This window comes from Xanthomonas arboricola (assembly GCF_003353015.1).
Taxonomy (GTDB): Bacteria; Pseudomonadota; Gammaproteobacteria; order Xanthomonadales; family Xanthomonadaceae; genus Xanthomonas; species Xanthomonas arboricola_E.
Genome location: NZ_QREM01000008.1, coordinates 358,129 through 415,183, shown reverse-complemented (window position 1 = coordinate 415,183; position 57,055 = coordinate 358,129). Strand labels below are relative to the sequence as shown.

General features: G+C 64.8%; 48 protein-coding genes and 2 pseudogenes (2 of these 50 running past the window's edge). 30 read left to right on the top strand and 20 right to left on the bottom strand.

Features of this window, described 5'->3' with window-relative positions; genetic code table 11:
- The 3 genes from C0541_RS09775 to C0541_RS09765 form a co-directional block, all read left to right on the top strand.
- Positions 1-985, top strand: partial view of a TonB-dependent receptor gene (locus tag C0541_RS09775; RefSeq protein ID WP_115047934.1) — the 3' portion only. 2,237 nt of this gene lie to the left of the window's left edge; the window shows 985 of its 3,222 coding nt (coding positions 2,238-3,222); its start codon lies off the left edge, out of view; its stop codon occupies positions 983-985.
- Between the two features lie 155 nt (positions 986-1,140).
- Entirely contained in the window at positions 1,141-2,088 is a 948-nt protein-coding gene (locus C0541_RS09770; protein WP_115047932.1) for a glycerophosphodiester phosphodiesterase family protein, read from the top strand.
- A 136-nt stretch (positions 2,089-2,224) separates the two neighbouring features.
- On the top strand, positions 2,225-2,995 hold the full coding sequence (locus C0541_RS09765; RefSeq protein WP_115047930.1) for a CPBP family glutamic-type intramembrane protease: 771 nt from the start codon (positions 2,225-2,227) through the stop codon (positions 2,993-2,995).
- 28 nt (positions 2,996-3,023) lie between these two features.
- On the opposite strand, the gene C0541_RS21325 is transcribed toward C0541_RS09765, so the two are convergent.
- A complete protein-coding gene (locus C0541_RS21325; RefSeq protein ID WP_238601305.1) occupies positions 3,024-3,167 on the bottom strand; it encodes a hypothetical protein in 144 nt (47 codons plus the stop codon).
- Here C0541_RS21325 and pbpC point away from each other — a divergent pair.
- Positions 3,117-5,507: a penicillin-binding protein 1C gene (gene pbpC, locus C0541_RS09760; protein WP_238601303.1), complete on the top strand. Its 2,391-nt coding sequence runs from the start codon at positions 3,117-3,119 to the stop codon at positions 5,505-5,507. The genes C0541_RS21325 and pbpC overlap by 51 nt on opposite strands.
- Before the next feature lie 287 nt (positions 5,508-5,794).
- Here pbpC and C0541_RS09755 read toward each other — a convergent pair whose 3' ends face one another.
- Together C0541_RS09755 and C0541_RS09750 are read right to left on the bottom strand one after the other, a co-directional pair.
- Entirely contained in the window at positions 5,795-6,355 is a 561-nt protein-coding gene (locus C0541_RS09755; protein ID WP_115047926.1) for a ferritin-like domain-containing protein, read from the bottom strand.
- Between the two features lie 43 nt (positions 6,356-6,398).
- Positions 6,399-6,881: a peroxiredoxin gene (locus tag C0541_RS09750; protein ID WP_016903926.1), complete on the bottom strand. Its 483-nt coding sequence runs from the start codon at positions 6,879-6,881 to the stop codon at positions 6,399-6,401.
- A gap of 161 nt (positions 6,882-7,042) precedes the next feature.
- Between C0541_RS09750 and C0541_RS09745 the strand changes: the two genes are divergently transcribed.
- The 8 genes from C0541_RS09745 to C0541_RS09695 all read left to right on the top strand — a co-directional run bounded on the left by C0541_RS09745 (position 7,043) and on the right by C0541_RS09695 (position 15,801).
- Positions 7,043-7,519: an Hsp20/alpha crystallin family protein gene (locus C0541_RS09745; RefSeq protein WP_115047924.1), complete on the top strand. Its 477-nt coding sequence runs from the start codon at positions 7,043-7,045 to the stop codon at positions 7,517-7,519.
- 141 nt (positions 7,520-7,660) lie between these two features.
- Entirely contained in the window at positions 7,661-8,557 is an 897-nt protein-coding gene (locus C0541_RS09740) for a DnaJ C-terminal domain-containing protein (protein ID WP_115047922.1), read from the top strand.
- Between the two features lie 521 nt (positions 8,558-9,078).
- Positions 9,079-9,465, top strand: a complete 387-nt coding sequence (pilH, locus tag C0541_RS09735; protein WP_115047920.1) for a twitching motility response regulator PilH — start codon at positions 9,079-9,081, stop codon at positions 9,463-9,465.
- A gap of 579 nt (positions 9,466-10,044) precedes the next feature.
- A complete protein-coding gene (gene hflK / locus C0541_RS09730; RefSeq protein ID WP_115047918.1) occupies positions 10,045-11,181 on the top strand; it encodes an FtsH protease activity modulator HflK in 1,137 nt (378 codons plus the stop codon).
- Positions 11,181-12,044 (top strand): protease modulator HflC, encoded by an 864-nt coding sequence (gene hflC / locus C0541_RS09725; RefSeq protein WP_039523939.1) that lies wholly within the window; start codon positions 11,181-11,183, stop codon positions 12,042-12,044. Before hflK ends, hflC begins: the two co-directional genes overlap by 1 nt.
- A 418-nt stretch (positions 12,045-12,462) precedes the next feature.
- Entirely contained in the window at positions 12,463-12,927 is a 465-nt protein-coding gene (locus C0541_RS09720) for an REP-associated tyrosine transposase (protein ID WP_115047916.1), read from the top strand.
- Between the two features lie 979 nt (positions 12,928-13,906).
- Entirely contained in the window at positions 13,907-14,092 is a 186-nt protein-coding gene (locus C0541_RS09700; protein ID WP_115048198.1) for a DUF2065 domain-containing protein, read from the top strand.
- Positions 14,093-14,508: 416 nt separating this feature from the next.
- On the top strand, positions 14,509-15,801 hold the full coding sequence (locus C0541_RS09695; protein ID WP_115047915.1) for an adenylosuccinate synthase: 1,293 nt from the start codon (positions 14,509-14,511) through the stop codon (positions 15,799-15,801).
- A gap of 262 nt (positions 15,802-16,063) precedes the next feature.
- On the opposite strand, the gene C0541_RS09690 is transcribed toward C0541_RS09695, so the two are convergent.
- The 3 genes from C0541_RS09690 to bdcA all read right to left on the bottom strand — a co-directional run bounded on the left by C0541_RS09690 (position 16,064) and on the right by bdcA (position 19,258).
- Positions 16,064-17,389 carry a Smlt3024 family type IV secretion system effector gene (locus tag C0541_RS09690; RefSeq protein ID WP_161959990.1) on the bottom strand — a complete coding sequence of 442 codons (1,326 nt, stop codon included), beginning with the start codon at positions 17,387-17,389 and terminating at the stop codon, positions 16,064-16,066.
- A 27-nt stretch (positions 17,390-17,416) separates the two neighbouring features.
- Positions 17,417-18,280, bottom strand: a complete 864-nt coding sequence (locus C0541_RS09685) for a Smlt3025 familytype IV secretion system inhibitor (protein WP_115047913.1) — start codon at positions 18,278-18,280, stop codon at positions 17,417-17,419.
- Between the two features lie 264 nt (positions 18,281-18,544).
- On the bottom strand, positions 18,545-19,258 hold the full coding sequence (gene bdcA, locus C0541_RS09680; RefSeq protein WP_115047912.1) for an SDR family oxidoreductase: 714 nt from the start codon (positions 19,256-19,258) through the stop codon (positions 18,545-18,547).
- Between the two features lie 71 nt (positions 19,259-19,329).
- On the opposite strand from bdcA, the gene C0541_RS09675 reads away from it, so the two are divergent.
- From C0541_RS09675 to C0541_RS09650, 6 genes and pseudogenes are all read left to right on the top strand, one after another.
- Positions 19,330-19,926, top strand: coding sequence for a TetR/AcrR family transcriptional regulator (locus C0541_RS09675; protein WP_115047909.1), 597 nt, complete (start codon positions 19,330-19,332; stop codon positions 19,924-19,926).
- 130 nt (positions 19,927-20,056) lie between these two features.
- Positions 20,057-20,587, top strand: a complete 531-nt coding sequence (locus C0541_RS09670; protein ID WP_115047907.1) for a MarR family transcriptional regulator — start codon at positions 20,057-20,059, stop codon at positions 20,585-20,587.
- Positions 20,577-21,273, top strand: a pseudogene (locus C0541_RS21550) (hypothetical protein). The gene C0541_RS09670 and the pseudogene C0541_RS21550 overlap by 11 nt, the downstream one beginning before the upstream one ends.
- A gap of 95 nt (positions 21,274-21,368) precedes the next feature.
- On the top strand, positions 21,369-21,632 hold the full coding sequence (locus C0541_RS09660; RefSeq protein ID WP_115047905.1) for a YlcI/YnfO family protein: 264 nt from the start codon (positions 21,369-21,371) through the stop codon (positions 21,630-21,632).
- Positions 21,633-21,638: 6 nt separating this feature from the next.
- On the top strand, positions 21,639-21,947 hold the full coding sequence (locus tag C0541_RS09655; protein WP_115047904.1) for a type II toxin-antitoxin system RelE/ParE family toxin: 309 nt from the start codon (positions 21,639-21,641) through the stop codon (positions 21,945-21,947).
- A 40-nt stretch (positions 21,948-21,987) separates the two neighbouring features.
- Entirely contained in the window at positions 21,988-22,878 is an 891-nt protein-coding gene (locus C0541_RS09650; RefSeq protein ID WP_115047902.1) for a restriction endonuclease, read from the top strand.
- A gap of 370 nt (positions 22,879-23,248) precedes the next feature.
- Here C0541_RS09650 and C0541_RS09645 read toward each other — a convergent pair whose 3' ends face one another.
- The 3 genes from C0541_RS09645 to C0541_RS09635 are packed head-to-tail and all read right to left on the bottom strand — an operon-like array spanning position 23,249 to position 30,280.
- Complete coding sequence (locus C0541_RS09645) at positions 23,249-26,428, bottom strand: type I restriction endonuclease subunit R (RefSeq protein ID WP_115047900.1); 3,180 nt, start codon at positions 26,426-26,428, stop codon at positions 23,249-23,251.
- Positions 26,425-27,681 (bottom strand): restriction endonuclease subunit S, encoded by a 1,257-nt coding sequence (locus C0541_RS09640; RefSeq protein WP_115047898.1) that lies wholly within the window; start codon positions 27,679-27,681, stop codon positions 26,425-26,427. Before C0541_RS09640 ends, C0541_RS09645 begins: the two co-directional genes overlap by 4 nt.
- A gap of 1 nt (position 27,682) precedes the next feature.
- Positions 27,683-30,280 carry a type I restriction-modification system subunit M gene (locus C0541_RS09635; protein WP_115047896.1) on the bottom strand — a complete coding sequence of 866 codons (2,598 nt, stop codon included), beginning with the start codon at positions 30,278-30,280 and terminating at the stop codon, positions 27,683-27,685.
- 948 nt (positions 30,281-31,228) lie between these two features.
- Between C0541_RS09635 and C0541_RS09620 the strand changes: the two genes are divergently transcribed.
- A complete protein-coding gene (locus C0541_RS09620) occupies positions 31,229-31,489 on the top strand; it encodes an XAC0095 family protein (RefSeq protein WP_115047892.1) in 261 nt (86 codons plus the stop codon).
- 249 nt (positions 31,490-31,738) lie between these two features.
- Here C0541_RS09620 and C0541_RS09615 read toward each other — a convergent pair whose 3' ends face one another.
- From C0541_RS09615 to C0541_RS20725, 5 genes and pseudogenes are all read right to left on the bottom strand, one after another.
- The gene (locus C0541_RS09615; RefSeq protein ID WP_153064977.1) at positions 31,739-32,137 is read right to left on the bottom strand and encodes a hypothetical protein; all 399 of its coding nucleotides are present in this window, start codon (positions 32,135-32,137) and stop codon (positions 31,739-31,741) included.
- Positions 32,134-32,586: a hypothetical protein gene (locus C0541_RS09610; protein ID WP_115047889.1), complete on the bottom strand. Its 453-nt coding sequence runs from the start codon at positions 32,584-32,586 to the stop codon at positions 32,134-32,136. Before C0541_RS09610 ends, C0541_RS09615 begins: the two co-directional genes overlap by 4 nt.
- 55 nt (positions 32,587-32,641) lie before the next feature.
- Positions 32,642-32,746, bottom strand: a pseudogene (locus C0541_RS21035) (IS5/IS1182 family transposase); the annotation flags it as partial.
- A gap of 62 nt (positions 32,747-32,808) precedes the next feature.
- A complete protein-coding gene (gene xopQ / locus C0541_RS09600) occupies positions 32,809-34,197 on the bottom strand; it encodes a type III secretion system effector XopQ (RefSeq protein WP_429001342.1) in 1,389 nt (462 codons plus the stop codon).
- Positions 34,194-34,658: a hypothetical protein gene (locus C0541_RS20725; RefSeq protein ID WP_153064976.1), complete on the bottom strand. Its 465-nt coding sequence runs from the start codon at positions 34,656-34,658 to the stop codon at positions 34,194-34,196. Before C0541_RS20725 ends, xopQ begins: the two co-directional genes overlap by 4 nt.
- Here C0541_RS20725 and xopAV point away from each other — a divergent pair.
- Positions 34,628-35,440, top strand: coding sequence for a type III secretion system effector XopAV (xopAV, locus tag C0541_RS21675; RefSeq protein WP_429001341.1), 813 nt, complete (start codon positions 34,628-34,630; stop codon positions 35,438-35,440). The two genes, C0541_RS20725 and xopAV, sit on opposite strands and share 31 nt — an antisense overlap.
- 77 nt (positions 35,441-35,517) lie before the next feature.
- Entirely contained in the window at positions 35,518-36,027 is a 510-nt protein-coding gene (locus tag C0541_RS09595) for a hypothetical protein (protein ID WP_238601299.1), read from the top strand.
- 122 nt (positions 36,028-36,149) lie between these two features.
- On the opposite strand, the gene C0541_RS09590 is transcribed toward C0541_RS09595, so the two are convergent.
- A complete protein-coding gene (locus C0541_RS09590) occupies positions 36,150-36,779 on the bottom strand; it encodes a TetR/AcrR family transcriptional regulator (RefSeq protein ID WP_115047885.1) in 630 nt (209 codons plus the stop codon).
- Between the two features lie 173 nt (positions 36,780-36,952).
- On the opposite strand from C0541_RS09590, the gene C0541_RS09585 reads away from it, so the two are divergent.
- From C0541_RS09585 to C0541_RS09570, 3 genes are all read left to right on the top strand, one after another.
- Complete coding sequence (locus tag C0541_RS09585) at positions 36,953-37,741, top strand: histidine phosphatase family protein (RefSeq protein WP_115047883.1); 789 nt, start codon at positions 36,953-36,955, stop codon at positions 37,739-37,741.
- On the top strand, positions 37,741-38,610 hold the full coding sequence (locus tag C0541_RS09580; protein ID WP_115047881.1) for an NAD(P)H-hydrate dehydratase: 870 nt from the start codon (positions 37,741-37,743) through the stop codon (positions 38,608-38,610). Before C0541_RS09585 ends, C0541_RS09580 begins: the two co-directional genes overlap by 1 nt.
- A gap of 579 nt (positions 38,611-39,189) precedes the next feature.
- The gene (locus C0541_RS09570) at positions 39,190-40,647 is read left to right on the top strand and encodes a glycoside hydrolase family 30 protein (RefSeq protein ID WP_161960007.1); all 1,458 of its coding nucleotides are present in this window, start codon (positions 39,190-39,192) and stop codon (positions 40,645-40,647) included.
- 372 nt (positions 40,648-41,019) lie between these two features.
- Here the strand turns inward: C0541_RS09570 and C0541_RS09565 are convergent, their stop codons facing one another.
- The gene (locus tag C0541_RS09565; protein ID WP_115047875.1) at positions 41,020-41,922 is read right to left on the bottom strand and encodes an SDR family oxidoreductase; all 903 of its coding nucleotides are present in this window, start codon (positions 41,920-41,922) and stop codon (positions 41,020-41,022) included.
- 183 nt (positions 41,923-42,105) lie between these two features.
- On the opposite strand from C0541_RS09565, the gene C0541_RS09560 reads away from it, so the two are divergent.
- The gene (locus tag C0541_RS09560) at positions 42,106-42,813 is read left to right on the top strand and encodes a DUF429 domain-containing protein (RefSeq protein WP_115047872.1); all 708 of its coding nucleotides are present in this window, start codon (positions 42,106-42,108) and stop codon (positions 42,811-42,813) included.
- Position 42,814: 1 nt separating this feature from the next.
- On the opposite strand, the gene C0541_RS09555 is transcribed toward C0541_RS09560, so the two are convergent.
- Positions 42,815-45,169 (bottom strand): GH92 family glycosyl hydrolase, encoded by a 2,355-nt coding sequence (locus tag C0541_RS09555; protein ID WP_115047870.1) that lies wholly within the window; start codon positions 45,167-45,169, stop codon positions 42,815-42,817.
- 310 nt (positions 45,170-45,479) lie between these two features.
- On the opposite strand from C0541_RS09555, the gene C0541_RS09550 reads away from it, so the two are divergent.
- Positions 45,480-46,118, top strand: a complete 639-nt coding sequence (locus tag C0541_RS09550) for an alpha-ketoglutarate-dependent dioxygenase AlkB family protein (RefSeq protein ID WP_115047868.1) — start codon at positions 45,480-45,482, stop codon at positions 46,116-46,118.
- 495 nt (positions 46,119-46,613) lie between these two features.
- Positions 46,614-48,308 carry an FAD-dependent oxidoreductase gene (locus tag C0541_RS09545; RefSeq protein ID WP_115047866.1) on the top strand — a complete coding sequence of 565 codons (1,695 nt, stop codon included), beginning with the start codon at positions 46,614-46,616 and terminating at the stop codon, positions 48,306-48,308.
- Between the two features lie 186 nt (positions 48,309-48,494).
- Here the strand turns inward: C0541_RS09545 and C0541_RS09540 are convergent, their stop codons facing one another.
- Positions 48,495-49,241, bottom strand: coding sequence for an EAL domain-containing protein (locus C0541_RS09540; RefSeq protein WP_104532771.1), 747 nt, complete (start codon positions 49,239-49,241; stop codon positions 48,495-48,497).
- Positions 49,242-49,389: 148 nt separating this feature from the next.
- On the opposite strand from C0541_RS09540, the gene C0541_RS09535 reads away from it, so the two are divergent.
- Together C0541_RS09535 and C0541_RS09525 are read left to right on the top strand one after the other, a co-directional pair.
- Positions 49,390-50,028, top strand: coding sequence for an HD domain-containing protein (locus C0541_RS09535; protein ID WP_115047864.1), 639 nt, complete (start codon positions 49,390-49,392; stop codon positions 50,026-50,028).
- Positions 50,029-50,683: 655 nt separating this feature from the next.
- The gene (locus C0541_RS09525) at positions 50,684-53,227 is read left to right on the top strand and encodes an excinuclease ABC subunit UvrA (RefSeq protein WP_115048193.1); all 2,544 of its coding nucleotides are present in this window, start codon (positions 50,684-50,686) and stop codon (positions 53,225-53,227) included.
- Positions 53,228-53,752: 525 nt separating this feature from the next.
- Here C0541_RS09525 and C0541_RS09520 read toward each other — a convergent pair.
- Complete coding sequence (locus C0541_RS09520; protein ID WP_115047862.1) at positions 53,753-56,035, bottom strand: glycoside hydrolase family 3 N-terminal domain-containing protein; 2,283 nt, start codon at positions 56,033-56,035, stop codon at positions 53,753-53,755.
- Between the two features lie 171 nt (positions 56,036-56,206).
- Here C0541_RS09520 and C0541_RS09515 point away from each other — a divergent pair, with 171 nt between their 5' ends.
- Complete coding sequence (locus C0541_RS09515) at positions 56,207-56,707, top strand: DUF421 domain-containing protein (RefSeq protein WP_115047860.1); 501 nt, start codon at positions 56,207-56,209, stop codon at positions 56,705-56,707.
- Between the two features lie 121 nt (positions 56,708-56,828).
- On the opposite strand, the gene C0541_RS09510 is transcribed toward C0541_RS09515, so the two are convergent.
- On the bottom strand, positions 56,829-57,055 hold the 3' portion of the coding sequence (locus tag C0541_RS09510) for a xanthine dehydrogenase family protein molybdopterin-binding subunit (protein WP_115047857.1). Its footprint extends 2,071 nt past the window's final position; the window shows 227 of its 2,298 coding nt (coding positions 2,072-2,298); the start codon falls outside the window, past its right edge — the gene reads right to left on this strand; the stop codon is at positions 56,829-56,831.

Sequence of the window (57,055 nt, the reverse complement as noted above, 5' to 3'; positions counted from 1 at the left end):
TACGGTCGGTCGCCAGCGCCAGCTGGATACCGCGACCAACCGCTATGTGTATGTCGATAACCCGACCAGCGCCGATTACCACTATCTGCTGCCCTCGGCCATCATGACTTACCACCTGACCGATGCACTGGACCTGCGCGCCGGCGCAAGCCGTACGCTCGGCCGCCCGCCATACGATGCGTACGCGGCGCGCACCTCGATCGGCTTTGTCAACACGGCCGATGCCGGCAACCCGAATGCGCAAGGCGTCACCGTCACCATCGGCAACCCGGACATCAAGCCGCGCGTGTCCAATAACCTGGATCTGTCGCTGGAATGGCGCCTGCCTGGCGATTTCGACGCGTTCGCGTCCACGGCCGTGTTCGACAAGCGCATCCAGGACGAGATCTTTACGCTTTCGCGCACCGACAGCTTCACGTTCGACGGCACCACCTACGCCAACGCACTGATCAGCACGCCGGCCAATGCCGCCAAGGCGCGTATCCGCGGAGTGGAGTTCAACGGCATCGTCAACACCCTGGCGCCGATCGCGCCGTGGCTAAGTGGGGTCGGTTTCAGTGCAAATTTTGCGGTGCTCGATGGCAGCCTGGATGTGCCCTACAGCGTTGGCAGCGGCAGCAACGTGCGCCAGCGCGAGCGCAAGCTCGACAACCTGGTCGGCCAGCCCGATTACACCGCCAATGCCACGCTGTTCTACAACACCGGCGGGCTGGAGCTGCGCGCGGCCTACAATCGCCAGGGCAAGGCCTTGCGCGCCATCGTCAGCAACATCGATTGGCAGGATCTTTACTGGTCGCCGCGCTCGCAGCTGGATTTCACCGCCACCTATGCGATCAGCAAGCAACTCAGCCTGATCGGCCAGGTCAGCAACCTCACCCACAGCCGCATCACCAGCGTCACCGGTCCCGGGCAGAACCTGCTCAAGGACAGTTACTCGGTGCCTACGACCTATTGGTTCGGCCTGCGTTTTACGCCGACGCTCTAGGCGCGGCGAAGCTGGCATGGCGAGCAGAGCCCGGCAAGTGCGCGCGGTACGTGGAAATCAAGAGGTGCACCTGGCAGATGCCATGTCGGGTGCCGGCCGCGCCCACCTGACCGACACGCAATACTTCTGTTAATCCCTTCAAGCGGAGTTGTTCGATGACCTTACGTACTGCCGCCACCGTCGCGGCCATGCTGTGCGCCGCACTGGCCACCCATGCGAGCGCGGCGCCCACCGGCGTGGCTGCAATCCAGGCCCGGCTGACCAATCCTGACGGCGGCATCGTCGTGGTGGCCCATCGCGGCTGCCACGCGCCAGCGCCTGATCATGGTTTCAAGGACAGCGTACCGGAGAACTCGCTGGCCGCCCTGGAGCGCTGCATCGCCATCGGTGCCGATGTGATGGAGACCGACGTGCGCCGCGCCGCCGATGGCACCCTGGTGATGCTGCACGACGCCACTGTGGACCGCACCACCGACGGCACCGGCAAACTGTCCGAGCTGACCCTGGCTGACCTGCAAGAATTGCACCTGCGCAGCGACGAAGGCGGCGCGCAGGCGCCGCTGACCGATGAGCGCGTGGTCACGCTCAAGCAGATGCTGGCTGCCTCCAAGGGCCACATCCTGCTCAACCTGGACGTCAAGGATGCGATCTACGTGCAGGTGGTCGACGCGGTTGCTCGTGCCGGCATGCAGCATCAGGTGATCGTCAAGGCCGAGGCCGGCATCGCCACGCCGCCACTGGCGGCGATGCTGCCGTTCGACAAGGTGTATTTCTTCCCGATCCTGATCAACGCCCATGGCAAGGCCGACCTGGCCGCGATCGCCACTGCGCAGACACGCAACGCGCATCCGGCTGCGTTCGAACTGCCCAGGATGACCGCGGCGCAGTTGCCGGCGCTGGCGACGGTCAGCAAGGCGCACAAGGTGCGGCTGATGGTCAACTCGCTGTGGGACGGCTTCATTGCCGGCTACGGTGGCGACGCCGATGCCGCGCGCGACCCCGACAAGGTCTGGGGCCGCCTGTACCGCGATGGCGTGTCGATCATCCAGACCGACGCGCCGGAAGCCTTGCTGCGTTATCGCGCCGCGCTGGAGCAGCAGTAAGCCTCGCGTTGCATTGCGGCGGGAAACTGAGGCGCGATGCGAACCGAACCTGGTCGCGCCACATCAACCCCGGACGCTGCGCCGATGTCGCCGCCAGCGGTATAGTCACCCGCTGTTTGCACGCAAGGACGTCTGCATGCCGCTCGATACATCACCGCGCCGCGTCGTTCGGCATGTGGCCTGGTTGTTGGTGCTGCTGGTCGCGCTGCAGGTGCGCGATGTGGCCAAGGCCCTTGGTTTTCCAATCCCGAAAATTCCGGTGCCCTACGGCGGCGGGATTGCCGACAATCTGCTCAGCGTGGTGGTCGTGCTGGTCGCAGCGGCCTTGCTGCGTCCTGGCATGCCCGGCGAGCTCGCGGCGCGTCTGGGGCTGCGCTGGAACGGCATACGTGGCCCGGCGCTGACGTTGCTGGCCACGCTGCCGTGCTGGCTTGGGCTGTGGACCCAGTCCAGCTCGGTCGGTACCGACGATCTGCCTGGCTTGCTGTGGCTGGCACTGTTGTTTCCGCTGGCCGAAGAAATCGTCTTTCGCGGTTTCGGCTTCGTCTTTGCCTGCCGTGCGCTGGCCTGGCGCCCGGTGATCGCTGCGCTGGTGCAGGCGCTTGTGTTTGGCGGCGTGCATTGGCTTGGCGCAGACGGCGCAGGCGGCGAGGCAGTGTTGATCTTCGCCATCACCGGTGTCGGTGCGCTGCTGTTTGCCATTGTGGACGCCCAGGATGGCTACACGATCTGGAGCGGCTGGGTGTTGCATGTCTCGCTCAACGCGGCCTGGACGGTCTTTGCGGTTTCCGATTCGGCCGCCAGTGGCTGGTTTGGCACAAGCCTGCGGCTGTCTGCTGTGTTCCTGGCGATGGGCTTGTTGCGGCTGTTTGTAAGGCCGCCTCGCCCCGCGCGTGTCCTCGTGTAAGGCCGCAGTGCGCGGCAACGTTGACCACTCACCGCCACAGCGTGCCGCGTGATAGTGGCCGAAATGCGTTTTGCCCTGCATCCTTGCCAGGATGGATGAGCAGCAGCACGCGCAGGCAAGGATCGACCGGACGCAGGAACGCGCCGCTGGCAACGATGGTGTGGCCCGGCATGGCCGCCGCTGGTTGACAGGGCTACGCTGGAGCGCTGTAGCACTGCTGTCTGCCGTGTTGCTGCTGGACCTGGCCTTCCCACTGCCACTACCCAAATCACGGGACACCTCCACGCTGGTGGTGGCACGCGATGGCACCCCGCTGCGCGCATTCGCCGACCGCAACGGGGTGTGGCGCTATCCGGCCAGCCCGCAGAGTGTGTCGCCGCTGTATCTGCAAGCGCTGCTCAACTACGAGGACCGCTGGTTCTGGCGCCATCCCGGGGTCAATCCGTGGGGCCTGCTGCGTGCCGGCGGGCAGTGGATCGGGCAGGGGCACATCGTCTCCGGCGGTTCGACGTTGACCATGCAGGTGGCACGCATCCTGGACCCGCATACGCGCACGCCGTGGGGCAAGGTCAAGCAGCTGCTGCGTGCGCTGCAGCTGGAAGCGCACCTGAGCAAGCGCGAGATTCTGACGCTGTATCTGGAGCGCGCGCCCTACGGCGGCACCATCGAAGGCGTGGAAGCAGCCAGCTGGGCGTACCTGGGCAAGCCGGCCAGGGCCTTGTCGCAGGCCGAAGCCGCATTGCTGGCGGTATTGCCGCAATCGCCCAGCCGCCTGCGCCCGGATCGCCATCCCGAGGCTGCGCAACGCGCGCGCGACAAGGTGCTCGACCGCATGGTGGAGCTGGGGGTGTGGTCGCGCGCGCAGGTGGACGATGCGCGGATCGAGCCGGTGGTGACGCGCTCGCTCACACCGCCGTTGCATGCGGCGCTGCTCGCGCAGCGGTTGCACAGCGCGCAACCGCGCGCGGCACGCATCGTGACCACGCTGGATGTGGAGCTGCAGCGCACCCTGGAAGAACGCGTCACGACCTACTTTTCGCAGCTACCCGAGCGCACCTCGGCCGCCTTGCTGGTGGTGGACAACGCCACCATGGAAGCGCGCGCATATGTGGGTTCGGCCAGCTTCGGCGATCGCAAGCGGCTGGGGCATGTGGACATGGTGCAGGCCTGGCGCTCGCCCGGCTCCACCCTCAAGCCGTTCCTGTACGGCTTGGCGTTGGACGATGGGTTGATCCACTCCGAAAGCCTGCTGGTGGATGCCCCGCAGGGCTTTGGCAGCTACCGGCCCGGCAATTTCGATGCGGCCTTCAATGGCCCGGTGAGCGCGGCGACGGCGTTGCGGTTGTCGTTGAACGTGCCGGCGGTGGACCTGCTCGACCGGATCGGCCCGGCGCGGTTTGCTGCGCGGCTGTCCAATGCCGGGATCGGCCTGCGTTTCGCACATGGCAGCACGCCGTCGCTTGCATTGATACTGGGCGGTACCGGTGCGCAATTGCAGGAACTGGTGGGCGCGTTTGCGGCGCTCAATCGCGGCGGCATCGCCGGGCGCGTGCGCTACACGCCGGACGATCCGCGCATCGAGCGCCGGCTGATGTCGCCGGGCGCGGCCTGGATCGTGCGCGAGATCCTGCAGAGCAATCCGCGTCCCGGGTATGGCAGCGGCACCTTCGACACCGCCGCGCGCCCGGGCGTGGCGTGGAAGACCGGCACCAGTTACGGCTACCGCGATGCGTGGGCGATCGGCGGCACGCGCCGCTACACGGTCGGGGTGTGGGTGGGGCGGCCGGACGGCACGCCGCTGCCCGGCCAGTACGGCGCCGTCACCGCGTTGCCGCTGATGTTCGAAGTCATCGACGCCTTGCCGCGCAGCGCCGGCGACAGCGCGCCGGTGCCGATGCCGCCCACCGTGCAGGCGCTGGCCATCTGCTGGCCGCTCGGCGGCGCGGCCGATCAGACACCACCGGCGCAATGCGCACGCCGCGCCGATGCCTACGTGCTCGATGGCGCCGTGCCGCCCACCTTTGCCGAGCGCGATGCGCGGCTATGGCACGGCGGGCAGCTGCATTTCGATGTGGATGCGCGCAGCGGGCAGCGGTTGTCGCAGGAGTGCAGCCAGCCGCATCAGCGCGTGTCGCAGGCCGTGGCACGCTGGCCGGCGTTGGTGTCGCCCTGGCTCAGTGCGGCCGAGCGCAAGGCCGCGCAATTGCCGCCACTGGCCGCGGACTGTCTGCCGGATGGGCGCATGACCGGTGGCGGTGTGCTGCGGATCGACGGGCTCAGCGATCGCGCCACGCTGGCGCGTGCCAACGCCGCATCGCGCCCGGTGCGCCTGCAGCTGCGCGCCCTGGGCAGCGACGCGCGCATCGACTGGTTGCTGGACGGCCGCTGGATCGCACAGACCAACGGACGCCAGGGATTTCAGCGCGATTTCGAGGAAGTCGGCACGCATACGCTCACCGCCATGGCCGGCGATGGCGCCTGGACACAGCTGCGCTTTCGCGTACTGCGCTGACCGGGTCGGTAATGGACATGTGCGGTGGCCGGCAACCTCCGTAGGAGCGCACCCGGGCGCGACGGGGCGTTACCGGGAATGCCACGTCGCGCCCGGGTGCGCTCCTACGTGGCGCTTGGGCGACACGAAAAAAACAGAAAGGGCGCTCTCGGCGCCCTGTCTGTTGCATCATCGAATCGACTTCAACTTCAACTTCAACTTCAACTTATCTTCGGTGTCGGTGTCGGTGTCGACGCCATCATCGATCGCAACACATCGCTAGATTGCAATCACGCGGCGCACGCCGCTTACTCGCCGATCCAGCCTTCCAGCAGGTCGGCAAACTCGTCGGCATGTTCTTCTTCCTGGGCCAGGATGCTTTCCAGGATGCGCTTGGTGGTGGTGTCCTTGTCGCCGATGAAATCGATCATCTCGCGGTAGCTGTCGATGGCGATGCGCTCGGCGATCAGGTTCTCCCTGACCATGTCGCGCAGGTCGCTGCCTTCCTTGTATTCGGCATGCGAGCGCTTGGTCAGCGTGTCCGGGTTGAGGTCCGGTTCGCCGCCCAGCTGCACGATGCGCTCGGCAAGCTTGTGCGCGTGTTCCTGTTCCTGCTGCGCATGCTCCAGGAACTCGCCCTTGACCGCGTCGGCAAGCATGCCCTTGGCCATGAAGTAGTGGCGGTAGTAGCGCAGGGTGCACACGTATTCGGTGGCCAGTGCGGTGTTGAGCAGGTCGATCACCGCCTCGCGGTCGGCGTGGTAGCTCTCGGTGATGGCACCGTCTTCGATGCTCTGGCGTGCGCGGCTGCGCAGGGTGGCCGTATCGGTGATGCCGTCAGGGAGTTGCTTGGCTGGCTGGGTAGACATGGCTGGCCGGTTTCCTTCTGAGTGGTTGGGGGGAATCAATGCATCAATCGGGCAGGTGCTGCAGCACGTAATCGGCGGCAGACACCTTGAATTCGCCGGGTTCTTCGACAAACAGGGCCTTGACCACGGCATCGTCGGCATACAGCGCGTAGCGGCGCGAGCGCAGGCCCATGCCCGAGCCGCTGGCGTCGATCTCCAGGCCCAGCGCGCGGGCCAGTTCGGCGTTGCCGTCGGGCAGCAGGTGCAGGCCGTCGGGGATCAGCTGGCTGCGGCCCCAGGCCTGCATCACGAACGGATCGTTGACGGCGGTGCACAGCACTTCGATGCCGCGTTTGCGGAATGCATCGAAGTGCTCCACATAACCCGGCAGGTGCTTGGCCGAGCAGGTCGGGGTGAAGGCGCCCGGTACCGCGAACAGCAGCACCTTGCGCCCCGCGAACAGGCTGTGGGTGTCGACCGCCTCGATGCCCTCGCGCAGGCGCTTGAGCACGACTTCGGGAATGCGGTCACCAACGTGGATGGTCATGGGGCGGGCTCCTGTGGCTGAACGAATTCTAGAAAGGCGCAGGGGAAAAGCGCGTCAACGCGCTTGAAATCCGCAGCCGCACGCCTATCTGACGCACATGGCCGGCGCAATCGCGCATGCCGCGGCAGCCGGCCCCTCACCCAATCTTTTGGAGGCTCGCAATGAACATCGTTCGTTATCCCCAGTGGCCCACCCACGCGCTGCAAAACGAGATCAAGCACGTGTTCGACCGTTTCTTCGAACACAACGGCGACACCGACGAATCGGCGGTGGTGACCGCGCAGTGGGTGCCACGCGTGGACATCAAGGAAGAGGCCAACCACTTCGTGCTGTATGCCGACCTGCCGGGCATCGACCCCAGCCAGATCGAGGTGCAGATGGACAAGGGCATCCTGTCGATCAAGGGCGAGCGCAACAGCGAGTCCAGCACCGAGACCGAGCGTTTCTCGCGCATCGAGCGCCGTTACGGCAGCTTCCACCGCCGCTTCGCGCTGCCCGACAGTGCCGACCCCGACGGCATCACCGCCGCCGGCCACAACGGCGTGCTGGAAATCCGCATCCCCAAGCGCCCGGCGGCCACTCCGCGGCGCATCCAGGTCGGTACCGGCCAGGACACCAGCGGCGGCACGGTGCAATAAGGCCGCAAAAACCTGGAGCGAAGCGGCCTGCTTCGCTTCCCGGCGGCAACCGCACCGTAGAATAGGTGCGGTTGCCCGCCCGGCTGCGATATGACTGGCTCGTGGCCTCGGCTGCGGGCCATTTTTTTCAGAGGTGATTAGATGGAATTCAAGGATTACTACGCAACGCTGGGCGTGGAGCCCAGCGCAGGCGATGCGGAGATCAAGACCGCCTACCGCCGGCTGGCGCGCAAGTACCACCCCGACGTCAGCAAGGAAGCCGGCGCCGAAGACAAGTTCAAGGCCATCAACGAAGCCTACGAGGCGCTGCGCGACCCGGCCAAGCGCAAGGCCTACGACCAGCTCAAGGCGCAGGGCTTCCGCCCGGGCGACGAGTTCCAGGCCCCGCCCAGCTACGGCGGTGGGCAGGGCTACGACTACGAGGAAGTGTTCGGCAACGGCGGCGCCGGCGGCGGCTTCAGCGATTTCTTCGAAAGCCTGTTCGCCGGCCAGCGCGGCGGCCGTCCGCGTGGCCCGGGCGCCGGTCCCGGGGCAGGCGCCGGTGCGCAGGCGCGTGGGGATACCCGCGCCAAGCTGGCGGTGCCGTTGGAAGCGGTGTATGCAGGCGACAGCGTGCGCATCACCATCAACGGCAAGCAGCTGGACGTGCGTGTGCCCAAGGGCGTGCAGCCTGGCCAGGTGATCCGCCTGAGCGGGCAGGGCAATGGCGGCGGCAACCTGCTGCTGGAGATCGAATACGCCGCGCACCCGCAGTTCGAGGTGGACGGGCGCAACATCCTGTACACCCTGCAGGTCATGCCCTGGCAGGCGGCACTGGGCACCACCATCAGCGTGCCGACCCTGGGCGGGTCGGTGGAATTGAAGGTGCCCGCCGACTCCGACGCCGGCCGCAAGCTGCGCCTGCGCGGCCGCGGCCTGCCGGGCGCCACCCCGGGCGACCAGATCGTGGAGCTGGAAATCCTGGCCCCGGCCCCCACCGACGATGCGCAGAAGAAGGCCTACCGCAACCTGGCCAAGGCGTTCGGCGAGGCGGTGTAGGCGGAGTGGGGCGACGCGCTGGATAGGGTGAGGGTTCGGCGGGTGGTGCGCTTGTCACCGTCGATCTGTGGGGTTGAAGCGCGGCCTTACCCTCATCCGGCGCTGCGCGCCACCTTCTCCCGATGGGAGAAGGGAGCAATCGTCCTTCTTCGTGTAGGGATTGGGGTAAGGGTTCGGTGGGCAGGGGTGTAATGAACGTCGATCTGCGAGGTTGAAGCAGTGCCTTACCCTCATCCGGCGCTATGCGCCACCTTCTCCCGATGGGAGAAGGGTCAGTCGCCTCCCCGCGTATCGATGAGGGATCGAGGGCAGGGCAGCATGCACGTGAGACGTGGGCGAGCGGCTTCCTGCGACGTTGTTGCATCCAGCTGCGTCCTGTCCAACGTAGTACGCATTGGCTGGGCAATCGCGGCGCGCCACCGGATCACGGCTCGCAACGGCATCGCCCGGCACACCGCCTGGCCCAGCTACCGCAAGCGCGGCCGGCGCACTACACTCGCCGCGCACACTAGGGGAAACACATGGCACGCATCCTGATCGTCGACGACTCGCCGTCGCAGCTGCTGGGGATTCAGCGCATCGTCGAGAAGCTGGGGCACCAGACCATCACTGCAACCGATGGTGCCGCCGGCGTGGAAGCGGCCAAGTCCTCGCTGCCGGATCTGGTGCTGATGGATGTGGTGATGCCCAACCTCAACGGCTTCCAGGCCACCCGCACGCTCAAGCGCGAGCCGACCACCCAGCATATCCCGGTGATCCTGGTGACCACCAAGGACCAGGACACCGATCGCATGTGGGGCATGCGCCAGGGTGCGCGCGCCTACATCACCAAGCCGTTCTCCGAGGACGAGTTGCTGGAAGTGATGGAGCGCGTGTTCAACCAGAAGAACGAACCGCCGGCTGAGTGAGTCCGCCGGCGAGGGGCGAGCAGGGTTGGCGGGCTCCTTCCGCAGGGGGTGCAACGCCGCATCACCCCAGCCACACCACCTCGGCGCTGACGCCAGCCTCCGCTGCGCCGCCAGTGCCGTCTGCCCATCGATGCCTGCCCGCCATCGGCGGCCTCCTGCGCCGCAACCCGGGGTCGGCACTGCGCAGCGGTTGTTTCGCCCGAGCGCGCCGCTGGCGCATCCCGCCAGGCCGAACACCGGAGTCGGTCGACCGACGCTGGCCACGTCAGCGAGCAGCACGCTGTGGTCATCGTGCAGCGCATCGCAAGCCGGGTCCGCGTCCAGCCCTGGCGCGAGCACCATCGGCCAACTCCAGCAAGCGCGTGCCCCGTGCTTGACCCTCCCCGATCGCGCTGACACCGTGTCCCGGCCCGCCTGCCAACCCGGCCCTCGGCTCGATCCACCCCGGCGGCTAAACCGGGATGCAGCAATCGGGGCCTTTCAAAACGGTCGGTCTGCCCCATCTAGTAGAATCGGCGAATCAACAACACGGCGGCACTGCGGGACTGGCCCGCACAGCCCCTCGATCATGGAGCGTGCATGGCCTGGAACACACCCGGCAACAAGGGCGGAGACGGCCCGGACCCCAACCGTCGCAGGTCCTGGGGCCCGCGTGGTGGTGGCAACGGTGGTGGCTGGGGCAACCTGCCCGCGCCGTTGAAAGAGCTGTTCGACGGCGGCGTGGGGCGCTGGATCCTGGTCGCGGTGGTGCTGATGGTGCTGTTCTCCAGCTTCCAGCTCATCGGCGAACAGCAGCGCGGCGTGGTGCTGCGCTTCGGCCAGTTCTCGCGCATCCTGCAGCCCGGCCCGAACTTCAAGCTGCCCTGGCCGGTCGAGTCGGTGCGCAAGGTCAACGCCACCGAGATCAAGACCTTCAGCAACCAGGTGCCGGTGCTGACCCGCGACGAAAACATCGTCAACGTCTCGCTCAACGTGCAGTACCAGATCAGCGACCCGCGCAAGTACCTGTTCGGTTCGCGCAATGCCGATCTGGTGCTGGAGCAGGCCGCGCAGAGTGCCGTGCGTGAGCAGGTCGGCCGTTCCGACCTCAATACCGTGCTCAACAACCGCGGCCCGCTGGCCATCGCCTCCAAGGATCGTTTGCAGGCGGCACTGGATGCCTACAACACCGGCCTGGCCGTCACCGGCGTGACCCTGCCCGACGCGCGCCCGCCGGAAGAAGTGAAGCCGGCCTTCGACGAGGTCAACGGTGCCCAGCAGGTGCGCGAGCGCCTGATCAACGAAGCCCAGGCCTACGCCGCCAAGGTGGTGCCCGAGGCACGCGGCCAGGGTGCGCGCACCCGCACCGGCGCCGAAGGCTACAAGCAGGCGGTGATCTCCAAGGCCGAGGGCGACGCCGATCGCTTCACGCTGTTGCAGGAGCAGTACGCCAACGCCCCCGAGGTCACGCGCAAGCGCCTGTGGCTGGAAACCGTGCAGAAGGTGCTGTCGGAGAACCGCAAGGTGATCGGCAGCGATGGCCGCCAGGTCATCTACGTGCCGCTGCCGGCCGACGCCGGCAAGGCGTCCGCAAGCAACGGCACTTCGGGCAACAGCGGCATGCCGTCGATGGTGCCGCAGGACGTGCTGTTGAATCCGCCGCAAAATTCCAGCAGCGAGGCCATCCGCAACCCGGAGCGCGGGCCGCGCCCGACCGGCCGTGAGGGAACCGAATAATGAAGAATTCGCTAGTCATCGGCCTGATCGTCGCCGTGTTGCTGACCCTGATGGGCTCGGTGTTCGTGGTGCGCGAGGACCAGACCGCCATGGTGCTCAACCTGGGCCGTGTGGTGCGTGCCGACCTCAAGCCCGGCCTGCACTTCAAGATCCCGGTGGTGGAATCGGTGCGCGTGTTCGACCGCCGCTTCCAGGTGCTGGACACCGCTCCGGCGCGCTATTTCACCGCCGAGCAGAAAGACGTCAGCGTGGACTTCTTCGCCATCGGCTACATCTCCGATGTGCGGGCGTTCTACCGCGCCACCGGTGGCGAGGAGTCGGTCGCCAATTCGCGCCTGGCCCCGATCATCACCGACTCGCTGCGCAACCAGATCAACTCGCGCACCTTGCAGCAGCTGGTCTCCGGCGACCGCAGCGAATTGATCGCCAACCAGCTCAAGGGCATCAACGGCGCGATCAAGGGTCTGGGGATGCAGATCACCGACCTGCGCATCAAGCAGATCGACCTGCCGACCGACAGCCAGGTGATCACCGACGTCTACGAGCGCATGCGCGCCCAGCGCAAGCAGGAAGCCAGCAAGCTGCGCGCCGAAGGCGAAGAGCAGGCCCTGACCATCCGCGCCCAGGCCGACCGCGAGTCCACCGTGATCGTGGCCGACGCCGAGCGTGATGCGCAGAAGCTGCGCGGCGAAGGCGATGCCGACGCTGCCCGCATCTACGGCCAGGCCGGTGCCAAGGATCCGTCGTTCTACGCGTTCTATCGCAGCCTGGAGGCGTACCGCGGCTCCATGACCGACGGCAACGGCGTGGTGGTGCTGGACAAGAACGACCCGTTCCTGCAGTACCTCAAGAGCGATCGTTGATCGCTGGCTGATCGCTATGCCTTGAAACGACAACGCCCGCGTAACGCGGGCGTTGTCGTATGTGCCTCTCACTGCCGGGCAGACAGACGCGCCCCCCACCGTAGGAGCGCACCCGGGCGCGACCGCATTACCGGTAATGCCCGTCGCGCCCAGGTGCGCTCCTGCGCGTGGGGCGTGTGGCTGGACGCGGGGGCACGGCCTTGCGTGGACTGCGATGGTGATGGCCATGCCTGGGATCCGCAGCTGCCTGGAGCGCCTCTCCCGTCATTAGACCCGGTAGGAGCGCACCCGGGCGCGACCGGTCTTACCGGCGGACCCCGCTGATTGTCTCTGACAGTCAGTCGCCACATGGATCCCCTAGCGCAGAACGCGGCAACCGCCGATATCTCGCGTGGTCCAAGGCCGTCAGCATTGCGCCATGGCCAACATCGACACTCCCGGGCATCGCGCGCTGCGCCGTGGCAGGCAGTCTTCGCCCAACAGCGCTTATCTGCTGACCACCACAACATGGCAGCGTCGCCCTGTGTTCGCAGATGTGCTGCTGGCCGCGGCGGCCTGCCGCGCATTCACCGCGGCAACGCCCTCCGACGCCAGGCTGTTGGCCTGGGTATTGATGCCGGATCATGTGCATTGGTTGTTGCAGCTCGGAAGCACCACCGGGTTGGCCGACGCCGTCTCACGCATGAAAGCGTGTGCAGCGCGCGCGGTGAACGATCAGCGCCAGCATCACGCACCGGTCTGGAGCCGCAGCTACCACGACCACGCGTTGCGCAAGGACGAGGACCTGCACGCAGCCGCGCGTTACGTCATCGCCAATCCCTTGCGTGCCGGGCTGGTCAGTCGCCTAGGTGATTACCCGTTCTGGGACGCAATCTGGCTCTAAAGCGTATTCCACTCCGTCAGCCACGTAGGAGCGCACCCGGGCGCGATCGCTTTACCGGCAATGCCCGTCGCGCCCAGGTGCGCTCCTACGGTGTGGGTTGCCGGGTGTTGCGGCGGCCTCTGGTAGGTCGGGTGACCGAGCTCCGGACGGTCTGCAGATCNTTACCGGCAATGCCCGTCGCGCCCAGGTGCGCTCCTACGGTGTGGGTTGCCGGGTGTTGCGGCGGCCTCTGGTAGGTCGGGTGACCGAGCTCCGGACGGTCTGCAGATCTGGCGAGGCTCGCCACCCTGCCACGTAGGAGCGCACCCGGGCGCGATCGCTTCACCGGCAATGCCCGTCGCGCCCAGGTGCGCTCCTACGGTGTGCGTTGCCGGGTGTTGCGGCGGCCTCTGGTAGGTCGGGTGATCGAGCTCCGGACGGTCTGCAGATCTGGCGATGCCCGCCACCCTGCCACGNGCCTCTGGTAGGTCGGGTGATCGAGCTCCGGACGGTCTGCAGATCTGGCGATGCCCGCCACCCTGCCACGTAGGAGCGCACCCGGGCGCGACCGCCTCACCGGCAATGCCCGTCGCGCCCAGGTGCGCTCCTACGACGTGCGGCGTGTCGGGATGTTGATCCGGTGCCTCTCGTGGGTCGAATGATCGTGCGTCGCGCGATCTGCAGATCTCGCGATGCCCGCCACCCTGCCACGTAGGAGCGCACCCGGGCGCGACCGCATTACCGGCAATGCCCGTCGCGCCCAGGTGCGCTCCTACGGTGTGGGTTGCCGGGTGTTGCGGCGGCCTCTGGTAGGTCGGGTGATCGAGCTCCGGACGGTCTGCAGATCTGGCGATGCCCGCCACCCTGCCACGTAGGAGCGCACCCGGGCGCGATCGCTTCACCGGCAATGCCCGTCGCGCCCAGGTGCGCTCCTACGGTGTGGCGTGGCGGGCTGCCGAACCGGGCACACTGCAGTTTCCACGTTGTCCTGGTGTTGCTGATGCACGAGTTCCTGTCCGCGTTATGCCTGATCGCCGTTATCGAAGGCCTGCTGCTGTTCGCCGCGCCCGGCGCCTGGAAGCGCATGGTCGAGCAGCTGTTCAGCCTGCCCACGGCGCAACTGCGCGCCATCGGCGGTGTGACCCTGGTACTGGGCGCGATCGCGCTGTGGATCGTGCGTCACTGAGTGGGTGGTCCATTCCCACCGCAACGGGCAGCGTAGGAGCGCACCCGGGCGCGACAGGCGTTACCGGTGAAGCAGTCGCGCCCAGGTGCGCTCCTACGACCCGCGATGGGGGCTTGGGATTGCGAGGGACCGGCAGTGCCCGGATCACCGCGCAACCGATGACCAGGGGCCATCTGACCAGCCCCCGATCCGCCGTTGGCCGGGGGTAGTGCACGTCACCGGAAACCCGGATAATGCACAAAAGCCGGCCGGGCACGCTCACACAGGGCACCTCGTTCGGCTTTTTCCGTGTCAGGGCTTTACGCGCCGCTGCAAGGCTCCCCGATGGAGCCGCGCGCCAGGCGACGCCGCCAGCCGTGAACCGGTCCCATCCCGCGGCCCCGATGGCCGCAGCAAAACTCAGGAGTTCACCCGTCATGGGTCAGTCAGTTGTCGTGCTCGGTGCCCAGTGGGGCGATGAAGGCAAAGGCAAGATCGTCGATCTGCTCACCGAAGAGATCGGTGCGGTGGTCCGCTTCCAGGGTGGCCACAACGCCGGCCACACGCTCGTCATCAATGGCAAGAAGACCGTCTTGCACCTGATTCCGTCCGGCATCCTGCGCGACGACGCGCTGTGCCTGATCGGCAATGGCGTGGTGATCTCCCCGGCCGCGCTGATCAAGGAGATCAGCGAGCTCGAAGGCGCCGGCGTGGAAGTGCGCTCGCGCCTGAAGATCTCCCCGGCCGCGCCGTTGATCATGCCGTACCACATCGCCCTGGATCAGGCGCGCGAGAAGGCCGCCGGCGGCAAGGCCATCGGCACCACCGGCCGCGGCATCGGCCCGGCGTACGAAGACAAGGTGGCCCGCCGCGGCATCCGCATCGCCGACCTGCACTACCCGCCGCAGCTGGAAGAGCTGCTGCGCACCGCGCTGGACTACCACAACTTCGTGCTGACCAAGTACCTGGGCGTGGAAGCGGTGGACTTCCAGAAGACCTTCGACGAGGCACTGGCCTTCGGCGACTACGTGCAGCCGATGAAGTCGGACGTGGCCGGCATCCTGCACGACCTGCGCAAGCAGGGCAAACGCGTGCTGTTCGAAGGCGCGCAGGGCGCGCTGCTGGACATCGACCACGGCACCTATCCGTACGTCACCAGCTCCAACACCACCGTCGGCGGCGCACTGGCCGGTACCGGCGTGGGCGCCGACGCCATCGACTACGTGCTGGGCATCGCCAAGGCCTATGCCACGCGCGTGGGCGGCGGTCCGTTCCCGACCGAGCTGGACGACGACGTGGGCCAGGGCATCCGCGACCGCGGCGCCGAATACGGCGCCTCCACCGGCCGGCCGCGCCGCTGCGGCTGGATGGACATCGTCGCGCTCAAGCGTGCGGTGGCCATCAACGGCATCTCCGGCCTGTGCATCACCAAGCTCGACGTGCTCGACGGCATGGAAAAGCTCAAGGTCTGCATCGCCTACGAATACCGCGGCAAGCGCACCGAATACGCCCCGCTGGACGCGCAAGGCTGGGAAGAGTGCACCCCGGTGTACCTGGAGTTCCCGGGCTGGACCGAGAACACCCACGGCATCACCGAGTGGGACAAGCTGCCGGTGGCCGCCCGCGCCTACCTGCGCGCGCTGGAAGAACTGGCCGGCTGCCCGATCAGCATCGTCTCCACCGGCCCGGATCGTGACCACACGATGGTGCTGCAGGACCCGTTCGCCTGATCGGCTGACGCCCATCGCGGCATCGTCCAACGGCCCGGCTTGTCCGGGCCGTTGGCGTTTGAGGATTGCTGGTTTGCCATGAGTTCCAGCGGCGCCGGGGCGCAGCTGGCGCGGTTACGCCGGTGCAGTGTCATCGTGGGGCACGCTGCGTTGTCGCGGATGCGCGCAGACCTGCACTTGCCGGCTCCGGTAGGGCCAGTGCCGCGCGTATGCATCGAGATCGGCCGGAAGTAGACAGGCAGGTGCTCTGACCAGCGCTGCCTTATCCCATGCGCATCGACGCGCTCTCACGCTGCCGGTTGTCCATTTCCTGCTGCTGGCCCTGCGCCAACGCCTGCTGGCGATCGGTACTGGCCACCTCCAGCTGCTGCAGCGACTGCTCCACCGGCGTCTGCACGGCCACATCGGTCGGCATGTGCGCGCGCAGGTGTGCCGGATTGTTCAACTCGCCCTGCACCACAAACACATGGCGGCCGGCCGGGCTGTCGGCGGTCTGTTGGCTCAGCACCACATGGTCGGCCCGGTCCAGGTTGTTCTGGCGGGCGAGGCTCATCACGCTGGCGATGAGGCGCTCGCTGTTCTCGTCCGGCGAGCGCCCGGCGTGCGCATCGATGGCGCTTACACCCGCACGCACCTGCTGCAGCAGTGCGTAGTCCCAGTGATCAGGGCCGATCTCGGCGAGTTTGGTGGGCGGCTGCGTCCGATCCGGCTGGCCGTCGGCCGACGCCGTGAACGGGCTGCGGGTGATGGAGCGGTGCGGGTCGTCTTCGTGGAACTGCGTGGCTTTCTGCTGCCGCTCCAGGCGCACGGCGCGGGCATCGTCGAGCTCGGCGATACGGCCGGCATTGGTTTCTTCGCGCATGGACAGATGCCCGCCGCCTGCGCTGACGTTCACCCACTTCTGTTCTTTCTCGAAGTACATCGCGTAGAAGCTGTTGCTGCCGATGACGTTGGGGTCGACGGCGGAGCGGCCCTCCAGCATCTGGATCGCCTCGGTGGTGCCCAGCTTGGCCAGGTACTGGCTGCCGGCCGCCAGTCCCATCTGCGCAAAGGTCTCGTAGCCGGTATTGCTGATGCGAGTGGCGCCGACGTACTCGTTGTCGAGCATGTTGGTCCAGATTTGTTCGAGCTTCCGGGGACCGCTTTTTTCCAGGGCGGCTTGCAGGAGCACGCGTGGGGTCCAGCAGTTGGGGTCGAGACGATGCTGCTCAAACGCGCGGTCGTGCGCGAGCATGACGGAGGCGCCTGGTAGGTTCAGTGCCAGATCCGGACGGTCTCGACGGAGCCATGCTTGTCGAAGTTCCAAATCCCTCTCCAGCAACGTCTGTCCGAAGCTCTCCCACTGACGCTCGCTCAGTTGAGCATTAGCAAAGCGCGAGCCGCTGTCGTGCTGCGTGCTCGCGTAATCCTGCGCGTAACTATTCGCAACGCGCCCCGGCAAACTGTCATTGCGCACGACACCAAGCGCGAGCGTCCCGTAGCCGTCTGCACCGGGCAGTTGCGAGAGGTAGTTCCAGTACAGCTCACGATTGCCTGCTTTTGCGTAGCTGCGCAGGATCGTCAAGTCCTGCTGATTTAATCCACCCATGATGTACTCCTTGCAAAAAAGTGTGGATCACCCAACTTTGGTGCGTTCCAAAACGTCCCGAATCGCTTTTTCCATACGTTTCCAGTCCCTTAGAAACGCGCGATGGTAGTTAAGCGTGATGGATAGTTTGTTCTCGACATCCACAAGGTAGTGCGTACATCCGGCGACAACTGGTTCTTCTTCGTCAATGACTTGGTCGCCCTCAAGCCGTATGCCGTCCTTACGAAACTTGGCGCTATCGCACTTGATGAAAGTGGTGAGATTGCCGCCGGAATCGCGCGCGACATACCAATCGTCCTCAAACGCAGGGTTGCGTGTCGGAGGTTTGCTGTAGCGGGCTTCGTACGCTTTAACGTACACCGCCATCTTTTCTTCATCGATGGCATAGGGCGTCAATCCGAGTGTTTCAGGCTGCGCGATACGCAGATCGAGTCTGTCGACGGGATCACCTCGTTCGACCGAATCAGGCTCGGTAATTGCTTCGTTGGATGAGTAGCGTGCCAGCAATGCCTCGATGGGGACGCGGTCGACATAGTCAATCGAGGCATGGATTTCCTTGCGGAAATCATTCGTACGCGGGTTGGCCCGTGCCCCGGGCGGGGTGGGGGTCATGTCTGGCCATTCGATGACCAGCGTGACGCCTTCGCCCGGCCACGGCGCGATCTGGCTGTCCAGGTAGTTGGCGGGGATGCGGAAGGTGTTCGGCCCCAGCTTTACGTCAACCGGCGCATCCGAATAGGTGTGCCCGTTGATGGTGCGGCCGGTGGTGACGTTGTCTGGCATGGGGGAGGTCCTTTTCTGTTCGGGTGATGGCGTCCGTGCACAGGCACTGCCGGTCACAGCAACGGCGAGTGCAAGGGCCAGGCACCGGCCGGATGACATCATGTGCATTGGTCAATCCATTGCGGGGTTCGCCGCAACTATAGGCAACCTGGGATCAGCGCGACAGCAAGGACCAAGCCTGCGATGACCCGTGCCATGCGCCGCATGGCATGGGAATGCGATCACGCGCTGCCGGCAGGATATGCAGGCGGACCAGGAGGCTGGCCGTGCAACGGCAGCTCGCCATGTGTGTTGACGGAGGGCGTTTGCCGCCATCGATCGCACTACGTGTCGAGTTGCAGCGTGGTCAACGCCGACGCCGACGCCGCCGCCTCACGCCCCAAACGCACCATCGATCGTGTGCATCGCCCCGGTGACAAAGCCCGCTTCCGGGCCGGCCAGCCAGGCCACCATGCCGGCCACTTCGTCGGCGCGGCCGTGGCGCTTGATCGCCATGAAGCTGTGCATCAGGTCTTTCATCGGCCCGTTTTCCGGGTTGGCGTCGGTATCGATCGGGCCCGGTTGCACCACGTTGATGGTGATGCCACGCGGCCCGAAGTCGCGGGCCAGCCCGCGCGCCAGCCCTTGCAGGGCGGATTTGCTCAGCGCGTAGGACGCCATGCCGGGCAGCGGCATGCGGTCGCCGTTGACCGAGCCAATCACGATGATCCGCCCGCCGGGCGGCATCTGCCGCGCGGCCTCCACGGCGGCGTGGTAGGGCGCGTGCACGTTGATGCGGAACAGCCGGTCCACCGCGTCCGGATCCTGGTCCAGCGCATCGCCGAACAAGGCGATGCCGGAGTTGACTACCAGCACATCCAGCGGCCCGCTGCGGCGCACCGCGGCGATGACCGCATCGCGGTCGGCGCTGTCGGCCAGCACCGCGGTGCTGCCGGTGTCGCTGGCCAGGTGCTGCGCCGCCTCGGCAGAGCTGGCGTAGGTAAACGTCACCCGTGCGCCCTCGGCCACGAAGCGCCGCACGATGGCGGCCCCAATTCCCCGGCTGCCACCGAGCACCAGTACCGACTTGTCCTTGAACGCTGACATGCACCCACCTCGCAATTAATGTAGCGAGTAATACATAATAGATTTCGTCTGCCGTCAAGGATTGTGTAACAATGACTACAGAAACCTCCCGGGCCCGCGGCCGACCGCGCGCATTCGACCCGGATCAAGCGGTCGCCACCGCGCAGCAGCTGTTCCATGCGCGCGGCTACGATGCACTGAGCGTGGCCGACCTCACCCAGGCACTGGGCATCAACCCGCCGAGTTTCTACGCCGCCTTCGGCAGCAAGGCCGGCCTGTATGCGCGCGTCCTCGACCGCTACGCGCAGACCGGTGCCATCCCGCTGCCGCAACTTCTGGACGCCAACCGCCCGCTGGCCGACGCCCTGGCCGACGTGCTGGAGCAGGCCGCCCGCTGCTATGCCGCAGACCCCGCCGCCACCGGCTGCCTGGTGCTGGAAGGCACGCGCAGCAACGACGCGCAGGCGCGCGAGGCCGCCTGCGGTTTTCATGTCGCCTCCCAGGAGTTGATCCGCTCCCACATCGCCAGGCAGTGCCCGCACGACGCAGACCGGCTGGCCGATTTCGTCAGCACCACCATGGCCGGGCTGTCCGCCAGCGTCCGGCATGGGCAGAGCCTGGAGCGTCTGCTGGCGAGTGCGCGGCTGGCGGGGGAGGGGATTCGGGTGGCGCTGCAGGGAATTGGGTGAGCGTGTCCGGCTTCCGCCGTTGAGCGGTAGCCCGTCGTTTAGTCAGGGCACTTAGCGAAGACTGCTTGCAAAAACAGCGCACTCGCTTGATATTCCATATTCCGGAATATGGAATAAGGCGGGCTCGGCTGTGGAACTGAAGCCCCAGGATCTGGTGGTGCTGTACAAGCAGGTCGCCCAGGCGGGCCAGGCCTGGACCTACGCCTCCCTTGGAGAAGCGCTGGGCATGAGCGCCTCGCAGGTGCATCGCAGCGTCAAGCGCGCGGTGGCATCCGGCCTGGCGCTGGAAAAAGGCCGCGGCGAGTGGGAGACGGTACGCACGGCGCTGCATGAGTTCGCGGTTCACGGTGTGCGTTACGCCTTTCCTGCCGTCATCGGGCCGCCAAGGCGTGGCATTCCTACGGCCTTCGGCGTGCCCCCACTGTCCATTGCCATTGCCAGCTCCCCAGGGGATGCACCTGTGTGGCCAAGCGCGCAGGGCACAGCCAAAGGCCCCGGCTTGTCGCCGTTGTCGGCCGGTGTGCCCAACGCTGCGCTGGCCGACCCTGCCTTGCACCAACTGCTGGCGCTGCAGGACGCCCTGCGTAGCGGGCGTGCCCGCGAGCGCACGCTGGCGGCGCGCTATCTCAAGCAGTTGCTGGGGCTTGGCGATGCGGTCTGACGATCCTAACTTGCCGCATCTGCTGGTGATTGCGGATGCACTGGGCGAACTTCGCGACCAGGTGGTCTTCCTCGGCGGCGCAGTCGTTGGCCTGCTGGTGTCGGATCCATTGGCGGAAAGCGTCCGCGCCACCTATGACGTCGATGCGGTGGTCAATCTTGATTGGGCCCGGTTCCGCGGTATCGAGGCGCGTGTGGAATCGCAGGGCTTTGCGCGCGAGATGCGCAGCGGCGTCGTCTGCCGCTGGGTACACGAAGCATCGGGCGTCATCTTCGACCTGATGCCGGTGGATGCCGGTGGATGCCGGCGTGCTTGGCTTCTCCAACCGCTGGTACGCCCATGCGGTAGAGACGGCCCAAGTGGTGGCTTTGAGCGATCGCTTGTCCATCCGCTTGGTGACAGCCACAGCATTCGTCGCGACCAAGCTCGAAGCCTTCGTTACCCGAGGCAACAGTGACTTCCTTTCCAGTCACGACCTGGAGGACGTCCTCAATGTCGTCGATGGCCGGGCCGAGCTGGTGGAAGAGCTTGCCGTGGAGCATGCAGATCTTCGGCATTGGGTTGCCGACGTGTTCGTGGGGCTGGTGGATAACCCGGCGTTTGTGAACGCGTTGCCGGGATTGGTCGCCGAACCGGAGCGCGCAAACGTCGTGCTTCAGCGCCTAAGCATCATTGCATCAGCGTAGCTGCGGCATCGTCGGGTTAGGTCTATAAAGAAAGCCTTGAAGCGCCGGCGCTCGCTTGCGATGATGCATCGCAATTGCAACGCACTAGGCCTGCCATGAAATCCGCATCTCTTCCATCGCTCCGGGTAGACCCGGCGCTGCGCGAAGCGGCCGAAGCCGTGTTGCAGGAGGGTGAGACGCTTTCCAGCTTCGTCGAGCACTCCGTGCGTGCCCAGGTGCAGCAGCGCCAGCAGCAGGAAGGCTTCATTGCGCGCGGGCTGGCCTCGCGTGACAGCGCCAAGGCATCCAACCGGTACATCGACGCGACCGATGTGCTGGCCGGGCTGCAGTCCCAACTGGACCAGGCGCGCAAGGGCTGAGCCAAGGTGGGATTCGCCGTCCGCTTCACTCAGCAAGCGCGCGACGATCTCGTGCGTCTTTACGACTGGCTGCTACAGCGTGCCAAAGGCGACTTCACCGTGGCCGAGCGCGCGCTGCAGGCCATCCGCGACGGCGTCACCGTGCTCGAACTAGCCCCGTTGAGCTGCCGCAAGGCGGGGGCGGCAGATCCGTTCTTGCGGGAGCTGGTGATCGGCTTCGGTGCCAGCGGTTATGTACTGCTGTTTGAGGTTGAAAGCGATCAGGTCGTCACCGTTTTGGCAGTCAGGCATCAGCGTGAAGACGACTATCATTAAGCACGGCGTTCGCGCCAACGTCGTGCCACAGGGGAAGTAGATGGCCAATATCAGCAGGCGCCGCACGGGGGAATTGACCCGTGCGCTGTTCCATATCCTCAAGACCCAGCCGGAGGGCATGCGCGCCGCAGACGCGCTGGCCGCACTGGAAAAGCAGGTCGTGCTCACCGAGTACGAAGCGGGCGACTACGAAACCGGCGGCCGTCGCTTCGAGAAGATCGTGCGCTTCAGCACCGTGGCGCCGGTCAAGGCCGGCTGGCTGGTCAAGGACAAAGGCATCTGGACCCTCACGCCAGAGGGCGAAGCGGCGCTGCACGCGTACCCCGATCCGGAGCAGTTCATCCGCACGGTGGGGCAGCTCTACAAGAAGTGGAAGAGCGCCCAGCCCGTAGCCGACGAGGTCGACGATCCCGAAGGCGAGCTCACCGAGGAATCGGCCAGCATCACGCTGGAAGAAGCAGAAGAAATGGCATGGGCCGAGATCGAGGCGTACCTCGCCGCGATGCCGCCGTACGACTTCCAGGAGCTCGTGGCCTCGCTGCTACGGGCGATGGGCTACCACGTCGCCTGGGTCGCACCGCCGGGCAAGGACGGTGGCACCGACATCATTGCCTACAACGACCCACTCGGCACCCGCCCGCCGCGCATCAAGGTGCAGGTCAAGCGTAATGCCAACTCGCCGAGGATCGATGTGACGGGCCTGCGCAGCTTTATGGCCGTGCTCGGGGAGGGCGATGTCGGTCTGTACGTTGCGCTGTCCGGCTTCACCAAGGATGCCGATTTTGAGGCGCGGCAGTCGCATCGCCGCATCAACTTGATCGACGCTCGAAAATTGGTGGAGCTATGGACGATGCATTATGCGCAACTCAGCGACACTGCCCGCACGCAGCTGCCATTGAAGCCCGTCTGGTTCCTCGCTTCCGATAGATAAGGAGCGTTAAGCGATGGATACCCTTATGCTCAGTGAGCGAGACATCTGCACCAAATGCTTTGTTTCCGCTATGCTGCATGAAGCTTGAGAGCGTAATTCCCCATTCTTAGTGTTCACAAGAAGGTGGCGATGCGTCATCGCCACCTTCGTTGCCGGTGTAATGCCACCGGGTGCCATGTATAGGGGCTCATGCTTGTGCGTTCATGGCGAACGGGTTGGTCTCTCCTGCACCTGCTTGATCGAATCAAATAGTTTTTGTGCCAAACAGCCAGCCCAGTGTCTGCTTGTAGCGCCCGTTGCAGGTATTTTGCGATGGCACCCCCCCGGCTGGTTCTAAGTCAGCTAACTGGTGAGGGATTGCCGATAATCTTTAGACTTGATCGGAGTCTTCCGGGCTCGGCGTATTCAGTTCCGCTTCGTCCAAAGGCAGGATGCCTCGGATCAGAAATTCACTGAGTAAATTTGCTGATTTGATATTTACTTTGAACATAGGCAGTGGCTTGCCTTCGATACGTTCGAAGTAAGCTTTGGCGCGTTGCATATCGACCGTTTCCCGTAAATCGTCAAAGCGTCCATACTCGTTGAGGTTAACGTCGGTCACATGCGCGTCAATCAGGGCAGAAAGTTTCCCTGTATCAACGCCCAGCGTGGCGACGATGGTCGCAAAATCCTTATTCTTCGCGCGCGTCTGATATTCCACTAAATAGTCGCGGAAGGTTTGATCGGGATTGATCTGAACATCGCCGCGCTGGATATCGTGCAAGAAGATTTGGGCGAACCTCTGGTCTTCCTGCGAAAGGGTCGTGAACGACCGATGCAGTTCGGCCAATGTCGCTTCCTTGGATGGTTCGTCGCCGCTCAGTAAGACCTTGAGGTACTTTGCAAATCGCGAGTTCATGTAGTCGGCGTCGATCTTGCCCGTGTCGATCTCGGTGATGTGGCTGTCGATGTCGAACGGAATGCTCTCCCCGGCCCCCCCGCCGCCGGCCCCCAATTCCTTGTAACGCTGCAGCAGCGTCAGGTACTGCTGCTGAGTGATCGCCAGTTCTATCTTCTGTTTTTGCTCGGTATCGAACTCGTAGACCGTCTTGTCCCAAGTGAAGCCTTGAATCTTGGCGGCTTCCAAAATGGCGCTGAACCGGTTGAACTGCTTGGCAAAGGCCGCCCGCGCCTCCAAGTCGTCTGGCAACTTGGCGAGATCGGTGATACCTGACGCGCTGAAGATGGCGCTGATTTCGGTGAAGCAGTCGTTCAAGCGCTCCAGGTTCCGGGGCAGTTGGTCGGCAAAGAGGCCAATCGGTTTGTCGCCGGAGTAGAGCTTCACCGCCGCGTCCACATTTCGCTTCATCGTGTGCGGTTTGCGGTAGTAGCGGATCGTGCCAAACGGTTTGTCTTGCCCAAACAAGCGATTGGTGCGTGAGAACGCCTGGATGATGTTCTCGTACTCCAGCAGCTTGTCGCAGTACAGCGTGTTGACCCACTTCGAATCGAAGCCGGTTAGCATCTGGTTCACCACGATCAGCAGATCCAGCCGCTTTTCCGGCTCGGCCTCAGCCCGGATGTAGGGCGCCTTGTGGGCTACGCGTGCGGCCAGGTCTTTCTTGAAGTTCGCGTGGGTCCCCAAGTCAAACCTCTGCCCATAGGTCGCGTTGTAGTCTTTGATGATTTCTTCAAGGCCGGCCTCCTTGAAGGCAGGATCGGTGCCGCCGCCGTCTTCATCGCTGATGTGCGGATCGAACAGCGCGGTGATTTTCAATGTGGGGCAATGTGCCTTCATTAGGCGGTAGTGGGTGATCGCCTCTGTAATGCTGCTGGTGGCAAAGATGGCGTGGAACTTTCCGCCCTGGCTCAGCACCTCCCAGTTGTCGGCAATGTCCTTAAGCACCGCGCGGCGGTGCACGTCGCGCTCGTATTGGGTGTTCTGCAAGTAGTCCTCAATGCCACGCTGGTACTCACCGGCCGAATTTCGGTGGCCCGCCATCGGCACGTCCTTCATGTAGCGGTTGAAGACCTTCTTCTTTGCGGCGTCCGCCAGTGCTTCGGCCACGGTCACAGCCTTGGCCCTGTCCAGCGCCACCGCTTGCCGCAGGTCACGGTCGCGGTAGGTCAGGACCTGGTAGGGGTCAAAGCCCAGCACGTTCTTGTCACGGATACCATCGGCAATGCTGTAGCGGTGCAACTCATTCCCAAAGACATCCGTCGTGGTGTTGTCCTTGCGGACGTTCTCCTTGTGGATGGGAGTGCCGCTGAAGCCAAAGAATACCGCGCCTGAGAAGCTCGCCTTGATGTTGGTCAGCATATCGCCGAAGGTAGAGCGGTGGCACTCGTCGACGATGAAAACTATGCGCTTACCGCGCATGGTCTTTAGGTCATGCGCCTTCAAGCCATCGGCGTCATCCGCGATCCGGCTCATCTTCTGGATAGACGTTACAATCAGGGTATCCGCAGGCGCGGGGCTCTTCAGCGTCTTGACCAACACCCCGGTGTTCTCGGTGGCCTGCACCTGGTTGCTGTCACCGGCAAAGTCCCGGTAGGCCTTCAGCGTCTGCGTGCCCAGCTCTACCCGGTCCAGCAGGAACACGACCTTGTCGGCATCCTTGGAGTTAGCAATGAGCTGGGCGGACTTGAAGCTCGTCATGGTCTTGCCCGAGCCGGTGGTGTGCCAGATGTAGCCGCCCAGGCGGTTCGGGTTCTTCCAGTCGGTCTTGGCGACCTTGTCGGAAATGGCGTGCGCGGCGTAGTACTGGTAGCTGCGCATTACCTTCAGCACGCCGTCGGCCTCGTCGGCGACGGTATAGAAGCCAATCAGCTGGTGCGCCATCGGGATGGACAGCAGGCTGGAGGTGAAGCTCTTCCAGTCGTTGACGGGCTCATTGTTGAAATCAGCCCAGTGGAAGGCGTAGTCCTTGTTGAACTTGCCGTCTGGCCCGGGGTTGGCGAAGTACAGCGCCTCCTCAGGCTCCATCGCCACAAAGATCTGTACCAGCGAGAACAACCCGGTGAACACGCTCTCGCGTGCGTACTTCTGTATCTGGTTGTAGGCCTGGCTGACCGGCATACCGCTCTTCTTGAGCTCGATGTGGATCACCGGCATGCCGTTGATCAACAACAGCAGGTCGCCTCGCCGGTCGTGCTGCAATTCAGAAGCGCGGGCGTAGCGCGGTTGCTGTGCGATCTGGTAGCGGCTTTGCCCGGCGGCAATCTCGTGCCGGTCGTAGACCTTCAAGCTCACTTCTTTGCCGAAATGCAGTGTGTCGGCCGGGTTGTCCCGCGTGATGGCCACCGTCTTGCCGTTGATGAAGCCGTTCAGCCTCAGTGGCGTGCGTAGGGCGAGGATCAGCTCCATCACCTGCTGCATTTCGCTGTCGGTCAGCGGCACCTCGTTCAGCCGGTCTTTGCTGCGGTTGTTCTCGAAGAGGATCTGCTTCCAGTTCGCCAGCAGGTCCGCCTCGCTGGGGCAATTGATGACCTCCAGCTCCCCCCAGCCACGCTGGCGCAGTTCGTGGATAACAGCGGCTTCAAATTCGGATTCTTTGGCAAAGGTAGTCATGGGCGCGGCTCCTGGGCAAACATATCTTTTAGAAAAGCCGATTTGATTTGCCGAAGCTTCTGGAGTAGAACGGCATGCTTCGTGATTAATTCGGCGAGACTATTGAAATAGGATCCCAGTTTCTGCTGCTCATCAATGCCAGGAATGTCGATAGGGGTGCTTTTTGCCTGCTCGATGGTGTAATGCCCGATAGTTCCGATGTGGGAGATGCTTTCTAAGTATTTGGAGAACACTCCCGAACAGAAGTAGGAGTACAAATACTTACTATCAATGCCAGCTGGCACTTTGAGCCAAAGCAAGTCCGCGTCCTTGAAGTATAATGGCTCATCTGACGTAACTAGGAACGGAACTCCAATTGATCCGCCTCCAGTAATTAGGATATCTCCCTGCTTGATTCGCCCCACTCTCTTGGACAGCTCCTGGAAGAGCTCTAATGAAATGAACGCCTTCGAGTTTTGCTCTCCGTTGTATCGTGCTACTACGTCGCTTGTCCGGAAGAAGGGCACGCCGGAGCTCGTCCATTCGTGTTTGTGAACGCGGGCTGCGGATGTAATGGGCATGAGCTCGCCAAGCTTCTTCTTCTCCCAAGCCCCAGAAAATCCCTTGAATCGAACTTCAGGGACCGCAGTTCCTGACTTGGGAAACATTTTCTCAAGCATTGCCATTTTCAGCGCTACCAGCTTTTCATGCTTGCGCTGATGAAGCGAAATTAGCTGTTCTACATCTCGGAAGAGCTGGCTGATAAGACTCTGCTCCTGAACATCGGGGAGAGTCACGCTCCGCTTCTTCCAGTCGTCGGCATCGAAAAACAGTTTCTCAATGTCCACGCCATAGGAGCTCAGAAAGAACTGCTTGCGCATCGCGGGCAAGCTCGCCACGATGGTGAGGAACTCCGTGAGGAGCTTCTCGCTGTCGACGGCGGTCAGATACTCATTCGACACGATGGCACCATCCAAGGCAGGCGGCACGATGCCGGTCGCCCCGTGAACCACCTGACGCTTGGAAATGACGAAGTCACCCGCCTTGAGCTGGGCGTAGTTCTTCACCAAGATGTCACGCCCGTTCAGGTGGCCGCGAGAAACGACGCCTTCGTTGCGACGCTTGACCGTGATGAGCTCGTAGCGCTGATCGTCCTCCAGCACGATAGGGCGACGCTTTTCGGCGAGGACGTCGCCAATCTTCTCGTCCGCCCACGATTCGCTGTACGCCTTGAATCGAATACGCGGCACCTTTCCTGCAATCTGATCCGCCATATCAGTTCCCTGCCAGCAAAGTCTTCAGTTCCTCAATGCCCTTGAGGTCGAATTTGTCGCCATCCAGTTCGCCGAGCATGCCCACCAAGGTTCTCTCGGCTTTCCGGATGTCCCGGGCGTTGTCGGCATAGGTGATCCGGTACTTCTCAACCAAAGCTTGCAGCCTGGCGATGAGGCTGGATGTCACCACGCCAGGCAGGCGATGCAGTTCGTCCACCAGCGGTGACAGCCACTTGCTTTCGAGCAGGGCGTAAACCTGTGCGTCGCTTAACGACTCGATGGTGGCCTTGGTCTTCAGGTGCAGCGCAGTGGCGTCCTTCTTGATGGCAGCTTTCAGCGACTTCTCGTTTGCCAGCACTTTGGCTGCTTGGATGATCTTGGCCTCGTAAGAGTCGGAGCCAAAGGCTCCCGCGACTTGAGCCTCAGCCGCCAACTCCTTGGCTTCCTTAGCCACGGTTGCCGCGACGAACTTGTCGCCGGCTTCGTTGAACGTGTCTTTGACCTTGTCTTCTTCGCTGAAGCTGTCGAGCAGTTCGTTCAGCTGAGTAACCACATCAGCCAGTTCGGCCTCCTTCTTGCGGAGGGCGTCCAGCTCCTTCTTGTGGTGAGCCAACTGCACCAGGTCAAAGGGTAGGATGCGGCCTTTCCAGCCGTCCTGCACCTCCACGTCCTTCCCGTCCTTCTTCTTGACGACGTAGTTCGGGTCAACCACGCGGCTGGCGCCAAAGCCCTCGGTCTGAAGGATTTCAAGATCCACCGCCATAAACTGCCAATGGTCATCGAGGATCTGGTACGCCTGGTACCTGTCGATAAGTGGCACCGTGCCGACCTTGACCAAGCGAGCAAACAGTTCGTCGCAGATCAAAGCTTCCTGGCGGGGGACCTGCAGCGTGAGCATCTTGCCGATCAGCGCGCTATGCAGCCAGGGCTTGAAGCCGTCGAACGCGCGGGTGAAGGCCTGGGTGAACTCCGTCACTTCAGGGTGTTGGCGCACGGCGGCAGCAAGGTCATCCACCTTCGGCTGGGCGTACGGAGTGCCATCCAAGGTGAACAAGGCCGCGCGCAAGTTTGGGAAGGCCTTCCAGTAGTCGGCCAGCGCATCCAGTTCGCTCAGCGGGATGCCGCCGAACATCGAGGCGTACAGGTCCCAGCTTTCTGGCGGCTCCGGCGAATCCACATACCGCGGAATGTTGAGGTTGTAGTCGCTGACCTCGCTTTGGAACTCGGTCTTGGGCACTAGGCGGCTGAAGCCGGGCACGGTGGCGCGGGTAATCACCACGTCGGTGATCTTCTTGATGTCGCAAGCGCGGAGCTTGTTGTTCTTGCCCTCTTTGGCAAAGCCCTTGGAGGCGTCCACGAACAGCACATCGCTGCTCTCGCGCTTTTGCCTCAACACGAGAATGACGGTAGGGATGCCGGTGCCGAAGAAGATGTTGGTCGGCAGGCCGATGATGGTTTCGAGATGGTCGTTCTCGATCAGCTCCTTGCGTATGACGCCTTCCTCCCCGCCTCGGAACAGCACGCCGTGCGGCAGGACGATGGCCATGATGCCGTTGGGCTTCAGGTGGTACAGGTCGTGCAGCAGGAAGGCGTAGTCAGCCTTGGACTTTGGGGCCACGCCGAAGCGGGCGTAGCGCGGGTCAGCATCCTTGTGCAGTGGGTCCCACTTCTGTGAGTAGGGCGGATTCGACACCACCGCGTCCAGGTACAGCGGGTTGTAGCTGTTGACCGGGTCTTGCTCGTCGAAGTACGGCCAGTCGTCTTCCAGCGTGTCGGCGTTACGCGTGACGATGTTGCCCGGCAGGATACCGCGCATGATCAGGTTCATGCGCGTGAGGTTGTAGGTGTTTTCCTTCAGCTCTTGGGCGTAGTACTTGATGCTGTCTTTGTCGCCCATGTGCTTGGCGATGGCCTGGCCGATGTTGAGCAGCAGTGAACCTGATCCGCTGGTGGAGTCATAGATCTGGATGTTCTTCCTGTCCTTCAGGTGGTGTGCGATGACTTCAGACATCAGCACAGACACCTCATGCGGGGTATAGAACTCGCCCGCCTTCTTGCCCGCATTGGCGGCAAACATGCCAATGAGGTACTCGTAGATGAAGCCGAGCACGTCGTAGCTCTGCTTGCCACCCATGGGGATGTCTTTGATCAGCTGCAAGAGCTCGCTGATCGCCTTGGTTTGCTTCGCAGCGGTGTCGCCCAGCTTGCTCAGGCCGGTTTCCAAGGTCTTGAAGATGCCCTCGAAAAGGCGCTTGTGATTCGGGTGGATCAGGCGGCTGAAGGCCGACAAAGCATCGCGAACATGCGAGACGTCGAAATCGCTCTTGGCTTCGATCCAGGTGGAGAAAAGGTGTTGGTAGGCAATGAAGTAGCCAATGTTGCCTTTGATGTGCTCAGCCGTTTCCGTGTCCTCTTCTGACAGAGCTTTGATTTCATCGTCCGTGAAGGACTCCTCCCTGGCGAAGCGCACCAATTTGTCAGAAAGATACTTGTAGAAAATGAATCCAAGGATGTAGTCCTTGTATTCGTTGGCCTCGATCTTCGAGCGCATCTGGTTGGCCGATTCCCAGATTTTGGATGCGAGCTGCTGCTTGTTCACAATGGATAATTTCTAATGATTGATGGGCGCGGGATGTATTGGATTGAAGGTTGAGCGGAAATCTGCACTGTCGCCCCCTTCCGCACGAGCTGGACGACTTTTAGTCGCTTGAAATCTGAGTATCAGCCTTCGCCGGGGAGGTTCGATCAGAGACGGCGGCTGCAGGAATGTCTTCACCGGCAACGCATGTCGCATCATCGCCAATAGAGCAGTCGAAAACCTTCCATAACGCATCATGTTCTAAAGCGTGGCGCTGTAGCCACGGATATTGCCCATTCTTGAAAGCGTTGTTCGGTGGATGCCAGTAGCCTGCACCACTTCCAGTAATTCGACCCGTCGGCCGCGACGGAAGGGCGCATCAGCGATCAGCTCTGTCAATCGAAGCCTGATCACACGCTTCTCCTGTAATTATCTGATGCATTCTACAGGTTGCAGATGTTGCGTTAAAGCTACATCCGGGCGTCTTCAGGACCTGCGCGAGCGTGCATGTAAGTTCCTACGCAACGCGGCTTCGGAATATTCGTGTGGTGCGGAAGCCTGTCAGAAGAAGCCGGCGGCTGAGTCGTATGCTGCACTTGACGTATTACATCGCCAGTAGCACGATCACCCCACGGAGCCTCGAAACTCCGCAGACAGCGGTACCCACCTCCGACAAACCGGTGGGTTTTTTGTGCCTGCAACTTTGCAGGCGCAACCGACGCGATGCTCTGCGTCGGGAGGGCGGCTAATACAACACCCGCAAGGGGAATANCCTCCGACAAACCGGTGGGTTTTTTGTGCCTGCAACTTTGCAGGCGCAACCGACGCGATGCTCTGCGTCGGGAGGGCGGCTAATACAACACCCGCAAGGGGAATATGCCCGCCGGCTGTCTGCGGTTTCGAGCCTCCCGACTTCCCGTCCGTCGCCTTGCGGCGGGCGGGCTGATTCCATGGAATGAGGAGCAGGCCATGTCGGACGTTGTACGCGATGCGCAGTCACAGCCGGGCTACTACCTGCCAGAAGGCGCGCAATACCGCTTGCAGCAACTGCGCGACCACATGCGCTTTTTGGCGCGTTTGGCGCAGTCGCGCACGCAGGCCGAAGAGCAGTTGCGGCAGCCCGCCATCTGCATGGACGAGTTGGCTGTCTGTCTGGAGCTACTGGCGACGCAGGTGACCCATGTGCTGGAAGAGGTGCAATGGCCTGCGGCGGTGGAGCGCAAGGCGTGAGGGCTGGCAAACAAAAATGGCAGGCTGATTGCGCAACCAGCGGTTGATCTTTTGTCGATGTCTAGTCGCTTGAACGCAGACTCAGCCGCCCAGGCTGATGCTGTCTACGTCTACGTCGATGCCGTTGAACTCGCCCTAGTGGCAGGTATTCCTGACGGCTGATGAAGTCGTAGCCGAAGTTGACGCTGTAGGGGCAGTAGGACGCGCGTGGACTGTTGAAGCAGCCTTCTAGTCACGAAAAAGAGTGCATCAGTAGTCTTTCAGAGGTCCTGACATCCAGGTCACCTTGCCGGGCAGGACACGCTTGCCGTGAGTGAGCGTGCCACGCTTGCCCACGATATTCAAAATGAAAGAGGGCGGCAGATCCTTGCTGCCGGGATTGGTGAATGTCACCCGTAATTCGCTTGATTTGGGCTTGAAGCGCCACTTGGTACTTCCCGGCGGCAGGCCGCGCGCAGCGATCTTGGGCCAGGAAACCACCAGGCCGCCAATGCCGTCCTCGCCGCCTCCGCTGTAGACGAGGAAGCTATACGGACCATCGTTCACCTCGAATGCCACGATGTCGCCGGTGGCGAGGGCCGGTGCGCCCGTGAGTAGCAACAAAAGTACAAAGAGGGCGAACCATGCGCTGCGTAAAGAGCACTTCATTGTCCGTCCTTGCGCATGTGCCGTGGTTCCCACGTGCTCTCGGGGGCGTAAGGACCAACGATCCATGATGCCGTCCCTGGTATGACGCGCTTGCCCACGATCAGGCGGCCCTTGTTCCCCTCAATTTCAAGCGTGAAAGATGGAGGAACCTTCGGGTCACTGGCATTCACGTACCTGGCGCCGGCGCGGGTCATGGCCTTATCCATGTGGTACTTCACCCCGTTGAAGGGCAGTCCCATATGCTCGTAGCCGGGCCATTTGATCATGGCGCCCGCAATTCCGCCGCTTTCTTCGGAGCCGCCGCCAACGTAGAGCTCTACTTCGTAGTGGTTGTCGGGCGTGTGGAAGGTGACTGCCGTGCTCGTCGCACTGACAGACCCACTGGAGACAGCAAGCGCTGCGAAAAGCGCTAGCGATCCAGCTCCCTTACTGAAGAGTCGATCACGCATGGCATCCTTCCCTGGTATGTGGGGTGATCTTATCCGATCGATTCCCGGTGCCAAGCGGGCGCCCTGGTTTGTCACCAATTGGCGGCAAGGCGTGGATCAACTCCTCGAACACGACCGAGTCGTGCCGATTGGCGGCGGTGAGGCGCACCGCCAAGGGCACGGGGCGGCCTTCGGCAATTTTTCCTAACGCGGACTCAACGTGTTACTGCAATGATTTATCCTTCATTTTTCAGAAGCAAGCGCCACTTTTGCCAAGGCAGACATCAACAGCTTCGCTTTTTCTGGGCGCTTGACTTCCTGTTCGCCCACTTGCTCCACAATACTCAGTCCGTCGGCCTGTATCTGCCTTGGCGTGAACAGCATGCTCGCCGCGCCGGGAACCGAGGCCAGCAGTGTCAAGGGGTCGTACAAGTTGAGTTTGGTGACCTTCGGCCAGACCTGGTCGAACGCCATGGCTTGGTTTGCGCCGTCCTGCGGGCTGTTTGCCTGCGGTAGTGCGTCTGCGGTGAACGTGCGAAAGAACCATGCCTGATCCAGGCCCGGAAGCAGGCCGGCCTGAATTCCGTCCCACAAGCCATTCAAGGCGTTTTTCTGTACGTCTTCGAGATACCTGCCCACCGAGTGCCGACTCTTCGCCAGGCCTTCGTAGAACGAGGGCGACACCGCTGTCTTGTAGGCAGCTTCCTTGGTGACGATGCGCAACGGGATGTGCAGTTGCTGTGCCTTGCGATACAGGCCACGGGCTGCATCCAGATCTGTCGCATTGTTGTAGGCGCGTGCGTCGGGTTGCACACAGCCATCAGCGTTCCTGGCCGGCTCGACGCCCCCCATGATGGTGATGCTCTTGACGCGCTCGCGCACAAGATCCGGATGCCCATCGACCAGCGCATGGGCGTCGGTCATGCCGGCAATCACCACCATGTTCAGCCCCTGCGGTGCCTGCATCAGACGCTCGTGCAGCGCTGGCAGGCTGTGGCCACAAATTTCGGCCGATTCCGCGCGCAAGGCATTGCCTTCCTGCAGGAATTTGGCATGGTCCTCGGCCTGTTTCGCAGTCATCGGGTAATCCTGGCCGCGCGAAACACGTACGTCGGGGAGGTGCAGCCGGTTGAACACGCCCTTGGCGAGCCGGGCACGCTCCTCCCGCACGCTGGCATCGCCCAAGGTCACCGCAACGTCGGTGAGGCGTACGAAGCCTGCTACCTGCAGCTGCTTGCCGATGGTGTAGGCGACCACATCGTCGGGGTCCTTGTTGGGGTCGGTAAACAGCACCGTGTCACGCGGTGTCGCCGGTGTGTGGAAGCTGAGCTCCCGCAGCACCGCTGCTTCGTCGGGTGTCAGGCACGCGTCGTCTCTGGCCCCGAGTTCGGCAAGCATTCGGCGCTGTGTTGCCGTCAGCGCAGGCGCAGTGAGTGAGCGTTTGAGGACGGCAGCGCCTTGTGGTCTTTTCCGCGGCAATGCCTGCAGCGCCCCATCGCTGATCTGCGCGCAGGGCAGGTGTTGATCTGCCGACACGGGTGCAGTGCACTCACCCATAGACTCGGACGCCGCCGGAGTGTCCATTGAGGGGTGACTTGCCGCTCGTGTGAGTCGCGGACTGATGGGGTTCATCTGCTGTTCTCGCTTAGATGCTGGCCAATGGGGCGGTCAGGATGGAGGCGGCTGCATTCCCTGGGATATCGATCAGCGAACGGCGTTGCAACGACACGAAGCGTAGGTTGCTTGTTGCACTGCTTTGCGTGTGAAAGTGCGACCATCAGCATGGTGAGCGCGCGTTGCGATCCGCAGACACCCTGCGCCCTCACGATGCCGTTGCCGTCTGCCTGACGGCTGCCTTCTACGCCGTTGTCAGATGCTCCCTTCGAGCAAGTGGCCGCAGAGTCATGCAATTGCGTGGTCCTCACGCCGGTATCCTGCAACGCCGCAAGGTGCAGCTTTGTCTGTTTCGTCAGATGCTCGTCTTTTTCGGTTTCTCGCTGTACGCATTGACGTCCGAATGGAATATTGACGACATGTCCAACCTGATTTGAAGAGGTGAAACGTGCCTGCGGTGAACCTGACTTCGGCAACACGCAGAGGGGCAAGACACGATCAGCACGATCAGCACGACCGGCCGGCCGTGCGTGACGTGGGCCCTTCTTCGCAGCAAGCCGACCCGCATGCCACTACGCAGTTGACGGAAAATCTGAGGCCACGGCCAGCGGTGCGCGCGGCACGGCTGCAAGAGCCAGACATCCCTGTCGGCATCGGCGTGCCGATCGCCAACGTTGTGCAGGGGGTCGCGGGGATTGGCCTCGTAACGCTCTCCGTTCCGACCGTTGCTACCTGCTTGAACGCTGCATCGGGGTCTTTCCAAGCGGCACATCGTTACGTAAGAGGCGATGCCACGTGGATGGCCCATGCACAGGCGGCGGCTGCGCCGGCGCTGTTCTGCATCACTGCGGCAGGCGGTCTGTATTCGGCACACCAGCTGGCTGCTTCGTATTTGCAAGTACAAGCACGAAGAGCAGCACAAGCACAAGCACGAGTACCTCTCATAAGGGCAGTTCGGGCGCACGAGTTAGGAATAACCGAGGAATGTCTGAATTCCGCCATCATGATGGTCACCATGCGTGACGCAGAGTCTGACGCAGACTCTGACGAAGATACTTCCCCACCTGAAATGACTGAATGGGAGCGGACTGTACTGTCCGAGGATCTCATGTACCTGGTAACGGCAGAACGCTCCCGACTGCCTCCTGAACTCTGGCGTGCCGCCAGTGGTGCGGGCAACGCCTGCACATTGGTTAATAACCTGCTTGCGGCTGCGCGCCGCCGTGCCTCTGAGGGCGACTCTGCATCCTCCGCTGGCTGAGCGCTTTGCCACGCCTGTACGTCGTTAGAGCGTTGATTTTGGTCTTGCGCAAGGCGCAGTGACGTTCGAACAGCACGATGGAACACAACCACATTGGTAACCTGCTGAAGAGGCTAGGCATGCGTCCCATATCGGTGACTTCCGCGACACCTGGTGCAGCAACACCAGATCAAACCGATGTACAGGCCGAGCGTGGTACGCGCCACCCGTGGCAACAAGACGACCCACAGGCCAACATACAGTTGACGCAGCAACTGCCACGGGCGCCTGTACGTGCCGCGCAGGGCAGGGCCGCACGCAAGCCTCTGGGTGTGCAGATTGCGAACGCTGGGCGGCAAGCAGCACGGTTTGCCGCGTCCGCAGTCGCAGGCCCGGCCGAAGCCGCCGCTCTGGATGCATTACACGCGCCCGCTGCGGCGGCCTATGAATACGCAAAGGGTAATTTGTCCTGGAAAAAGAACGCGGGAGCCGCGCTTGCCCCGGCATTGGCGTACGCAGTGGTGACGGCGACGCTGTCTACCATCGAGCACTTGGCAGACTGGTACCTGCAGGCGCAACCGCAGGACAGCGTGACTAAGAGCCGCTAAACAAGACGCGTGCGCAGCCGCCAGGCCGGCGTGGCCGATGCTCGCTACCGCATGTGCTCCTGGTGAACCAGCCTGAGCGGGGCGGCACGGTGCACTGCGAATGCGCTGTCTGTTCTCCGGGCCTACACCGGCGCAGACTTCAAGATCCCCGACAGACTCTCGCGCAGGATCAACTGCAGATGCATGCGGTTGAGCTCCATGCCGCTGGTCATCACGCTGTGCAGGCCGCCGCACATGGCGGCGACGGCGAAGACGCGGGCCTGGAATTCCTGTTCGCTGCTGGCCGGGTCGGCGTGGCCGCGGAGCAGGCGCTTGAGCAGGGCGCTGAGGTGTTCGATCAGCGATGCGCTCTGCCGGCGCATGAAGGCGGCCAGCACCGGGTCGCGCAGGGTGGCCAGGTGCAGTTCCAGGTCGATGCGGGTGCGCTTGATGTTGGTTTCCTGCAGCAGCCAGTCTTCGAGCAGGCCGGCGATGAAATCCACCACGTGCACGTTGGCCGGGCGTTCCACCAGCCACATCTGGCGGATGGCGCGCATGTAGTTGCGCTCCAGCAGGGCGCGCACCAGCGCGTCCTTGTCTTCGAAGCGTTGCAGCAGGCTGCCGCAGCTGACCCTGGCGCGCTCGGCGATCAATTCGAAACTGGTGGCGCCCAGGCCGATGGCGTCGATGCATTGCTCGGTGGCGTCCAGCACCTCTTCCAGCAGCAGTTCTTCGCGCTCTCTTGCCGTGCGTAGCAACAGGACGTTGGACATGGGCGGCGGGATGGTGGGGGGCTGCAGTATAGCGGTGCGGCGTTCGTCGTCCGTTGCGTTCGCTTGTTGCTGTGCCATCAGTCATGGATGCGCGTGCGTATTGAAACGCCGGTCACGGATGCGCTGGTCGACCATGTTTTCACGGCGGCTGTGCGACACCGGAGGCCGACGTTGTGCAGGAGAAGCACGTGAGTGAGAACAGTGCGGTAGCCGGTGTCTCGGCGCAGTGGCCGGCACGGTTGTGGGTGGTGCGGCATGGGCAGAGCGCGGGCAATGTGGCGCGTGATCTGGCCGAGTCCAACGGGGCGTCCTTGATCGACCTGGAGCACCGCGATGCGGATGTGCCGTTGTCGGACCTTGGCGAGCGCCAGGCCGAGGCGCTGGGGGCGTGGATGGCCGGCTTGCCCGAGCAGGAGCGCCCGACCTTGATCCTGAGTTCCACCTACATACGTGCGCGCCAGACCGCCGCTGCGGTGGCGCGTGCGCTGGGGCAGCCGGCCGAGTCGGTCAGCGTGGACGAGCGTTTGCGCGAGAAGGAATTCGGCGTGCTCGACCGCTACACCACGGCCGGCATTCTTGCGACCTTCCCGGAGCTGGCCGAGCAGCGCAAGCTGGTGGGCAAGTTCTACTTCCGCCCGCCCGGTGGCGAGAGCTGGTGCGATGTGATCTTCCGCCTGCGTGGAGTGGTGGGCGATCTGCAGCGCAACCATGTGGGTGCGCGGGTGCTGATCGTGGGGCACCAGGTGATCGTCAATTGCTTCCGCTACCTGATCGAGCGGATGGACGAGGCCACCATCCTGGGCATCGACCGCGAGGGCGATGTGCCCAATTGCGGCGTCACCGACTATGCGGCTGCGGCCGATGGGCAATCGCTGGAGTTGCTGCGCACCAAGTTCGTGCCGCCGGAGCTGGCCGACGAGCCGGTGACCACCGAATCCGACCGTCCGGCCGGGGCGCGCTGATGGCCGCCGCGCGCATGCGCATGCTCACCGCCGCGGCCTTGCGGTCGATGCCGTTGCCGGCCCCCGGTGGCGACAAGGAGCAGCGCGGGCGCGTGTTGATCGTGGGTGGCTCGATGCGCGTGCCGGGTGCAGTGCTGCTGGCCGGGGAGGCGGCGCTGCGCACCGGTGCCGGCAAGCTGCAGATTGCCACCGCCGCCAGTGTGGCGCCGGGTATGGCCTTGGCGGTGCCGGAGGCGCTGGTGCTGGGGCTGGCGCAGAACGGGCAGGGCGAGATCGTGCGCGGGCACCGCGCACTGGACAGGGCGATGGCGGCCTGCGATGCGGCAGTGATCGGGCCGGGCATGGCGTCGTCGGCCACCACCACGGCGATGGTCAGGCGCGCTGCCGAGCAGGCGGTGTGCACCCTGGTGCTGGATGCCGGCGCGTTGCTGCGTGGCCTGCGGGCGCCGATCGGGCGGCCGTTCGTGCTGACGCCGCACGCGGGCGAGATGGCGACCCTGGCCGGCGACGACAAGGCAGCGGTGGAAGCGGCGCCGGGGGAGTACGCGCTGACGTTTGCGCAGAAGCTGCGCAGCGTGGTGATCGTCAAGGGCGCGGACAGTTTCATTGCCGGGCCGGATGGTGCGCTGTGGATGCACCGCGGGGGCGCATCCGGGTTGGGCACCTCCGGGTCTGGCGATGTCCTGGCGGGATTGATTGCCGGGTTTGCCGCGCGCGGCTGCGATGCGTTGACCGCGGCGCTATGGGGCGTGTTTGTGCATGCGGCGGCGGGCAGGCAGTTGGCCAGGCGGATTGGGCCGGTGGGGTTTCTGGCGCGGGAGCTCGGGTTGGAAGTGCCGGGAATTCTGGATCGGTTGGCGCGCGGGTGATTGAAGCCAATCGCTTGATGCCGCAAGCGGACCAAAGCCCCTCTCCAGCGGGAGAGGGGTTGGGGTGAGGGTACGTTTGCTGGATCAGTGGGGCTGTCTTTCCAATGGGGTTTATGTTGTTGCCTTGATTGCAAGTGTGGGCGGGTTGCACTCTTGGCAGACGTAACCNAAGCGGACCAAAGCCCCTCTCCAGCGGGAGAGGGGTTGGGGTGAGGGTACGTTTGCTGGATCAGTGGGGCTGTCTTTCCAATGGGGTTTATGTTGTTGCCTTGATTGCAAGTGTGGGCGGGTTGCACTCTTGGCAGACGTACCCTCATCCGGCCCTTCGGGCCACCTTCTCCCGAGGGGAGAAGGGAAAGTCCGGCGATGGAAGGATGCATGGTTGCGCTCGTTTGTTGCGCGATGTTGCGCCGCGTTGCTCGGTTAGGCTTGGTCACCAACCTGGGAGGGTGCACGGTGAAGCGAGCGATTGCGTGGTCGATGGTGGGGGTTCTGGGGGTTTGGGGTGCTGCGACTGAAGCGGTGTTGGCATCTGCATCTGCAACAGCAGCATCTGCAACAGCAGCAACGCCGATTCCGATGCCGGCATCGACGGCGCCGTCTGCATCCACGCCCGCATCGACGGCGGTAGACGCTGCGGTTGCGGGTGCTGCTGTTCCGCCAGTAGCACCCGCCGGTGCACTACGCGTCTACACCTCCGCCCAAGGTGCAACGCAGCAGATGCGCGCCAGCACTGTCGATGCGCCCAGGGCCGGGCATGCGTTGACCGAGAAGGAGAACTCCATCTTCGTCAATCCGCAGCGGCGCTTCCAGCAGGTGCTGGGCATTGGCGGGGCGATCACCGATGCCAGTGCCGAGACCTTCGCCAGGCTGCCCAAGCCTGCGCAGCGCGCCTTGCTCACTGCCTACTACGACCCGCAAAAGGGCATTGGTTATACGTTGGCGCGTACCACCATCCACAGCTCGGATTTCAGCAGCGGCAGCTATACCTACATCAAGGACGGCGATGCGGCGCTGAAGAGCTTTTCGGTCAGGCACGATGAGCGTTATCGCATCCCGATGCTGCGCCAGGCCATCGCGGCGGCCGGCGGCACGTTGACGACATTTGCCAGCCCGTGGAGCGCGCCGGCCTTCATGAAAGACAGCAACAACATGCTCAAGGGCGGCAAGCTGCTGCCCGCGTATGCGCAGGCCTGGGCGACCTACTACACGCGCTTTATTGCGGCCTACGAAAAGGCCGGCATCCCGATCTGGGGCATCAGCCTGCAGAACGAGCCGATGGCGGTACAGACCTGGGAGTCGATGGTGTTTTCCGCCGAGGAAGAGCGCGACTTTCTGAAAAATCATCTTGGTCCGACGATGGAGCAGGCGGGCTATGGCGACTGCAAGATCATCGTATGGGATCACAACCGCGACATGATGCTGCACCGCGCGCACGTGATCTTCGATGACCCGGACGCGGCGAGATACGCGTGGGGCATGGGCTTCCACTGGTACGAGACCTGGGCCGGGTTCGCGCCGATGGTGGAGAACGTGGCGGCGGTGGCGCAGGCGTATCCGGACAAGCCGCTCTTGCTGACCGAAGCAGCGGTGGAAAAGTTCGACCCGGCGAAGCTGCAGCATTGGCCCAACGGCGAGCGCTATGGCACCGCGATCATCAACGATCTCAATCACGGTGCGGTGGGCTGGACGGACTGGAACATCCTGCTTGACGAACATGGCGGGCCGAACCATGTGGGCAACTACTGCTTTGCGCCGGTGCATGCCGATACGCGCACAGGTGATGTGATCTACACGCCGAGCTATTGGTATATCGGCCATTTTTCCAAGTTCATCCGCCCCGGCGCGCGGCGGGTGAGTGCGGCCAGCAGCCGTAGCAATCTGGCAACGACGTCGTTTCTCAATACCGATGGCAGCCTGGCGACGGTGGTGATGAATGCCAGCGACGTGGCGATCCGCTACAACCTGTATGTGGGCACCGCGTCCAGTGAGTTGGAGATCCCGGCGCATGCGATCCAGACGGTGGTGATGCAGTAAGCGCGGACTGTGGGCGGAGTTTTAGTAGGGATTGCGCACCCTCATCCGCCCTTCGGGCACCTTCTCCCGGGGGGAGAAGGGGGAGCTTACGGGTGCTCGTAGCCAGCGTTGCGTCGCCGGTTTAACCATCGTGCGTGTACGTCCCGCCGATGCGTCACCCGTCTATACCGTCGCCGGTACCAAGAACGCCGCCGAAGAAACGCCGCCAAAGAAATGCCCTCCGAGGAAACGCCACCGAGGAAACGCCACGGAAGAAATGCCACGGAAGAAATGCCACGGAAGAAATGCCACGGAAGAAATGCCGATCGCTGCGCACGCAGCGATCGGCGGGGCCCTGGTGGCGCTGGGCTGGAAACGCGTTCTCTGGGCTGCTCAGGACAGCAACAAGCCGCCGGTGGCGCCGAATACTTCGCCCGTCACATAGCTGGACTCCTGCGAGGCCAGGATCACATATAGCGGCGCCATCTCCACCGGCTGGCCGGCACGCTTGAGCGGGGTTTCCGAGCCGAAGTCGGGAATCTTTTCCGGCGGCTGGCCGCCGCTGGGCTGCAGCGGGGTCCACACCGGGCCGGGTGCGACCGCGTTGACGCGGATGCCCTTGTCGGCGATCTGCTGGGCCAGGCCCTTGGTGAAGTTGACGATGGCCGCCTTGGTGGAGGCATAGTCCAGCAGCGTCGGCGAGGGCTGGTAGGACTGGATCGAGCCGGTGTTGATGATGGATGCGCCCGGCGGCAGGTGCGGGATGGCCGCCTTGCACAGCCAGAACATCGCGTACACGTTGGTCTTGTAGGTGGCGTCGAACTGCTCGGTGGTGATGTCGGCAATGTCCTTCATCGCAGTCTGCTTGCCGGCGATGTTGACCAACAGGTCCAGCCCGCCGAGTTCCTTGACCGCGCGTGCGACCAATTCATTGCAGAACGCTTCGTCCTTCAGGTCGCCGGGGATGCTGATGGCTTTGCGGCCTTCGGCCTGGATCAACTTCACCACTTCCGCGGCGTCCTGCTCTTCTTCCGGCAGGTAGTTCAGCACGATGTCGGCGCCTTCGCGTGCGTAGGCAATCGCGGTGGCGCGGCCGATGCCCGAGTCCGCGCCGGTGATCAGCGCCTTGCGGCCCTTCAAGCGGCCGAAGCCCTGGTAGCTCTGCTCGCCGTGGTCGGCTTTGGGCTGCAACGCATGGATGGTGCCCGGCGCTTGCTGGGTCTGCTCGGGGAACTTGGGCTGCGGAAACTGGGTGAGCGGGTTCTGCATCTCGTACTGGTTCTTGGTGCTGGACATGACTGGCTCCTGCAGTGGGGGACGACAAGGCCGCAGCGTGCTGCGGCCGATGCGGAGCAGTCTGGAAACCACCGCGATGCGTGCGGGTGAACGAATGTTGTGCATGATGTGAACGCGTCACGCAGCTAGCGTGCGGGCGATGCCGTAGCACCGTGACTGCAGGCCACGACCAGGAGGACAGCAATGCAGTGTGTGGGAATCGATGGCGCCGGCAGCGGCTGGCTGGCGGTGTGGGAGGCCGGCGATGGCTTGCAGTTCGCCGGCTACCCCAGTGTTGCCGCGCTGGCGAGCGCATTGGGCGGCGTCGCTGTGCTGGGCGTGGATATGCCGATCGGCTTGAGCGAGCACGCGCCCCGCGCTGCGGACGCGCAGGCGCGGCGCTTTGTCGGTGGGCGCCGCGCCTGCAGCATCTTTGCCGCGCCACTGCGGGGCATGTTGCATGCGCGTACGCAGGCGGAAGCCTCTGCGTTGCACCGGGTGCTGGACCACGACGGGCAGCGCGGCTTTGGCGTGCAGTCGTTTGCGCTGCTGTCGAAGATTCGCGCCTGGGACGATGCGGTGCGCGCCGATCCGGCGTGGGCGGAGCGCGTGTTCGAGGTGCACCCGGAGGTGTCGTTCGCCGTGCTCGCCGGCGGGCACGGCCTGGCGGCGGGCAAGAAGAGCAGCGCGGGCCACCAACAGCGCGCCGCCTTGCTGGGCCAGTGCTATGGCGCCAGGCAGGTGGCCGCGTTGCTGGAGCGCGTGCCGCGTGCGCTGGCCAAGCCGGACGATGTGCTGGATGCCCTGGTGGCCTGCTGGAGCGCGCAGCGCATTGCCGCAGGCACCGCCGGCAGCCTGCCGGCGGTGGTGGAGCGCGATGCCTGCGGGCTGCGCATGGGCATCCACTACTGACTCAGCGCGTCTGCGTCGACATCGAATACGGCCGCTGCGCCGGATCGGTGGCCCATTGCGTATTCGGCGTGGCCTGCATGCGGAAGCGCAACTCGCCGCCGGCCTGGATTTCCTCGTGGGTGAGGTAGGCGCGATTCAGTGCCTGGCCGTTGAGGGTGGCGCTGCCGACGTAGCTGCGCGCCTTGCTCAGGCCATCGGCGATCACGCTGAAGCGCTTGCCATTGGGCAGGTTGAGCGTGGCGCGCGGCAGGAACGGGCGGCCGATGATGTACTGGTTGCTGCCCGGTGCCACCGGATAGAAGCCCAGCGTGGTGAACACGTACCAGGCCGACATCTGGCCGAGGTCGTCGTTGCCGGCCAGGCCCTCGGGGCCGGCGTGGTACTGGGTGTCCATGATCTGGCTCAGCCGCGCCTGGCTGCGCCAGGGCTGGCCGGCGTAGGCGTACAGATAGGCGACATGGTGGCTGGGTTCGTTGCCGTGCGCGTACCAGCCGATCAGGCCGGTGATGTCTTCCATGTGCGCGAATATCTTGGGGTCGACCTTGGCATCGAACACTGCATCCAGGCGCGCGAGCAGTTGGTCATCGCCGCCATGCGCGGCGGCAAGCCCGGCGACGTCCTGCGGCACATACCAGGAGTATTGCCAGGCATTGCCTTCGGTGTAGTCGCTGCCGTAGCCGCTGGCCGAGGGGTCGAACGGCGCGCGGAAATTGCCGGCACGGGTGCGCGCGCGCATGTAGCCGGTGGCCGGGTCGAAGGCGTGCTTCCAGTTGCCGGCGCGCTTGCTGAATTCCGCGGCGATGGTGGGCTTGCCGAGCTTGTCGGCCATGCGCGCGATGGTCCAGTCGTCGAAGGCGTATTCCAGTGTCTTGGAGGCGGCTTCGCCTTCTTCGTCGATGGGCACGTAGCCCAGCGCGCGGTACTGCGCGATGCCGTCGTAGGGGCCGTAGTTGGCGCTGGCGACCATGGCCTCCAAGGCTTCGTTGGCATCGAAGCCGCCGATGCCTTTCATGTAGGCGTCGGCAATCACCGGCACGGCGTGGTAGCCGATCATGCACCAGGTTTCCAGGCCGTGGAACGCCCAGACCGGCAGGATGCCGTAGGCGCTCTCGCGGCGCGAGGCGAGCAGGGAATTGACCATGTCGCTGCTGCGTTGCGGCGGCTGCACCAGGGTCAGCAACGGATGCAGTGCGCGGTAGGTGTCCCACAGCGAGAAGGTGGAGTAGTGGGTCCAGCCACGCGCCTGATGCACGGCATTGTCCGGCCCGCGGTACTGGCCGTCGCTGTCCATGAACAGGGTGGGGCCGAGCAGGGTGTGGTACAGCGCGGTGTAGAGCTGGGTGCGTTGTTGCGGTGTGCCTTGCGCGTCGATCGCCGACAGCGCCTGCGTCCATTGCGCACGCGCGTCGGCGCGCACGCGGTCGAAATCGAAGCCGGGCACCTCCGCATCGAGATTGGCGATGGCGCCGGCCTCGCTGACCGGCGACAGCGCGACCTTGACCACCAGCGGCGTGCCATCGTTGGCGACATCGAACACGCCGACCAGTTGCCGGCCTTCGATCTGTGCGCGCTGCGCGGGATTTTTCTCGCCCGGCGGCGGAAAGCCCTTGTACGGAATGTCCTGTTCGGTGTCGTGCAACTGCGTGGCGGTGAGCGGGCGCGAAAAGCGCATGGCGAAGTACAACTGGCGGCCGGGCGCCCAGCCGCGGGTTTCGCGAAAGCCGGTGACGGTGCCGTCGCTGCGCACGCGCAGCCGCGACCACTGCACCTTGCCGGGGTAGTCGTACAGGCTGGTGCGCAGGTCCACCAGCACATGCGCCGGTACGCCCTTGGGAAACTGATAGCGATGCACACCCACGCGCGCACTGGCGGTGAGTTCGGCGCGGATGTTGCGGTCCTTCAAGGTCACCGCGTAGTAGCCGGGCTGCGCCTGCTCGCTGGCGTGGTCGAACTGCGCGGTGTAGCCGCTGCCCGGTGTGGCGGCATCGCCGCGTTCGAGCTTGACCTGGCCGGTTTGCGGCATCAGCAGGACATCGCCCAGGTCCGAATGCCCGGAGCCGGAAAAGTGCGTATGCGAGAAGCCGACAATCGTGCTGTCGCCATGTCGGTAACCGGCGGCCCAGCCATAGGCCTCCTTGCGCGGCTTGATCTGCGTGTCCGGGCTCAGCTGCACCATGCCGAACGGCAGCGTGGCGCCGGGATAGGTGTGGCCTTCGCCACCGGTGCCGACGAACGGATCCACCGCGCTGAAACCCGCGTCGTCCGCGCGTGGCGCCGCGCTGCCGGCGAAGCTGATGCAGGCGGCAAGCAACGCCAGCCAACACAGCGGAGACAAGGCAATCGAGTGATGCTGCATGCAGGGCGATTCCAGGCGGATGCAGCGCCGGACCGTAGCACAGCTGTCGGGCCTGATCGCATGGCATCCACGCCTGCATCGTTGAGCTCGCTAATCCGAGCGCGGGCCGCGGTGGGCGATGGACGCGCGTGGCTGCCACGGGTTGCCCGCCTTGCGCGCAGGAGGCAGCGGGTGCGCAGGTCGGTGGCCCCGATACACGCAGCATGGCCTTGCAGCAGCTGCGAGACAGCGTGCACCTGCACTGCTCCGGCCGCAGGAAAGCGCAACGCCCGGCTGCTGAAATCACGCAAACCGCCCGCATGTCGTTCCGATGGATCTGTTCGATGCTCCCATCGCGCCTTTGCAGCTGCTGCACGATGCACAAGGCGGCGTGCGCTATTGGCCGCAGCTGCTGGCGCCCGCCGTGGCGCAGCAGTGCTTTGCCGCATTGCGCCAGGCGACCGACTGGCGCAGCCAGCGCCGCGAGATGTACGACCGTGTGGTGGAGGTGCCGCGCCTGCTGGCCTCGTACCGGCTGGATGCGCCGCTGCCACCCGGGCTGCCGCTGCAGGCGCTGCTTGCTGCGGTGCAGGCCGTGTTGCCTGCACCGTACAACGCGGTGGGCCTGAACCTGTATCGCGATGGCCGCGACAGCGTGGCGATGCATCACGACAAGTTGCAGACGCTGCAGGCGCCGCATCCGATTGCACTGGTGTCGCTGGGCGCTGCGCGGCGGATGCAGCTGCGCGCAAGGGACGGCAGTGCGCGGACGATCGCTGTGGAGCTGGCGCCGGGCAGCCTGCTGGCGATGAGCCATGCCTCGCAACTGAGCCACGTTCACGGCATTGCCAAGACCGCACGTGCGGTGGGCGAGCGCATCAGCGTGGTGTTTCGCGTGCGTCCGGCCGAGCGCATGGCCTCCGGCCAGCACGGGCCGCACTGGGAGCTGCTGCAACCATCGCGTGGCTGAGAAGACGGGTGCATCCCCTCAGCATGGTGCAGAGCAATCACAGCAATCACAGCAACCGTAGCGGGCCTGGTCGCCGCATCGATGGAACTGGCCTTGTTCAACCTGCGCCGGCAAACCAGCGCAACCAAAGGAACCAGCGCAACAGAACAACCAGAACAACTAGAGCAACAGAGCAACAGAGCAACCAGCGCGCACAAGTACTGCGTGCCGACCCGGGTCCGGGGCTCTGTTCGCTTGGCGGCCGGTGCGGGTGCCGCTGCGTCCGCCACACTCTGCGTGCACGGCTGCGGCTGGTCGTGCTGCCCAGCTCGCGTGAGTGCACGGCACCGCAGGCATTCGCGTGATGCGGTCATGTGTGTGCATGCATTGCATCGGATGCACGCGCATGCGCTGGCTGCGCACATGCTGTCCCGCCCGGTATGGCGCATCCGGGTGATTGCCATCGGCCGCACGGCTGGCCATGCTGCATGGACTCCCCCTCAGCGTCGCCCTTCCATGTCCCTGGCCGATACCCGCCACCATCAGATGTTTCCCGAGCTGGACCCGGGCCAATTGGCGATCACGCGGCGGTTTGCCAGCGGGCCGGCGCAGCGTTTCGCTGCGGGCGAGCTCGTCTTCGACGTGGGCGATGCGCACGCACCGGTGTGGGTGGTGCTGGAAGGCGCCGTCGAAGTGGTCCGGCGCGACGGGCTGGGCAACGAAAAGCCGGTCACCTCGCACACGCCCGGCCAGTTCACCGGCGAGGTCAGCCAACTTGCCGGGCGCGCGTCGCTGGCTGGCGGACGTGCGGGGCCGCAGGGCTGCCTGGCGCTGCCGTTCGACACTGCGCATCTGCGCGCGCTGATGATCAGCTCGGCCGAAGTGGGCGAGGTGGTGATGCGTGCGTTGATCCTGCGCCGGGTCGGCCTGATCGAAGGCGATGCCTCCGGCTCGGTGCTGATCGGCGAGCCGGACGATCCGCATCTGACCCGGTTGCAGGGCTTTCTGACCCGCAACGGTTACCCGAACACGGTGATCGACGCCTCCGACGAGGAAGGCCGCGGGTTGGTGCAGCGCTTCGGCATCCAGGAGCAGGAGCTGCCGGTGATGGTGTGCCCGAGCGGGCGGGTGCTGCGCCAGCCCAGCGACGCCGAGGCCGCGCACTGCCTGGGCATGACCCCGGATATCGACCCGGACAAGCGCTACGACGTGGCGATTGTCGGCGCCGGCCCGGCCGGCCTGGCGACGGCGGTGTACGCCGCGTCCGAGGGCCTGTCGGTGCTGGTGCTGGACCAGCGCGCCATCGGCGGCCAGGCCGGCGCCTCGGCACGGATCGAAAACTATCTGGGCTTTCCGACCGGTATCTCCGGCCAGGCGCTGGCCGGGCGCGCCTACAACCAGGCGTTGAAATTCGGCGCCGAGCTGGCGATTCCGATCGAGGCCGGCACGCTGGAATGCGGGCGCGACGATGGCGCGCTGACGCTGGATCTGGCCGACGGCAAGCAGCTGCTGGCCAGCACCGTGGTGATCGCCTCGGGCGCGCGTTACCGGCGCCCGGAGATGGACGGGCTGGAGCGCTTCGAAGGCCATGGCGTGTCGTACTGGGCCTCGCCGGTGGAAGCGCGGCTGTGCGAGGGCGGGGTGGTGGCGCTGGTGGGCGGCGGCAATTCCGCCGGCCAGGCCGTGGCATTCCTGGCGCCGCGGGTCAGGGAGCTGCACCTGATCATTCGCGGCGAAGGGCTGGAATCGTCGATGTCGCAATACCTGATCGACCGTATCGCCGCGCTGCCGAACGTACAGCTGCATGCCGGCACCGAGGTGTCCGCGCTGGAGGGCGATCCGGAGCGTGGTCTGCAGGCGGCGGTGTTGCGCACGCGCGCCGACGGGCAGACCACGCGGGTGGAGTTGCGGCATCTGTTCCTGTTCGTCGGCGCCGACCCCAACACCGGTTGGCTGCAGCAATGCGTCGAGATGGACAAGCGCGGTTTCGTCGTCACCGGCAACGCGCGCGGCGATGGCGTGCCGGCCTGCCTGCCGCTGGAAACCAATCGCCCCGGCGTGTTCGCCATCGGCGATGTGCGGGCCGGCTCGGTCAAGCGGGTGGCCGCGGCGGTGGGCGAGGGCGCGGCGGTGGTCGCGCAGATCCATCAATACCTGGCACACCAGGCCAATCCGGTGCCGGCATCGGAACTTGCCAGTGCTGGGGAATAGGGCATCGGGAATCGGAAGAGCGAGTGCTTTTGGCGGCTCGATTCCTCCATTCCTTGGCCATCAGGCTGTTACCACTCGGTACGCGCGATCTGAGGTCGTTGGCTCCACGCAGCGTCACACTGCGTGCGCCGCCAGCTGCCGGGGCCGCAGCGGAGCTACACGCTGGTGTGGTGGCGCGCCTGATCCCTACTCCGGCCAGTGCACCTGTGGCAGTTCGCCGATCTGCGGGCGGGCGAACAGGTAGCCCTGCTGCAGGTGGATGCCCATGTCGCGCAGGGCGCGGCATTCGTCCGGGTGTTCGATGCCTTCGGCGATGACGGCGATCCCGAGTTCTTCGCACATGCGGGTGGTGTGGCGGACGATGGCCTGGCGGCTGCGGTCGGCGTCGATGCCGCGCACCAGGGCGATGTCCAGCTTGAGCAGGTCCGGCTGGAAGTCGGCCAGCAGGCCGAGGCCGGAATAGCCGGCGCCGAAATCGTCGATGGCGGTCTTCAGGCCGCGTGCCTGGTAGGTGCGCATGATGTCGAGCAGATGCGCCGGCTCGGCCAGGTGTTCCTGTTCGCTGACTTCGAAGATGATGGCGTCCAGCGGCCAGCCGTACTGCGCGGTGGCCGAGAGCGTGGCGCGCAGGCAGTGTTCGGGGTTGTAGACCGCATTGGGCATGAAGTTGATCGACAGCAAGGCCGGCAGCGCGATCTGCGCGGCGCATTCGATCGCCTTGATGCGGCAGGCCTGGTCGAAGGCATAGCGGTTGCGCTCATCCACCGCGGCCAGGATGCTGCCGGCCGATTCGCCGTTGACCCCGCGCACCAGCGCCTCGCCGGCGTAGATGCTGCGGGTGGACACATCCACGATCGGCTGGAACGCCATGGTGATGGCGGTGGGAAAGTCCTGGCCGTCGCGGCAGGCGTTGCAAACGGGGAGCGTGGGCATGGCTGGGCAGTCGTGCGGCGTTGGGTGAGCCTAGCGGTATCGGCCGCAACGCCGCGTTATTGAGTCGGCACATGCATCCTCGCGCCATCCTCACCCGGTGCGCCACCGCGCTCGGCGATAATGCGTGCTCGCTCGCATCGGACGCCCCATGACCGCTCTCACCGAACGTTACGCCCTGGCCGTGGATTACGCGCGCATCGCCCATGCCGGGCAGGTCCGCAAGGGCACGCAGATTCCGTATCTGAGCCACCTGCTGGGCGTATCCACGCTGGTGCTGGAATGCGGCGGCGACGAGGAACAGGCCATTGCCGGGCTGCTGCACGATGTGGTGGAAGATTGCGGCGGCGGCCATGAGGCCTCGATCCGCGCGCAGTTCGGCGATGCGGTGGCCGACATCGTGATGGCATGCACCGATGCCACCGCCGAAGACAAGGCCGAGGTGGACAACACCGACAGCGCACGCAAACGCGACTGGCGCGAACGCAAGCTGGCCTATCTGGACCATCTGCGCAACACGCCCGAGCGCGCCTTGCTGGTGTCCGGCTGCGACAAGCTCTATAACGCGCGCACCATCGTGCAGGACCTGGAAAACCCGGCCGTGGGCCAGGACATCTTCGACGTGTTCACCGCCGGGCGCGCCGGCACGCTGTGGTATTACGGCGAGCTGGAAGCGATCTTCCGCACGCGCGACGCCGCCACCGCGCGGTTGTTCACCGGCGTGGTGACACGCATGCAGGCCCTGGCCGAGACCGGCGAGCAGCCGGTGCCGGCGCACGCGCTGGGCTGATCGCGTTGTAGCGCAGCTGATCTGCGACCTGGCAGCAGAGCCCTTGCCCGCCAGCTATCGCGGAACACGTCTCTGTAGGCGCTTACGCGGGATCCATGCCGCGTAGGTAGCTTGAATGAATGCGTGGTTGTTGGGTGATAGGGCTGCGGCCTGGTTGCAGGGCCCTTGCCCGCCCACCATCGCGGGACACGCCGCAAGTACGTCCTTGTAGGCTCTTACGCGGCATCCATGCCGCATAAGGTCCCGCGACGGTGAGCGGGCAAGGACCCGTCGAGATGGTCGGTGTGCATGGAAGAGCAGTGCTGGATGCGTCTCGTTCGATCATGAAGCATCGGTTGCACGTCTGATGCACGCCGCACGAAAAACAGCTTTCCGAACGAGCGCCGACCAACTGTCTGGTGCGGTGCCCTTGCCGGTTGCGGGACCGTGTGGCGGCATGGATGCCGCCACCGAGCCTCCAGGGACGGATTCACGGCGTGTCCCGCAAGCGGTAAGGGCGCCGCGCCCTCGACGCTGCGCGTTTGCTGCAGGGCCCTCGATTGACGCATGTCCAGGCGATCAGCGCCAGGCGCCGCAGCATTGGCCGTTGCCCCTGACATCGGCTGCATGCGTCCCGCGCTAGGCTAGGGCGTTGTCGAATGTCGGTCTGGTGGTCATGTCCAACGCAATCTCGTCTTTCTCCGGCCTGGTGCGCGTGCGCGGGGCGCGCGAGCACAACCTCAAGAACGTGGACGTGGACATCCCGCGCGATGCGCTGGTGGTGTTCACCGGGGTGTCCGGCTCGGGCAAGTCGTCGCTGGCGTTCGGTACCGTGTTCGCCGAAGCGCAGCGGCGTTACCTGGATTCGATCTCGCCGTATGCGCGGCGCCTGATCGACCAGGTGGGCGTGCCGGAAGTGGATTCCATCGAGGGCCTGCCGCCGGCGGTGGCCTTGCAGCAGGCGCGCGGCGCGCCGAGTGCGCGTTCGTCGGTGGGCAGCGTCACCACCATCTCCAATTCCCTGCGCATGCTGTATTCGCGTGCGGGCAGCTATCCGCCGGGGCAGGCCATCATCTATGCCGACGGCTTTTCGCCCAATACCCCCGCCGGTGCCTGCCCGACCTGCCACGGCCTGGGGCGCATCTACGATGCGACCGAAGCGACCATGGTGCTGGATCCCACGCTGAGCATCCGCGATCGCGCCGTGGCCGCCTGGCCCGGTGCCTGGCATGGCCAGAACCTGCGCGACATCCTCACCACGCTCGGCCACGACGTGGATCTGCCGTGGCACACGCTGCCGAAGAAGACCCGCGACTGGATCCTCTACACCGACGAGCAACCGGTGGTGCCGGTGTATGCCGGCTACAGCCTGGACGAGGTCAAGCGCGCGCTGCGCCGCAAGGAGGAGCCCAGCTACATGGGCACCTTCACCAGTGCGCGGCGCTATGTGCTGCACACCTTTGCCACCACGCAGAGCGCGCAGATGAAAAAGCGCGCGGCCCAGTACCTGGTCAGCACGCAGTGCCCGCAGTGCGACGGCAAGCGGCTGCGCCGCGAAGCGCTGTCGGTGACCTTCGCCGGCCTGGACATCGGCGAGCTGTCGCGGCGGCCGCTGGACGAGGTGGCCGACCTGCTGCGCCCGGCTGCCGAAGCTGCCGATGGCCAGCGCAAGCGCAACCACAAGCGCACGCAGGCCGACATGCATCCGGAACAGGCGATCGCCGCGCAACGCATCGCCGCCGACCTGCGCGCGCGGATTGCCGTGGTGCAGGCGCTGGGCCTGGGCTATCTCAGCCTGGAGCGCAGCACGCCGACGCTGTCGCCGGGCGAGCTGCAACGGCTGCGGCTGGCCACGCAGATCCGCTCGCAGCTGTTCGGCGTGGTGTATGTGATGGACGAGCCATCGGCCGGCCTGCACCCGGCCGATGCGCAGGCCTTGCTGGGCGCGCTGGATCAGCTCAAGGCGGCCGGCAATTCGGTGTTCGTGGTCGAACACGAGGTGGATGTGATCCGCCACGCCGACTGGATCGTCGATGTCGGCCCGGCGGCCGGCGTGCACGGCGGGCAGGTGCTGTACAGCGGCCCGCCGGCGGGACTGGAGCAGGTGGAAGCCTCGTCCACGCGCCGCTACCTGTTCGGCACCCCGCCGCAGGTGCACAGCCATGCGCGTGCGGCCACCGGCTGGCTGCAGCTGCGCGGCATCACCCGCAACAATGTGCGCGAGCTGGATGTGGACCTGCCGCTGGGGGTGTTCACCACCGTGACCGGTGTATCCGGCTCGGGCAAGTCGTCGCTGGTGAGCCAGGCGTTGGTGGAATTGCTGGGCGCCCATCTTGGCCAGGCGCAGGCAGAGGACGACGAAACGCTGGATCCACTGGAGCGCGGCACGCAGGTGCCGCTGGGCGGCGCGATCGTCGGCGGGCTCGACCAGGTGCGGCGCCTGGTGCGTGTGGATCAAAAGCCGATCGGCCGCACGCCACGCTCCAATCTGGCCACCTATACCGGCCTGTTCGATCCGGTGCGCAAGTTGTTCGCGGCCACACCGGCCGCGCGCCGCCGCCGTTACGACCCGGGGCAGTTTTCGTTCAATGTCGCCAAGGGCCGCTGCGCCACCTGCGAGGGCGAGGGCTCGGTGCACGTGGAACTGCTGTTTATGCCCAGCGTCTACGCGCCATGCCCCGCCTGCCACGGCGCGCGCTACAACGCCAAGACCCTGGAGATCGCGCTGCGTGGCCACACCATTGCGCAGGTGCTGGAGATGACGGTGGACCAGGCCGCCACGTTCTTTGCCGACGATGCCAGCGTGTTGCGCCCGCTGCAGGTGTTGCGCGAAGTGGGGCTGGGCTATCTGCGGCTCGGCCAGCCGGCCACCGAACTGTCCGGTGGCGAGGCGCAGCGCATCAAGCTGGCCACCGAACTGCAACGCGCGCAGCGACGCGACACCGTGTACGTGCTGGACGAGCCAACCACCGGCCTGCATCCGGCCGACGTGGATACCTTGATGCGGCAGCTGCAAGGCCTGGTGGAGGCCGGCAATACGGTGATCGTGGTCGAACACGACATGCGCGTGGCCGCCAGCAGCGATTGGGTGCTGGACATGGGGCCCGGCGCGGGCGGTGCGGGTGGCGCCGTCGTGGTGGCCGGTGCGCCGGAGGCGGTCGCGCGGCAGCGTGGCAGCCGCACCGCGCCGTTCCTGGCGCAGGTGCTGCGCGGGGAATAAGCGTGGCTGGTAACCCTTCGCGAACGTCCTGGCGATGGCGGAACGTGTTGGCCAGACGCGTCTTGGTTGACGCGTGAAGTGATGTCGGCACCGCAGCGAGATTGCTCGCATCGCAGGGCGCCGATCAGACCGCACTGCCTCTCGGCGCATCGCACGGCCGTAGGGCATGCACGGCGCGTCCATGCACACCGACCATCTCGCCTGGCCCTTGCCCGCCCACCGTCGCGGGACACGCGGCATGGATGCCGCGTAAGAGCCTTATCTGTTGGGAATGTGGCAGCGTAGGTGTCGAGAGCCGGCGTGGGCGGGCAAGGGTCTGCAGCAAACCCGCAGATCAGCCGCTCTGCAGCTGATCTCCCCCCACCTGTTCAACCACGCCTGGGCAAGACATCCGGGATGCCACGTCGTAGCCGCATGTGAATTCAGTCAAAAGCTGAGTCAGCCGAAGCCGCTGGACTCTCACCACTAGCGGGACATGCGGCAAATCCATCTGCTTGTCCGGGCCATTCGGAGCGCGATTCGTACTCAGCCCATCAGTTCAAAACTCGCAGATACGCCCTCGGCCTCCGCAGAGGGCGCCACCCAGAGATCGAACACGCCAGGCTCCACGGTGGGCTGCAATGCCTGGCCGATGAACAGCAGGTCTTCGCGGCGCAACACGAACTCCACCGCGACGCTGCCGCCTGCCGGCACTGCCAGCTTGCGGAAATCCTTCAGCTCGCGCACCGGACGGGTGATGCTGGCGCTGCGGTCGCGGATGTAGAGCTGCGCCACTTCCTCGGCATCGCGGCTGCCGCGGTTGTGGATGCGCGCGCTGATGCGCAGGCTGCCGCTCGCCGCCAGCCGTGCATCGCTCAGGCGCAGCTCGGCGTATTCGATGCGGCCATAGGTCAGCCCATGCCCGAACGGAAACAACGCGGCATTGGGCGCGGTGCGGTAGCGGGTCTTGAACGGTTGCAAGGCATCCGGGCGCGGATCGGCACGGCCGCTGGGCTTGTGCGCATAGCTATAGGGCAGCTGCCCGGATGCATGCGGAAAGCTCACCGGCAAGCGCCCGGACGGACCGTGCTCGCCGAACAGGATGTCGGCCAGCGCGGCGCCCGATGCCGAGCCCAGGAACCAGCTGACCAGGATCGCCGGTGCCTTGAGCACCGGGCCATCGATCACCAGTGCACGGCCATTGCTGAGCACCACCACCACCGGCGTGCCGGTGGCCGCCACTGCCGCCAGCAGCGATTGCTGCCCGGAGGGGATGACGATCTCGCTGCGCGACTGCGCTTCGCCCGAGTAACGCATCGGCTCGCCGATCGCCAGCACCGCCACGTCGGCGGACGCCGCTGCGGTGACGGCCGCCTGCACGCCGCCGGGCAGGCCATGTTCGAAGTCGCAGCCTTCCACCACCTGCAGGCTGCCCGGGTCGCGCAGCCGCGCGCGCAGTGCGGTGGCCAGGTCGTTGCCGCTGTCGTCGCCGCCGAACAGCGTCCATGGGCCGGCGGTGTCGGTCCAGTTGCGCGCCATCGGCCCGATCAGCGCGATGCGTTGGCCTTGCGTCTTCAGCGGCAGCAACTCGCCGTCGTTCTTGAGCAGCACGATGGATTTGCGCGCCGCCTCGCGTGCCAGCGCCAGTGTCTCGGGGCGCCGCTGCCGCGCCTGTGCGCGTGCCGGCACGATGCGCAGGAATGGAGCGTCGAACAGCCCCAGGTCGGCCTTGAACTGCAGCACGCGGCGTACCGAGGCATCCAGTTGCGCCATCGTCACTTCGCCGGCGGCCACCAGTGCCGGCAGATGCTGCAGATACAGCCCGCTCTGCATGCTGATGTCCACGCCGGCCAGGAACGCCAGCTTGGCTGCCTCGCGTGCATCGCTGGCGACCCCGTGCCCGATCAGCTCCAGGTCGCCGGTGTAGTCGGACACCACCAGGCCGCGGTAGTCCCACTCGCCGCGCAGCACCTCGCCCAGCAACCAGCGATTGGCGGTGGCAGGGATGCCGGCGATCTCGTTGAACGCCGCCATCGTGGTCACTGCGCCGGCATCGAAGGCGGCCTGGAACGGCGGGAAATAGACCTCGCGCAGGCTGCGCTCGGAGATGTCGACGGTGTTGTAGTCCAGCCCCGCTTCGGCGGCGCCGTAGGCGGCAAAATGCTTGGGGCAGGCGGCCAGCGCATCGGCATGATCCAGCCCCTCGCCCTGGAAGCCGCGCACGCGCGCCTGTGCAAAGCGCCGGCCGAGCAGCACGTCTTCGCCGCTGCCTTCCACGCCGCGCCCCCAGCGCGCATCGCGTGCGATATCCACCATCGGTGCGAAGGTCCAGTCGATGCCGACTGCACTGGCCTCCAGTGCGGCGGCACGCGCGGTGCGTTGCGCCAGCGCCGGCTCGAAGCTGGCGGCCTCGGCCAGCGGCACCGGAAACACCGTGGTGAATCCGTGGATCACATCGGCGGCAAACAGCAGCGGAATCTTCAGCCGGCTCTGCAGCGCGGCCTGCTGCAGTTGCCGGTGCCACAGCACATTGGAGCCATTGAAGATGCCGGTCAGCCGCCCGGCGCGCGCAGCGGCCAGCTGGCCTTCGGCGGTGGGCACGGTGTTGACCGGATTGGCGGCCGCCGCTGCATCGGTCTGCTGCGCCGAACCGGACAGCGTCAGCTGGCCGGCCTTTTCTTCCACACTCATGCGCGCGATCAACCCATCGATAAAGCCCGATGCCCCGGCCGCACGCCGCGGCAATGCAAACCCCACCGGCGCCTGTGCCAACAACGCTGCCGAGGCGCTTCCCAGCAGCAAGCCGCGACGCGTGATCCCAGTCCCCATGCCCGCCATCCCCGTCTGTCCAGGACAGACGCTAACGGATCGCCGGCCAAAAGCCGTGCTGCGCTGCACGATGCGTGCCGAGCGTGCCGCCTGGCCGCGGGGCGACAGCACGATGCCTTCACCGTTTCCGCACTAGCGTGCGCCATCGATCAACTGCGGTCAGGACACACGATGCTGGACGTGGACACACGCGTGCGCTTCTACGAAATGATGCACCTGGGCATGCCGTGGTGGGAGTTCGTGCTGCGCGCGGTCGCGGTCTATGGCGTGGTCCTGCTGTTGACGCGCCTGACCGGCAAACGCGCACTGGGCCAATCCACGCCGTTCGACGTGCTGCTGATCGTGCTGCTGGGAACCGCAGTGCAGAACTCGCTGATCGGCGAAGACGTCTCGTTGCTGGGCGGCATGATCCTGGCGGCCACCTTGCTGGTCGTGAACTGGCTGGTGGGCATGGCCACCGCGCGCAGCCGGCGGATCGATACCTGGGTGCAGGGCACCCCGGCGCTGCTGGCGCGGGGCGGGCAGATCTACTGGAAGGAACTGGTCCGCCACAACGTCAGCTATGCCGACTTCGAGGTGGCAAAACGCAAGGCCGATTGCCGCGACGATGCCGATATCGACCTGGCGATCCTGGAAACCTCCGGCGACATCAGCATCCTGAAGAAGCGCTAGGCCGACTGCCGGCGTGCGGGAAAGCGCAGCTGCCATCGCAAGGCGATGGCAGCCTGCCGGCCGACGGGAGTGTGCCGGTGTCGGCCCACTCCCTTGCGATGGCGACCTGCGACGGCGCGCCTCAGTCCGCCATCACCTTGTCCGGCGTCATCGGGGTACTGCGGATGCGCTTGCCGGTGGCATGGAAGATCGCATTGCAGATCGCTGCCGAAACACCGACCAGGCCGATCTCGCCCACGCCCTTGGCACCCAGGCTGCTGACGATGCGGTCGTCCTCGTCGGCGAAGATCACATCGATGTCGTGGATGTCGGCATTGGCCGAGACGTGATACATCGCAAAATCGTGAT

Bases quoted from the DNA above. Each gene is read 5' to 3' on its own strand.
- C0541_RS09545 (WP_115047866.1), top strand. From the start codon at position 46,614: ATGTCCCTGGCCGATACCCGCCACCATCAGATGTTTCCCGAGCTGGAC.
- C0541_RS09615 (WP_153064977.1), bottom strand. From the start codon at position 32,137: ATGAAGTGCTCTTTACGCAGCGCATGGTTCGCCCTCTTTGTACTTTTG.
- C0541_RS09685 (WP_115047913.1), bottom strand. From the start codon at position 18,280: ATGCACATGATGTCATCCGGCCGGTGCCTGGCCCTTGCACTCGCCGTT.
- C0541_RS21325 (WP_238601305.1), bottom strand. From the start codon at position 3,167: ATGCCGGGCCACACCATCGTTGCCAGCGGCGCGTTCCTGCGTCCGGTC.
- C0541_RS09535 (WP_115047864.1), top strand. From the start codon at position 49,390: ATGACCGCTCTCACCGAACGTTACGCCCTGGCCGTGGATTACGCGCGC.
- C0541_RS09520 (WP_115047862.1), bottom strand. From the start codon at position 56,035: ATGGGGACTGGGATCACGCGTCGCGGCTTGCTGCTGGGAAGCGCCTCG.
- bdcA (WP_115047912.1), bottom strand. From the start codon at position 19,258: ATGTCAGCGTTCAAGGACAAGTCGGTACTGGTGCTCGGTGGCAGCCGG.
- C0541_RS09620 (WP_115047892.1), top strand. From the start codon at position 31,229: ATGTCGGACGTTGTACGCGATGCGCAGTCACAGCCGGGCTACTACCTG.
- C0541_RS09690 (WP_161959990.1), bottom strand. From the start codon at position 17,389: ATGGGTGGATTAAATCAGCAGGACTTGACGATCCTGCGCAGCTACGCA.
- pilH (WP_115047920.1), top strand. From the start codon at position 9,079: ATGGCACGCATCCTGATCGTCGACGACTCGCCGTCGCAGCTGCTGGGG.
- C0541_RS09590 (WP_115047885.1), bottom strand. From the start codon at position 36,779: ATGTCCAACGTCCTGTTGCTACGCACGGCAAGAGAGCGCGAAGAACTG.
- C0541_RS09525 (WP_115048193.1), top strand. From the start codon at position 50,684: ATGTCCAACGCAATCTCGTCTTTCTCCGGCCTGGTGCGCGTGCGCGGG.
- C0541_RS09560 (WP_115047872.1), top strand. From the start codon at position 42,106: ATGCAGTGTGTGGGAATCGATGGCGCCGGCAGCGGCTGGCTGGCGGTG.
- C0541_RS09565 (WP_115047875.1), bottom strand. From the start codon at position 41,922: ATGTCCAGCACCAAGAACCAGTACGAGATGCAGAACCCGCTCACCCAG.
- xopQ (WP_429001342.1), bottom strand. From the start codon at position 34,197: ATGAACCCCATCAGTCCGCGACTCACACGAGCGGCAAGTCACCCCTCA.
- C0541_RS09550 (WP_115047868.1), top strand. From the start codon at position 45,480: ATGGATCTGTTCGATGCTCCCATCGCGCCTTTGCAGCTGCTGCACGAT.
- C0541_RS09650 (WP_115047902.1), top strand. From the start codon at position 21,988: ATGGCCAATATCAGCAGGCGCCGCACGGGGGAATTGACCCGTGCGCTG.
- C0541_RS09700 (WP_115048198.1), top strand. From the start codon at position 13,907: ATGCACGAGTTCCTGTCCGCGTTATGCCTGATCGCCGTTATCGAAGGC.
- C0541_RS09675 (WP_115047909.1), top strand. From the start codon at position 19,330: ATGACTACAGAAACCTCCCGGGCCCGCGGCCGACCGCGCGCATTCGAC.
- hflC (WP_039523939.1), top strand. From the start codon at position 11,181: ATGAAGAATTCGCTAGTCATCGGCCTGATCGTCGCCGTGTTGCTGACC.
- C0541_RS09595 (WP_238601299.1), top strand. From the start codon at position 35,518: ATGGAACACAACCACATTGGTAACCTGCTGAAGAGGCTAGGCATGCGT.
- C0541_RS09765 (WP_115047930.1), top strand. From the start codon at position 2,225: ATGCCGCTCGATACATCACCGCGCCGCGTCGTTCGGCATGTGGCCTGG.
- C0541_RS09555 (WP_115047870.1), bottom strand. From the start codon at position 45,169: ATGCAGCATCACTCGATTGCCTTGTCTCCGCTGTGTTGGCTGGCGTTG.
- C0541_RS09755 (WP_115047926.1), bottom strand. From the start codon at position 6,355: ATGTCTACCCAGCCAGCCAAGCAACTCCCTGACGGCATCACCGATACG.
- C0541_RS09770 (WP_115047932.1), top strand. From the start codon at position 1,141: ATGACCTTACGTACTGCCGCCACCGTCGCGGCCATGCTGTGCGCCGCA.
- C0541_RS09660 (WP_115047905.1), top strand. From the start codon at position 21,369: ATGAAATCCGCATCTCTTCCATCGCTCCGGGTAGACCCGGCGCTGCGC.
- C0541_RS09515 (WP_115047860.1), top strand. From the start codon at position 56,207: ATGCTGGACGTGGACACACGCGTGCGCTTCTACGAAATGATGCACCTG.
- C0541_RS09610 (WP_115047889.1), bottom strand. From the start codon at position 32,586: ATGCGTGATCGACTCTTCAGTAAGGGAGCTGGATCGCTAGCGCTTTTC.
- C0541_RS09750 (WP_016903926.1), bottom strand. From the start codon at position 6,881: ATGACCATCCACGTTGGTGACCGCATTCCCGAAGTCGTGCTCAAGCGC.
- C0541_RS09570 (WP_161960007.1), top strand. From the start codon at position 39,190: ATGCCGGCATCGACGGCGCCGTCTGCATCCACGCCCGCATCGACGGCG.
- C0541_RS09645 (WP_115047900.1), bottom strand. From the start codon at position 26,428: ATGACTACCTTTGCCAAAGAATCCGAATTTGAAGCCGCTGTTATCCAC.
- C0541_RS09720 (WP_115047916.1), top strand. From the start codon at position 12,463: ATGGCCAACATCGACACTCCCGGGCATCGCGCGCTGCGCCGTGGCAGG.
- C0541_RS09640 (WP_115047898.1), bottom strand. From the start codon at position 27,681: ATGGCGGATCAGATTGCAGGAAAGGTGCCGCGTATTCGATTCAAGGCG.
- C0541_RS09540 (WP_104532771.1), bottom strand. From the start codon at position 49,241: ATGCCCACGCTCCCCGTTTGCAACGCCTGCCGCGACGGCCAGGACTTT.
- C0541_RS09580 (WP_115047881.1), top strand. From the start codon at position 37,741: ATGGCCGCCGCGCGCATGCGCATGCTCACCGCCGCGGCCTTGCGGTCG.
- C0541_RS09745 (WP_115047924.1), top strand. From the start codon at position 7,043: ATGAACATCGTTCGTTATCCCCAGTGGCCCACCCACGCGCTGCAAAAC.
- C0541_RS09740 (WP_115047922.1), top strand. From the start codon at position 7,661: ATGGAATTCAAGGATTACTACGCAACGCTGGGCGTGGAGCCCAGCGCA.
- hflK (WP_115047918.1), top strand. From the start codon at position 10,045: ATGGCCTGGAACACACCCGGCAACAAGGGCGGAGACGGCCCGGACCCC.
- C0541_RS09695 (WP_115047915.1), top strand. From the start codon at position 14,509: ATGGGTCAGTCAGTTGTCGTGCTCGGTGCCCAGTGGGGCGATGAAGGC.